Annotated in this window: 58 protein-coding genes and 4 pseudogenes (1 of these 62 running past the window's edge); 32 read left to right on the plus strand and 30 right to left on the minus strand. The window is 56.4% G+C overall.

What is annotated here, in order from left to right; genetic code table 11:
* Positions 1-794: 794 nt before the first annotated feature.
* The 5 genes and pseudogenes from J3R84_RS29845 (at position 795) to J3R84_RS29865 (ending at position 3504) form a co-directional block, all read left to right on the plus strand.
* Complete coding sequence (locus J3R84_RS29845) at positions 795-1226, plus strand: transposase (RefSeq protein ID WP_063978406.1); 432 nt, start codon at positions 795-797, stop codon at positions 1224-1226.
* Between the two features lie 310 nt (positions 1227-1536).
* A complete protein-coding gene (locus tag J3R84_RS29850; RefSeq protein WP_203530153.1) occupies positions 1537-1938 on the plus strand; it encodes a hypothetical protein in 402 nt (133 codons plus the stop codon).
* Positions 1939-2525: 587 nt separating this feature from the next.
* A pseudogene (locus tag J3R84_RS29855) lies at positions 2526-2919 on the plus strand (pyridoxamine 5'-phosphate oxidase family protein).
* A 24-nt stretch (positions 2920-2943) separates the two neighbouring features.
* Entirely contained in the window at positions 2944-3207 is a 264-nt protein-coding gene (locus J3R84_RS29860; RefSeq protein WP_057205504.1) for a hypothetical protein, read from the plus strand.
* A 114-nt stretch (positions 3208-3321) separates the two neighbouring features.
* Positions 3322-3504: an NAD(P)H-binding protein gene (locus J3R84_RS29865; RefSeq protein WP_203530154.1), complete on the plus strand. Its 183-nt coding sequence runs from the start codon at positions 3322-3324 to the stop codon at positions 3502-3504.
* Between the two features lie 121 nt (positions 3505-3625).
* Here J3R84_RS29865 and istB read toward each other — a convergent pair whose 3' ends face one another.
* Entirely contained in the window at positions 3626-4381 is a 756-nt protein-coding gene (gene istB / locus J3R84_RS29870; RefSeq protein WP_203530155.1) for an IS21-like element helper ATPase IstB, read from the minus strand.
* Positions 4382-4393: 12 nt separating this feature from the next.
* Complete coding sequence (istA, locus tag J3R84_RS29875) at positions 4394-5905, minus strand: IS21 family transposase (protein WP_373688562.1); 1512 nt, start codon at positions 5903-5905, stop codon at positions 4394-4396.
* A 195-nt stretch (positions 5906-6100) separates the two neighbouring features.
* Between istA and J3R84_RS29880 the strand changes: the two genes are divergently transcribed.
* Entirely contained in the window at positions 6101-6805 is a 705-nt protein-coding gene (locus tag J3R84_RS29880) for a Rossmann-fold NAD(P)-binding domain-containing protein (RefSeq protein ID WP_207932906.1), read from the plus strand.
* A gap of 169 nt (positions 6806-6974) precedes the next feature.
* Here the strand turns inward: J3R84_RS29880 and J3R84_RS29885 are convergent, their stop codons facing one another.
* Positions 6975-7163 (minus strand): hypothetical protein, encoded by a 189-nt coding sequence (locus tag J3R84_RS29885; RefSeq protein WP_057205499.1) that lies wholly within the window; start codon positions 7161-7163, stop codon positions 6975-6977.
* 289 nt (positions 7164-7452) lie between these two features.
* On the opposite strand from J3R84_RS29885, the gene J3R84_RS29890 reads away from it, so the two are divergent.
* The 6 genes from J3R84_RS29890 (at position 7453) to J3R84_RS29915 (ending at position 11266) form a co-directional block, all read left to right on the plus strand.
* Complete coding sequence (locus tag J3R84_RS29890) at positions 7453-7755, plus strand: helix-turn-helix domain-containing protein (protein WP_203529848.1); 303 nt, start codon at positions 7453-7455, stop codon at positions 7753-7755.
* Entirely contained in the window at positions 7748-9001 is a 1254-nt protein-coding gene (locus tag J3R84_RS29895) for a type II toxin-antitoxin system HipA family toxin (RefSeq protein ID WP_203529847.1), read from the plus strand. Before J3R84_RS29890 ends, J3R84_RS29895 begins: the two co-directional genes overlap by 8 nt.
* Before the next feature lie 257 nt (positions 9002-9258).
* On the plus strand, positions 9259-9504 hold the full coding sequence (locus J3R84_RS29900; protein ID WP_057221702.1) for a BrnT family toxin: 246 nt from the start codon (positions 9259-9261) through the stop codon (positions 9502-9504).
* Positions 9501-9827 carry a BrnA antitoxin family protein gene (locus J3R84_RS29905; protein ID WP_057221703.1) on the plus strand — a complete coding sequence of 109 codons (327 nt, stop codon included), beginning with the start codon at positions 9501-9503 and terminating at the stop codon, positions 9825-9827. The genes J3R84_RS29900 and J3R84_RS29905 overlap by 4 nt, the downstream gene beginning before the upstream one ends.
* A 585-nt stretch (positions 9828-10412) precedes the next feature.
* Positions 10413-10721, plus strand: a complete 309-nt coding sequence (locus J3R84_RS29910) for a type II toxin-antitoxin system TacA family antitoxin (protein WP_156408521.1) — start codon at positions 10413-10415, stop codon at positions 10719-10721.
* Positions 10721-11266, plus strand: coding sequence for a hypothetical protein (locus tag J3R84_RS29915; RefSeq protein WP_057221705.1), 546 nt, complete (start codon positions 10721-10723; stop codon positions 11264-11266). The genes J3R84_RS29910 and J3R84_RS29915 overlap by 1 nt, the downstream gene beginning before the upstream one ends.
* Positions 11267-11561: 295 nt before the next feature.
* On the opposite strand, the gene J3R84_RS29920 is transcribed toward J3R84_RS29915, so the two are convergent.
* Complete coding sequence (locus J3R84_RS29920) at positions 11562-13583, minus strand: methyl-accepting chemotaxis protein (protein WP_225906534.1); 2022 nt, start codon at positions 13581-13583, stop codon at positions 11562-11564.
* Between the two features lie 373 nt (positions 13584-13956).
* Complete coding sequence (locus J3R84_RS29925; RefSeq protein WP_057221706.1) at positions 13957-14358, minus strand: YjiS-like domain-containing protein; 402 nt, start codon at positions 14356-14358, stop codon at positions 13957-13959.
* 1202 nt (positions 14359-15560) lie between these two features.
* Between J3R84_RS29925 and J3R84_RS29930 the strand changes: the two genes are divergently transcribed.
* Positions 15561-16097 (plus strand): NUDIX hydrolase, encoded by a 537-nt coding sequence (locus tag J3R84_RS29930; RefSeq protein WP_082571750.1) that lies wholly within the window; start codon positions 15561-15563, stop codon positions 16095-16097.
* A gap of 720 nt (positions 16098-16817) precedes the next feature.
* Here J3R84_RS29930 and J3R84_RS38870 read toward each other — a convergent pair.
* Positions 16818-17223, minus strand: a pseudogene (locus J3R84_RS38870) (nitrilase-related carbon-nitrogen hydrolase); the annotation flags it as partial.
* Positions 17224-17751: 528 nt separating this feature from the next.
* Complete coding sequence (locus J3R84_RS29940; RefSeq protein ID WP_203529851.1) at positions 17752-18789, minus strand: aldo/keto reductase; 1038 nt, start codon at positions 18787-18789, stop codon at positions 17752-17754.
* Between the two features lie 131 nt (positions 18790-18920).
* Between J3R84_RS29940 and J3R84_RS29945 the strand changes: the two genes are divergently transcribed.
* From J3R84_RS29945 to J3R84_RS29970, 6 genes are all read left to right on the plus strand, one after another.
* A complete protein-coding gene (locus J3R84_RS29945; RefSeq protein ID WP_057205481.1) occupies positions 18921-19496 on the plus strand; it encodes a TetR/AcrR family transcriptional regulator in 576 nt (191 codons plus the stop codon).
* Between the two features lie 454 nt (positions 19497-19950).
* Positions 19951-20154: a hypothetical protein gene (locus J3R84_RS29950; RefSeq protein ID WP_057221708.1), complete on the plus strand. Its 204-nt coding sequence runs from the start codon at positions 19951-19953 to the stop codon at positions 20152-20154.
* Positions 20155-20380: 226 nt separating this feature from the next.
* On the plus strand, positions 20381-20632 hold the full coding sequence (locus tag J3R84_RS29955; RefSeq protein ID WP_057205477.1) for a WGR domain-containing protein: 252 nt from the start codon (positions 20381-20383) through the stop codon (positions 20630-20632).
* A 156-nt stretch (positions 20633-20788) separates the two neighbouring features.
* The gene (locus J3R84_RS29960; protein ID WP_203529850.1) at positions 20789-21292 is read left to right on the plus strand and encodes a (2Fe-2S)-binding protein; all 504 of its coding nucleotides are present in this window, start codon (positions 20789-20791) and stop codon (positions 21290-21292) included.
* On the plus strand, positions 21289-22311 hold the full coding sequence (locus J3R84_RS29965; RefSeq protein ID WP_203529846.1) for an FAD binding domain-containing protein: 1023 nt from the start codon (positions 21289-21291) through the stop codon (positions 22309-22311). Before J3R84_RS29960 ends, J3R84_RS29965 begins: the two co-directional genes overlap by 4 nt.
* Positions 22312-22325: 14 nt before the next feature.
* Positions 22326-24602 (plus strand): xanthine dehydrogenase family protein molybdopterin-binding subunit, encoded by a 2277-nt coding sequence (locus J3R84_RS29970; RefSeq protein WP_057223606.1) that lies wholly within the window; start codon positions 22326-22328, stop codon positions 24600-24602.
* A gap of 6 nt (positions 24603-24608) precedes the next feature.
* Here J3R84_RS29970 and J3R84_RS29975 read toward each other — a convergent pair whose 3' ends face one another.
* Both J3R84_RS29975 and J3R84_RS29980 read right to left on the minus strand, forming a co-directional pair.
* The gene (locus J3R84_RS29975; RefSeq protein WP_203529845.1) at positions 24609-25706 is read right to left on the minus strand and encodes an ROK family protein; all 1098 of its coding nucleotides are present in this window, start codon (positions 25704-25706) and stop codon (positions 24609-24611) included.
* 127 nt (positions 25707-25833) lie between these two features.
* A complete protein-coding gene (locus J3R84_RS29980) occupies positions 25834-26862 on the minus strand; it encodes a substrate-binding domain-containing protein (RefSeq protein ID WP_057223610.1) in 1029 nt (342 codons plus the stop codon).
* 252 nt (positions 26863-27114) lie between these two features.
* Here J3R84_RS29980 and J3R84_RS39130 point away from each other — a divergent pair, with 252 nt between their 5' ends.
* On the plus strand, positions 27115-27393 hold the full coding sequence (locus J3R84_RS39130) for a hypothetical protein (RefSeq protein ID WP_435526099.1): 279 nt from the start codon (positions 27115-27117) through the stop codon (positions 27391-27393).
* 44 nt (positions 27394-27437) lie between these two features.
* Here J3R84_RS39130 and J3R84_RS29985 read toward each other — a convergent pair whose 3' ends face one another.
* From J3R84_RS29985 to J3R84_RS39135, 5 genes are all read right to left on the minus strand, one after another.
* The gene (locus J3R84_RS29985; RefSeq protein ID WP_082571740.1) at positions 27438-27632 is read right to left on the minus strand and encodes a hypothetical protein; all 195 of its coding nucleotides are present in this window, start codon (positions 27630-27632) and stop codon (positions 27438-27440) included.
* Positions 27633-27743: 111 nt separating this feature from the next.
* Positions 27744-28013, minus strand: coding sequence for a DUF982 domain-containing protein (locus tag J3R84_RS29990; RefSeq protein WP_057223614.1), 270 nt, complete (start codon positions 28011-28013; stop codon positions 27744-27746).
* Positions 28010-28474, minus strand: a complete 465-nt coding sequence (locus tag J3R84_RS29995; protein WP_057223616.1) for a CBS domain-containing protein — start codon at positions 28472-28474, stop codon at positions 28010-28012. The genes J3R84_RS29990 and J3R84_RS29995 overlap by 4 nt, the downstream gene beginning before the upstream one ends.
* A 225-nt stretch (positions 28475-28699) precedes the next feature.
* Positions 28700-28984 carry a hypothetical protein gene (locus J3R84_RS30000; protein WP_203529844.1) on the minus strand — a complete coding sequence of 95 codons (285 nt, stop codon included), beginning with the start codon at positions 28982-28984 and terminating at the stop codon, positions 28700-28702.
* 307 nt (positions 28985-29291) lie between these two features.
* Entirely contained in the window at positions 29292-29537 is a 246-nt protein-coding gene (locus J3R84_RS39135; RefSeq protein ID WP_373688554.1) for a DUF2934 domain-containing protein, read from the minus strand.
* Positions 29538-29892: 355 nt separating this feature from the next.
* Here J3R84_RS39135 and J3R84_RS30010 point away from each other — a divergent pair, with 355 nt between their 5' ends.
* The 3 genes and pseudogenes from J3R84_RS30010 to J3R84_RS30020 all read left to right on the plus strand — a co-directional run bounded on the left by J3R84_RS30010 (position 29893) and on the right by J3R84_RS30020 (position 32054).
* On the plus strand, positions 29893-30186 hold the full coding sequence (locus tag J3R84_RS30010; RefSeq protein WP_225968577.1) for a BON domain-containing protein: 294 nt from the start codon (positions 29893-29895) through the stop codon (positions 30184-30186).
* Positions 30187-30281: 95 nt separating this feature from the next.
* Positions 30282-30992, plus strand: a pseudogene (locus J3R84_RS30015) (UdgX family uracil-DNA binding protein).
* Positions 30993-31454: 462 nt separating this feature from the next.
* A complete protein-coding gene (locus J3R84_RS30020; protein WP_057223702.1) occupies positions 31455-32054 on the plus strand; it encodes a hypothetical protein in 600 nt (199 codons plus the stop codon).
* Between the two features lie 321 nt (positions 32055-32375).
* Here the strand turns inward: J3R84_RS30020 and J3R84_RS38875 are convergent, their stop codons facing one another.
* On the minus strand, positions 32376-32636 hold the full coding sequence (locus tag J3R84_RS38875; RefSeq protein WP_057223627.1) for a DUF982 domain-containing protein: 261 nt from the start codon (positions 32634-32636) through the stop codon (positions 32376-32378).
* A gap of 235 nt (positions 32637-32871) precedes the next feature.
* Between J3R84_RS38875 and J3R84_RS30025 the strand changes: the two genes are divergently transcribed.
* Entirely contained in the window at positions 32872-33126 is a 255-nt protein-coding gene (locus tag J3R84_RS30025; RefSeq protein ID WP_057205594.1) for a hypothetical protein, read from the plus strand.
* Between the two features lie 135 nt (positions 33127-33261).
* Here the strand turns inward: J3R84_RS30025 and J3R84_RS30030 are convergent, their stop codons facing one another.
* The 6 genes from J3R84_RS30030 to otsA form a co-directional block, all read right to left on the minus strand.
* Positions 33262-33978: an endonuclease/exonuclease/phosphatase family protein gene (locus tag J3R84_RS30030; protein ID WP_203529841.1), complete on the minus strand. Its 717-nt coding sequence runs from the start codon at positions 33976-33978 to the stop codon at positions 33262-33264.
* Between the two features lie 112 nt (positions 33979-34090).
* Entirely contained in the window at positions 34091-35146 is a 1056-nt protein-coding gene (locus tag J3R84_RS30035) for an AI-2E family transporter (protein WP_203529840.1), read from the minus strand.
* A gap of 293 nt (positions 35147-35439) precedes the next feature.
* Positions 35440-35811 carry a response regulator gene (locus J3R84_RS30040; RefSeq protein ID WP_203529839.1) on the minus strand — a complete coding sequence of 124 codons (372 nt, stop codon included), beginning with the start codon at positions 35809-35811 and terminating at the stop codon, positions 35440-35442.
* A 414-nt stretch (positions 35812-36225) separates the two neighbouring features.
* Positions 36226-36867 (minus strand): peroxiredoxin-like family protein, encoded by a 642-nt coding sequence (locus J3R84_RS30045; RefSeq protein ID WP_203529838.1) that lies wholly within the window; start codon positions 36865-36867, stop codon positions 36226-36228.
* Between the two features lie 193 nt (positions 36868-37060).
* Positions 37061-37855, minus strand: a complete 795-nt coding sequence (otsB, locus tag J3R84_RS30050; protein ID WP_057223636.1) for a trehalose-phosphatase — start codon at positions 37853-37855, stop codon at positions 37061-37063.
* Between the two features lie 87 nt (positions 37856-37942).
* On the minus strand, positions 37943-39319 hold the full coding sequence (gene otsA, locus J3R84_RS30055; protein ID WP_203529837.1) for an alpha,alpha-trehalose-phosphate synthase (UDP-forming): 1377 nt from the start codon (positions 39317-39319) through the stop codon (positions 37943-37945).
* 152 nt (positions 39320-39471) lie between these two features.
* On the opposite strand from otsA, the gene J3R84_RS30060 reads away from it, so the two are divergent.
* From J3R84_RS30060 to J3R84_RS30070, 4 genes are all read left to right on the plus strand, one after another.
* Entirely contained in the window at positions 39472-39690 is a 219-nt protein-coding gene (locus tag J3R84_RS30060) for a hypothetical protein (protein WP_203529836.1), read from the plus strand.
* Complete coding sequence (locus J3R84_RS38880) at positions 39674-39970, plus strand: PTS sugar transporter subunit IIA (RefSeq protein WP_203529835.1); 297 nt, start codon at positions 39674-39676, stop codon at positions 39968-39970. Before J3R84_RS30060 ends, J3R84_RS38880 begins: the two co-directional genes overlap by 17 nt.
* A 481-nt stretch (positions 39971-40451) precedes the next feature.
* Positions 40452-41231 (plus strand): SDR family oxidoreductase, encoded by a 780-nt coding sequence (locus J3R84_RS30065; protein WP_203529834.1) that lies wholly within the window; start codon positions 40452-40454, stop codon positions 41229-41231.
* 280 nt (positions 41232-41511) lie between these two features.
* On the plus strand, positions 41512-42027 hold the full coding sequence (locus J3R84_RS30070) for a sigma-70 family RNA polymerase sigma factor (protein WP_057223645.1): 516 nt from the start codon (positions 41512-41514) through the stop codon (positions 42025-42027).
* Positions 42028-42246: 219 nt separating this feature from the next.
* On the opposite strand, the pseudogene J3R84_RS30075 reads toward J3R84_RS30070, so the two are convergent.
* From J3R84_RS30075 to J3R84_RS30085, 3 genes and pseudogenes are all read right to left on the minus strand, one after another.
* A pseudogene (locus J3R84_RS30075) lies at positions 42247-42352 on the minus strand (DUF2934 domain-containing protein); the annotation flags it as partial.
* A gap of 126 nt (positions 42353-42478) precedes the next feature.
* Entirely contained in the window at positions 42479-44563 is a 2085-nt protein-coding gene (gene glgX / locus J3R84_RS30080; protein ID WP_203529832.1) for a glycogen debranching protein GlgX, read from the minus strand.
* Positions 44564-45265: 702 nt separating this feature from the next.
* Complete coding sequence (locus J3R84_RS30085) at positions 45266-45451, minus strand: hypothetical protein (protein ID WP_057223649.1); 186 nt, start codon at positions 45449-45451, stop codon at positions 45266-45268.
* Between the two features lie 384 nt (positions 45452-45835).
* Here J3R84_RS30085 and glgA point away from each other — a divergent pair, with 384 nt between their 5' ends.
* Positions 45836-47293, plus strand: a complete 1458-nt coding sequence (glgA, locus tag J3R84_RS30090; protein ID WP_207932905.1) for a glycogen synthase GlgA — start codon at positions 45836-45838, stop codon at positions 47291-47293.
* Positions 47294-47584: 291 nt separating this feature from the next.
* Here glgA and J3R84_RS30095 read toward each other — a convergent pair whose 3' ends face one another.
* Both J3R84_RS30095 and J3R84_RS30100 read right to left on the minus strand, forming a co-directional pair.
* On the minus strand, positions 47585-48196 hold the full coding sequence (locus tag J3R84_RS30095) for a response regulator (RefSeq protein WP_057223652.1): 612 nt from the start codon (positions 48194-48196) through the stop codon (positions 47585-47587).
* Between the two features lie 30 nt (positions 48197-48226).
* On the minus strand, positions 48227-48430 hold the full coding sequence (locus tag J3R84_RS30100) for a hypothetical protein (protein WP_057223654.1): 204 nt from the start codon (positions 48428-48430) through the stop codon (positions 48227-48229).
* A gap of 159 nt (positions 48431-48589) precedes the next feature.
* Here J3R84_RS30100 and J3R84_RS30105 point away from each other — a divergent pair, with 159 nt between their 5' ends.
* On the plus strand, positions 48590-48835 hold the full coding sequence (locus J3R84_RS30105; RefSeq protein WP_057223655.1) for a KTSC domain-containing protein: 246 nt from the start codon (positions 48590-48592) through the stop codon (positions 48833-48835).
* A 247-nt stretch (positions 48836-49082) separates the two neighbouring features.
* A complete protein-coding gene (locus tag J3R84_RS30110; protein ID WP_057223704.1) occupies positions 49083-49373 on the plus strand; it encodes a hypothetical protein in 291 nt (96 codons plus the stop codon).
* 150 nt (positions 49374-49523) lie between these two features.
* Here the strand turns inward: J3R84_RS30110 and J3R84_RS30115 are convergent, their stop codons facing one another.
* The 3 genes from J3R84_RS30115 to J3R84_RS30125 all read right to left on the minus strand — a co-directional run bounded on the left by J3R84_RS30115 (position 49524) and on the right by J3R84_RS30125 (position 52801).
* Positions 49524-50489, minus strand: a complete 966-nt coding sequence (locus tag J3R84_RS30115; protein ID WP_203529456.1) for an SDR family oxidoreductase — start codon at positions 50487-50489, stop codon at positions 49524-49526.
* 58 nt (positions 50490-50547) lie between these two features.
* A complete protein-coding gene (locus J3R84_RS30120) occupies positions 50548-51162 on the minus strand; it encodes a flavodoxin family protein (RefSeq protein ID WP_057223659.1) in 615 nt (204 codons plus the stop codon).
* Positions 51163-51769: 607 nt separating this feature from the next.
* Complete coding sequence (locus tag J3R84_RS30125; RefSeq protein WP_057223661.1) at positions 51770-52801, minus strand: PAS domain S-box protein; 1032 nt, start codon at positions 52799-52801, stop codon at positions 51770-51772.
* A 525-nt stretch (positions 52802-53326) separates the two neighbouring features.
* Here J3R84_RS30125 and J3R84_RS30130 point away from each other — a divergent pair.
* Positions 53327-53716 (plus strand): response regulator, encoded by a 390-nt coding sequence (locus J3R84_RS30130; RefSeq protein ID WP_207207703.1) that lies wholly within the window; start codon positions 53327-53329, stop codon positions 53714-53716.
* 21 nt (positions 53717-53737) lie between these two features.
* On the opposite strand, the gene treY is transcribed toward J3R84_RS30130, so the two are convergent.
* Positions 53738-55336, minus strand: the 3' portion of a protein-coding gene (gene treY / locus J3R84_RS30135) for a malto-oligosyltrehalose synthase (protein WP_203529457.1). Its footprint extends 855 nt past the window's final position; 1599 of the gene's 2454 nt are visible here — the last part of the coding sequence; the start codon falls outside the window, past its right edge — the gene reads right to left on this strand; it ends in the stop codon at positions 53738-53740.

Genomic DNA, 55336 nt, shown 5'->3' on the forward strand with positions numbered 1-55336 from the left:
TTCGCATCCTTGGTGATGATCAATCCGCGGACCGAAAGGCAAAAACCGTTTGCCCGAGAGATTGCCTCGTGGGTGGAAAGGAGCTGTACAATTAATCAGGTGCGCCGGCGAGATTGGCGCGAAGAAGTGGCCCCTCCGCTTACAAAAAATCGGAGGAGCCGGGCTCACAAGGTGCAATGTCAGACTTTGCTGACGACAGTTCCAATAGCGATCGCTGAAGAAGGTTCCAGCATTTGGCAAGAAATTTTGCCCGTGCGTCTCAAGCTGACACCTTCAGTTTCCCCCGTCTATGCCGGGTTCTAGACTGCCGCGCCTCACACCATATAGTGTGTGCAAGCAGCGTCACCTCGTCGTTGGTTCCGTGGAATTCATCCATGATGAAGCGAGCTAAACGGTCCGCTCGCTCGCTAGGGCGCGCAACGTCACACCACATGCATACCCGATCGAAAACGCCCTGCAGGAACTTCAATTCGCCCGGGCTCCCCTGCTTGGCTTTTCCCGCAACATCCCGGATCGCAGCCTCCTTATCAGTGGACTGACGGCTGCAAAAGTATATCATAATAACAGCGGATTGGCTGTGCTTCCTCGGCCCGTACCAGTTCTCCGGCCGGTACTGATATTGCTGGATCTGGACACTGAATATCGACAGGGTGCTCCGCTTGACGTGTACCATCGGCTTGGATATTCCAAACCTCTCACTCCGTAGCTGACGATAATGCGTGGATGCACGTCTGGACATTAACGCCCTGAGGCTCTACGCGGGAAAAGCGAATAGTCCAATATGGGAGAATATCATGGTGGATGAGAGTAATATCGAGCAACCCGCAGTTCACGGCGAAACAATCAGCGATAAAATGACACGGAAGCCCGCGGCATCTAAAAGCCAGGACAAGGCATCCCCAGCCAAGGCTCCCGCAGGCAGGTCTGTCAGGCACTCGCAGGAGGAGAAAACAGCAAAGCTCAATCGGATTGAGACCTTGATGCGCGAACGCAAAACCACGCTCAAGGATGCTGTAAAGGATGTTGGTATTGGCGAACAGACCTATTACAACTGGAAAAAGGCCGCCGGTGCCCAGGTCGTAATGCAGCCGAGTATTGAGGCTCTGCCCGACGATCTGGAAGATTTGGTGAAGCTTGAAGAAGAGAACTTGCGACTTCGCAAGAACCTGGCTGAAAAGCTGCGCTCGGAAAATGCCGTGTTGCGCAAACGGCTTGGTTTGGACTAGACACTAGGCTCATGGGCGGCGGCGTCACAACGCCGCTCCGGTCGGGAAGCGTCGGTGTTCTCATGGGGCGCTGTTCCACTTGTTCGATCATAAGGATCAGTTCGTAGCGAACCGCACTCGGCGATGGGTGCTCCTTTCGGGTCGCTAATTCTCGTTGCTAGTTCGTTGCGGAGTGAAGGCTCATATGAAGCCAAGTAAGAGAAGTTTCGTCGTGGAGTTCAAATCGTCTCGGCGGCGCCCAAAGCCCCAGCCTACGTCGATTTGGGGTGGTACCGATTTTAAGTCGCTTGCTCGCGAGGTGGAAGTTCTCTTGCCTCATGCATCACATCTGGACGAGCCTTTCGTCGAGGCCAGCTCGCCAGCTGACAATACCGTAAGTTCATTGCCCGTGTTCACTGGGGATCTAACCGCAAGCGCAAAAGAGCTTGAAGGAGAGGCCATCACACCGGACGACCGCAAAATTAAACTGCCCCGGAAAATAAGAACGTCACCGCCCCAAAAACAGGCGGCTCTTGGAGAGCAGGCGGCAGAGGTATTGGATAATCTGCCGCGCCTCAATCACAACGCGTCCACTGAAGTTGGTCTCGATTCTGCCTCCCGTGTTGAGCTAGATAAACTTGAACACGAGAATGTGCGGCTGAAGAGATTGCTAGCTGAAAAGCTCCATTCCGAGAATCTCAAGATGCAGAAAATGCTCCAAAGATTCAAGTGATCACCACATAAGCCCACCTACCGCCGCAAGGCGGGCGGGTGGGATCCAAGTGTGCGATGCTATGATAGAACTAGCTGCTCTGTGCTGTCGCCCAATGCGCCCCCAGCTTCTCCGGCTGCTGTCGACATGAACGCCGCGGCTCTCGACCGCTTTTGCGTCGCCCAGTGGTAGGCAGCCGCTGACCCGGTTCTTTAGCAGTCCGTAAGAGGGCTCCGTGAGCAGGAGCCGTTAAGGATCGTCTTTTGATCTCAGCACGATATGCAGAGCGCTCGCGGTAAGCTCCTTACAGCCACTCCGGCAGAGCGAAGACGACTGATTGAAGCGCATCGGCAAGCCTTGCCGCGCCAGAACCGCTGATCATTGGGAACCTTTCGACCGACAAACGGTTTTTCCGTTTGTCGTCTCCGGCGCCGGGCCGGTCCGCTGTGTCCCATGAAACGAAGTCTGAGGCAAAGCGCAGTCAGGGTGCGCGATGGCGACAATTTTAATGGTCGCTCGCCGCTAGTTTGCGGCTGAGGACATAGGTGTCGTGATAGCCAGGACCGAGCGTCGCCTACGGAACGGCAGACCTCTAGAGGAGAGTTTCTATGACACATGATAAAGATGAGCAGGCAAAAGTCTGGAACCTTGCTGAGAAGATCGGATTCTGCATGCTTGCTACCCAGGTCGGCGATAGCATTCGCTCCCGACCAATGTCTGCACATCCACAGGCGAGCGAAAATGCTTTTTATTTCCTGACGGACGTCGCAAGTCAAAAGGATGACGAGATCGAGACAAATCGCTCCGTCTGCCTCGCTTTCGCAGAGCCAAGGCTTGGTGGGATAGCCCAGACGATCCGTCGATCCGTGTCCTCAAGGTCACCCCTGATTTCGCCAATACTGGGACAGTCCGGGCACGATCGTTAGCTACATTAAAATGGCTGCGGCCGCAGTCAGCCATGTCCGGCCGGACATGGGCGACAACGCCAAGGTCACTATGTGAACGATCCAGGGAAGGAAGTGGGTTATGAGCAGTTCAGAAAGTACTACGGACCACGACACGATCCGATCATGGGTTGAAAAACGGCGTGGAACCCCTTCCGTCATCCGCACGGAAGGAAAGGGCGGCGTGCTTCGTATCGATTTCGGAGAAAAAGAGGAAGCTTTTGAAGAAGTCGAGTGGGAGGAATTCTTCAGGATTTTCGACGAGGCAAAGCTCGCCTTCCTCTACCAAGATAAGACAAGCGATGGCAACCTCAGCCGTTTCAACAAATTCGTGGAACGAGGCTGAAGTCAACACTTCGATGAAGCGGATCGCAGCGCTGAGTGACGCAGCGAAATCGAGTCTTGCTTGAGTTGCCGACGGGCTTCCCTGAGGGCAGCATTTTTAGCGAGGAAGATAAACATGTACGTCGTCCTGGGAGCCACCGGACATGTCGGTTCGAGCGTTGTCGCGGCTCTCGGTTCGTCAGGCGGGCACGTTACCGCCATTGCTCATGATCCGGAAAAGGCGAAAACTATCCAAGGAAACAACGTCGAAGTAGTTATCGCTGACGTGGCTGCGTATTCCGATGAAGCCGGCCATTGATTCCGATTTGAAGCCGGCCAGTCATTCCGATTTCATTCCGGCCGGCGTTCCGATTTGAAGGCGGCCATTTCTCGGACTGATCCTGGGTCTGTTTGATGTTTGGATCGGGTTTTGTTTCAGGTCAAGTTTGAGGTGTTTCAGCGGCGACCAGCGGACGCTGTTTTCGCATGCTGTCGCCGGTCAGATCGATGCGGTATGCGTTGTGAACGAGGCGATCCAGAATGGCATCGGCGAGCGTTGGGTTTGCAATGATCTCGTACCAGTGATCCAGAGGCACCTGACTGGTGACGATTGTCGAGCGACGCTCGTAGCGGTCTTCGATGATCTCGAGGAGGTCACGCCGCTGATCATCGTTGAGTTTTTCCGGTCCCCAATCATCAAGAATAAGCAGGTCGGTCTTGGCGAGGGATTTGAGGATCCTGCCGTATCGCCCGTCGCCCCTTGCAAGGGCAAGAGTTGCAAACAGCCGCGGGACGCGGTGATAGGCGACGGAGAAATCCTCGCGGCATGCTTTGTGGCCGAGTGCGCAGGCCAGCCAACTTTTGCCAACACCGGCTGGCCCGGTGATGAGAAGACTGTGGTGCTTGCGGATCCAGTCGCAGCCGGCAAGCGCCATGAACAGATTGCGATCGAGGCCGCGTGCAGCACGAAAGTCGGCATTCTCGATCTGCGCGTCGTGGCGAAGCTTGGCAGCCCTGGCGCGGGCTTCGAAGCGCTTCTGTCGACGCATGGTGGCCTCGCGTTCGAGCAACATGGCAAGCCATTCTGCATGCTCGAGGCCACGTGCTTCTGATTGTGCATCGAGCTCCTGGAAAGCGGCTGCCATGCCGTAAAGGCCGAGTTCGCGCAGCATGTCGATGGTGGGGTTGATCAGCAATGGTGTGTCTCCTCAATGAAAATAATCAGGGCCACGCAGGTTGGCGTGATCGATAATGGCGGTCGGTTCGGTGGAATGGCGCGCGGCCTTGTGGTTGGCGATGAGCGAGGCAATGCTCTTGCAGTTCAGTCCACCGATCTCGACGGCGCGGGCTGAAACGGCCTCAGCCCGATTGCGTTCGATGTCGCGAAACAGCCGCAGGACACCCAGGCATGTTCGAAAGCCCTGTTCGGGATGAGGACGGCTGGAAAGAATTGCGATGACCAACCCTTCGGTCTGAGGGCCGATGGATGCGGCCCAGCGCCGAAAGCGATCCGGTGTCCACTCGGCATAGCGCCGGTGGGAACTGGGCATATGATCCGGATCAGTTCCATGGCGAGGACCACCATAGCGGCGCTGATGCACGGCAATGCGCTTGCCGCGGTGGAAGATCTCGATGGTGCGTGCCGTTGCCCTCAGATCGACCTGCTGGCGAATGAGGCTGTGCGGCACGGAATAAAAGAAAGTCTTGAACTCGACGTGGTAATCCGTCGAGACGCGGACCAAACGCCATTCGGCGAATTCGTAGTCTTCGCTCGGAAGACTTGCGAGTGCGGCACGCTCAACGCTCTCAAACAGTTGCCGGCGACTGACGCCCAACCGGCGCATGACGTGGCCGTTGATGCGATCGAGTGCCTGGCCAATGGCAACATTGGCCTCAGCAAGCGAGAAAAAGGTCTGATTGCGCAATCGCCCCAGAATGCAGGACTGGGCAAACCGGACGCCATTCTCGACTTTCGATTTGTCCTTCGGCCGTCGCGGCCGTGCCGGAAGAACACCGACGGCGTAGTGCGATGCCATCATGCCGTAGCTGCGGTTGATCTCGGGATCGTAAAAGCTGGCACGACTGACGCCTGACTTCAGATTGTCGGGAACGATCAGCCGGGGAACGCCTCCAAAGAAACGAAACATCCGGACATGCGAGCCGATCCAGTCGGGGAGCGTTTGCGTCCAGGTCGCGTCCGCATAGGTGAAGCTGGATGCGCCGAGCACCGCCACGAAGATCTCTGCCTCGCGGATCTCGCCGGTCTTGCGATCGACAATCGGGATCTTCTTGCCGGAATAGTCGACGAACACCTTGTCGCCGGCCGCATGCTCCTGGCGCATCGTCGGCGAAAGCCGCTGCTCGAAACCGCGAAAGAGTTCGCAGAAGCGACTGTAGCCATATCCTTCGGGATGCGAGCCACGATACTCCTCCCACAGGATGAGCAAGGTGACACCAGGCTTCTTGAGCTCGACAGCAAGATCGGCCCAGTTCGGCTCGACGCGTCTCCTCGCGCCCTGTTTGACGCCGTTGCGAGTGAAGAGCTTGTTCGCAAGCGCATCGTCGGTCAGTTCGCCCGGCAAGGGCCAGGTCAATCCAACCGCTGCTGCGCGCCGCAGATTATCCTGCACCGTACTGCGCGCTATTCCCAACACGACGGCAATCTCGCGGGAGCTCGTCCCGCTTCCGGCAAGCCGCAGCATTTGTCGTAACTGTCTCATGGTCAGCCTTCTCTTTGCCGGCATCAAAATCTCCACGTTTGTCGTGGTGTAATTGATGCCAAAGTTGCTGACCCAGGAGGTAATGTTCAGTGCCGAAAACCGGCCGGTCTTTGATTGGAACGGTGGCCGGCTTCAGATCGGAATGGTGGCCGGTCTTTGATCGGAATGGCGGCCGGCTTCACGTCGGAATCCGCAGTGGCAAATGAGGATCGGCTTCACGCGGTTTTCAGGCAGGCAAAACGCGCTTTCCTTCTCAATCCGCCGGCAAGCCCAGCCTCCGATACCAACAGCGAGGAACTCAAAACCGCTCGAAGCATCGCGAGAGCTGTCGGAGGATCAGACCTGGAGAAGGTCGTCGTTGCATCCTCTTATGGCGCTCAGGCTGGCGACGGCATTGGTGACTTGTCCGTCCTTTACGAATTTGAGCAGCTTGTGCAAGGAACTGGGGTACCGACTGCGATAAACCGGGCGGCCTATTACTTCACCAATCTGGATAATCTGCTGGAGACAGCTAAAGAGGGACATCTGTCGTCGCCTTTCCCCGGAGATCTTGTGTTGCCGATGGTCTCTCCTGCGGACCTCGCAGAGGTAGCGGCGATACGACTTTCAAGCACCAACAATGACGTCGGTATTGAGTATGTCGAGGGCCCCCGCAGATACACTTTTACGGAAGTGGCGCAAGCCTTCTCAAACGCGCTTGGTCTTCCTGTCGCACTACAAGGGATAGCCCGTCAACGGATCGAAAAGAGCTTCCGAGAGCAGGGGTTTTCCGAGGCCGCCGCCCGCTCCTATGCCCGCATGACCATGGCGACGATTGACGGTGCCGAACTGCCTAACGAGCCGATCCGTGGGAAAGTCACACTCGAAGAGCATGTCAATTCACTCGTCTCGCAGACTTAATCTAAGCGTCGAACGCGTCAGTACCCACGATTTCGAGTTTTGCGTGCGCCGCTTTCCGTGATGATGAATGGTTTCAGCGACAGCGACATCTCCAGCCGACCCAGAGTTTCCCGGCGCCTCACAGGTGCGCGTAGCGGCGCTTTTGGAATCTCATGTTTCGGCATCGACTTCAGGGTCTTTGTTTGTCTCCAGCGCTCTTACCGTCAGAGCTTCTGGAACGCTCCTCAAATCGGTCCTCTCCCTTTGCCAGCGGGCTTCCTTTCTGGCGTTCCACCCGTCTCTCCTCCTTTTCAGCGCTCTCTTTCAAGCCTTTGGCCGACTCTTCGCCTGCGGGCGTTGGTTTTTTGGCCTCTTTCATTTTCAATCTCCAGAGTTTTGTTCCCACAACGGTGGACGCCAGGTCTCGACCAGGAACACAAGTTTCCGATTTCAGTTGAACGTCCATACTCGGGCGATGTTCCTCACACCTCTTCTCCGCGCCGCTGGAGCCGCGCGCTCGATCTGGGAACTGCCTAATCGCTGAGAAAGACGATCCGTAAACGGATCACTTCTCTGCAAAGGTCCCCATACATATCATTCCTCTTGACTGTGGGGTTAGATATTTATACGTATCATTTCAAAGGTAATGATAGGTCCAGGTATCAATTATGAGATCAGAGGCTCTACTTCAAATCGGGCGATTGTTAAAGACGAAGCGTAAAGGCTTGAGGCTCACACAAGAGCAAGTTGCCGGCATGGCAGGCATATCGCGTCCTCGGTATCGCGAAATCGAGACGGGGAGCGCCGCGGCCCGTACGACGACGCTGATCAACATTGCTCGCGCCCTCGGTCTCGAAATTATGCTTATCCCTCAGGCGATGGTCCCAGCCGTTGATGCGTTGCTACGACCGAATGACGACGACGATTTGCCCGCCTTCATGTCCCGTCCCGACGGTGACACTGATGTCTAATACGTCTCTAAATCCCAAATCGGTCTCATCGCTTGAGGTGTTATTGAACAATCTGAAGGTCGGCACGATCGTCAGGACACCCGGCGATTTCAACGCGTTCAGCTTCGAGGATAGCTATCGCGCTACGGGTGGTTTCCCTGTGCTCAGTCTGTCTTTTCGCGCGGCAACCGGAGGATTGCGCAAGGATCCAAAACCTGTAGCTAGAGCTTTGCCCGCATTTTTTGCCAATCTTCTTCCCGAGGACAAACTGCGCGAGGCGATGGAAAAGCACCACGCAGGCAGTGTTCGCGCTGGGAACGATTTCGATCTGCTTGTGGCCCTCGGGTCGGATCTACCAGGTGCTGTCCGCGTCGTACCAAGCGAAGGAGTGGTTGCTAATGCCGACGCTCTGTCACGGCCCGAACCGAAGGCCCGGTTTTCGCTCGCGGGTGTGCAGATGAAACTTTCCGTCATCAAGAACACGGGCAAGGGTGGGGGCCTGACCATCCCGCTCGGGCATGAGCAGGGGTCTTATATCGCCAAGTTTCCTTCGACTTCGTTTCCGGGCGTCTCGGAGAACGAATATGCCAATCTGGCTCTGGCAGAAGCGATCGGCATGGATGTGCCGGAACGTGAGCTCGTCGAACAATCGGAATTCGCGGGTATTCCGGAGGAATTCAATACGCTGTCCGACGGGAACGTCTTGCTCGTCAAACGCTTCGATCGCGGCATGGATGGTGAGCGGATCCATATCGAGGATTTTGCTCAGGTGTTCGGCATCTATCCTTCGCGCAAATACGAAGGCGCGGCCTATCACGATATCGCCGCTGCACTCGGCGTTGCGGTTTCCTCTTCGGCCGCGCTGGAATTCGTCCGACGGTTGGCTTTGGCCGCCATCACTGGCAATGGTGACATGCACCTCAAAAATTGGTCGCTGATTTATCGCGGCGCAGGCGACAAGCCGGCACTTGCACCGGTCTACGACGTGCTCTCGACGGTTCCCTATATTCCGGCTGATGCTATGGCGCTGTCGCTTGCCGGCGACCGCTCCTTCAAGGCAATGAATGCACAACGGTGGAAGGCCTTCGCTAACCGTTCACGTCTGCCGGAAGCTGCTGTGCTCAAAGCGGTGACCGAGACGGTTGAATGTGTAAACCGGCTTTGGTGGTCCCTGCCTGAACGTGCCGTTATTCCTGAAAAAGTGCTGGAACGAGTCGATGCCCACATAAAGCTTATGACGCCAATACTCGGCACTTGCGCAGATTAGCATTGGGTATCTTCCTGAGGCGTTGGAAACCCGTTCGAATGCCGCATCCGGCGGGGCCTCAAATCGAAACCAGGTGGCCGTCTGGTTTCAGAACATTTAAAGCTTTCGCAAGCATCTTCGGATCGTCGCTATTCAGCACGACGTCGTAATTCAAGAGTCGAGCGGCCTTAGCGTCGGATGCGAAATTGTGGTTCATCTCCTCGTTAAACGTATCACGTTTATTGTTGCATTAATGAATAAATGTGATACATAAATGCATGAAGATCACCTACGATAACCACAAGCGCCAGTCCAACATAGCCAAGCACGGCTATGACTTTGACGATCTGCACGGCGAGTTCTTCATGTCGTCTCTCGTGATCCCGGCAAAGGAAGGCCGCTTCATGGCAATCGGCGTCCTGCGCAACGGCGTTATCGCAGTCGTGTTCGCCCACCTTGGAACCGAAGGCATTTCCATCATTTCCATGCGTGACGCCAGCCAGAAGGAAAGGAACCTACTATGACCAACCAACCCCGCAAGGTTCGCTACCTCTCCGATAAAGAAGAGGCTGAAATCCAACGTAAGATAGCCAGTGACCCCGACGCGCCAGAGGCAACAGATGATCAGTTAGCTCAAGCAAGGCCGTTTGCGGAAGCTTTCCCTGACCTGGCTGAAAGCATCAAGAGGTCTAGAGGGCGCCCGGCTATCGAAAAACCTCGGCAACAGATATCCATTCGGTTGGACCCCGACATCATCGAGCACTACAAGCGCAACTGCGGCAAGGGCTGGCAAAGTCGATTGAACGACGACCTTAGAAAGGTCGTGGGATTGAAGAAAGCCAGCTAACCTCGCCCTCGGACTATCCGGGGACGGGTGTCAATTTGGCGATATCTGTTCGGCCTGTGAGCGCGCCGCCGCAAGTCGCAGTTTATCGATTGTTGTCCCAGATGTCGGACACTCGATGTTGTACTCTGAGCTTCCTGCCTGAAAAAGTGCTGGAACGAGTCGATGCCCACATAAAGCTTATGACGCCAATACTCGGCACTTGCGCAGATTGGCATTGGGTATCTTCCTGAGGCGTTGGAAACCCGTTCGAATGCCGCATCCGGCGGGGCTTCAAATCGAAACGAGGTGGCCGTCTGGTTTCAGAACGTTTAGGATTTCGCAAGTATCTTCGGATCTCGCTATTCAGCACGACGTCGTAGTTCAAGAGAACTTTCTCAAAGTCTGGCTGGTGTAGTCATCACCACATCCGCACCGAAGCTTTTGACGAGAGCGGCGTTCTTCGCGCTCGTGGTCGTCGCGCCCTGATGCTTTACAAACTGTATTGCGATCGACCTCATTGTATGTTTAGCTGACGTACATTTGGCGGATTATATCGACGTGTACGCCCATTAAGAGTATATGCACGCTTCATAGCAGGAGGCGATGATGGGCGCGATCAAGGATATCACGACCGAAATCAATGAGCCGAACAGCGCTCGAATGAATTTCCGTACGAAGGAACGCGTTAAGAGGACGATCCAGCGGGCCGCTGCACTGTCCGGTCTCGACGATTCCGCCTTTACGATCAATGCCGCATATCAATCCGCCATTGCAACGATCGCTGCGCATGAGACAACGATCTTGCAGCCGGCCGATCATCAGGTGTTTTTCGACGCGCTCGACAATCCGCCAGCGCCGGCGGATAGTTTGAAGGAGGCGTTCAAGCGCCACGGCAACACCGTAGATTCCAAATAATGGCAGATTCCAGAGCGTCGAAACGCGTTATCGAGCTGCTCGATCCGAATAGGCATGATCGAGCGGCTTTTTCCTGCGGTATCCCTCAAGTCGACAACTTCTTCAAAAAGACGGCCAACAAACTGTCGAGAGCCGGCAATCTTCGGGTCTATGTGATGACCGAGGAGGACGGCACGACTGTCATCGGTTCTTACGCAATCAATAGTCATTCAATCAGCTATCGCGACCTGCCGGAGAAATATGCCCGTTCGCGGCCTGGGCATGGAAGCATTCCTGCAGCCTATATCTCGATGGTGGGGCGCGATGAGCGCTGTAGGAGTGGCGGTTACGGTGGCGATCTCCTTGCCGATTGTCTCAAACGGATCGCCCGAATTGCCGACCAGATCGGGATCGCCGTTGTTCTCCTTGACGTCCTCGAATGTGGCAATGAGGAAAAGACGAAGCGTCGCGTCGAACTCTACGCTTGGTATGGCTTCCAGTCGCTGCCATCGATGCCGATGCGCATGTTTTTGCCTGTCGCGACGATCAAAGGCCTATTGGATTGATCGGCCACGTTCCTTTGCGTGAAGAGAAGTTAAAGCCTTGTTTGAAAGTTTCACCCTTGATCTCGGTCATGGCTGCCTCGATGCCGGCGCGATGCGTTGATTAAAGTAGCGATCGGCTGAGACAAGGATCCGTGAGTCGAGCAGGCAGCGCGGTTGTCCCTGCGGGTTGATCTCCTCGCTTTTTACGAAATAGAGAGAGCTACGATGGTGGCGAGCCTTGTGCGTGTAAAGGCCATCGTTGGACGCGCTCCGTTGTCGCGAGCGCGTCCAAGACGAAATGCTAAATATCAACCTCTCAGAACTCTTCCCAGTGGCTGGTTGCCAGCGCCGCATTGCCGCTGAATGCGGATGCGACCTTACGGCTGAGGGAGCGGGCAGGGGAGGCAACTGCGGAATCAGCACTACGGGCAACGCGCGGTGAGCCGGGATGCGTTGCGGTCATGCCTTCGAGCCTGAACTGGCTGACCAGTTCCCGCAGCCTGACGGCTTCCGAGGCAAGTGTGTTTGACGCCGCGTTCGATTGTTCCACCATTGCCGCATTCTGCTGCGTCGTCTGGTCCATCGAATTGACAGCCGTGTTAACCTCGGCGAGCCCCACTGACTGTTCTTTCGCAGATGTGGCGATCGATTCCATGTGCGCATTGATTTCGACGATGAAGCCGCTGATGGTTTTCAATGCCGAACCGGCATCGCGAACCAGTTTCACTCCGTTTCCGACTTCTGTAGACGAGTTATGGATGAGCCCCTTGATTTCCTTGGCCGCTTGGGCGGACCGTTGGGCTAGCTCCCGCACTTCCTGGGCTACAACGGCAAAACCCTTGCCGGCGTCGCCCGCCCGTGCGGCCTCCACCCCGGCGTTCAGTGCCAAGAGATTGGTCTGAAAAGCAATCTCGTCGATGACGCCGATGATGTTGGAAATCTGTTGTGAGCTTTCCTCGATCTTGCGCATGGCCTCTTCAGCATGTGAGACAACTTGCGCAGATTCAGCAGCCGATTGATTGGCGCGGCTCGCGACATTCTTGGCTTCTTCGGTGCGCTTGCTGGAATTGGCGACGTTGACAGTGATCTCGTCAAGGGCTGCGGCCGTTTCCTCGAGCGAGGCCGCTTGCTGCTCGGTGCGCTTTGATAGGTCGTCCGTACCGTCGGCGATCTCGCGGGTGCCGGTATCAAGCCCAGAGATCGAGTTCGATATTTCGGACATCGTCGTGCCGAGCTGGGAGACAGAATGGTTGAAGTCGCGGCGCAAGGCTTCGAAATCCTGCGCGAAGGCCTCGTTGAGCTGGAAAGCGAGGTCGCCGGAGGCAAGGCGCTTCAGGCCGGCGGCAAGTCCGGAGGTCGCAACGCGGAGGCGTTCGGCTGCATCGGCTTCGGCCTTTTCCTGCGTCGCAATCCGCTCGACCTCAGCACGCCTGCGATTTTCTTCCGCCTCATTCTCCAACCGTCTGTTGGCGATCGCGCCTTGCCGGAAAACTTCCAGCGCCTTGCCCATGTCGCCGATCTCGTCATCGTTCTTTGCAAGATCGATCTGGGCGTCCAACTGCCCACCTGCGACGAGGCCCATCGACGCACCGAGTTTGTACATGCCGCCAATGATCCGCTTGAAGGTCACGAGACCGATAATGGCCAGCATCAAAACGAGAGCGGACATGGCAGCGATCGTAAGGCTCCAGTAGAATGAGGCACGCGCGTTCGCCTCATCCACCGCCGCCTGGGTGCGCGCTTCGAGTTTGACGAAGAAGGTATCGACCGGCTTCATGATCTCGGCCTTGTAGCGATGGTAGTCCGGCGAGTTGAGCATCTGCGTCGCCTTGCGCTGGGACTCCGGCCCCTTCGTCGCGGCATTGTCCACGAGATCCATCGCCTCTGTTTCCAGCTTGATCAGCCCGTCGGAGCGCTTGCCGGCCTCGTCAAGGAGCGAGAATTCCTCGTCCGTGAAGCCGGCCTGCTTCATGAGGTCGTTTAGGGAAACGGCGACACCATCGGGCCGAGGCTTGGTCTCTCCGCTTGCGACGAAGTCCCAATAGATCCGGTGATAGTCTTCCGGGCGCGGTCGTGTACCGTTTCTGATCTCTACGACGGCATTGTATTGTTCCTTGAAAGAAACGTCGCCGGTTTCGGCATATGTCCGCACCAAACGAGTGAGGTCGTCGGACGACTGGCGCAAATTATCGGCAAGCAGATAAGATCGGTACTTCTGGTCGTAGGCCTTTGTCACATCCGTGGCAGCGCCGTCGTATCCCCACAGGCTACCGACCAGGCCCGTAATAGCGATACCGGTGGCGGATGCCAGGATGATGAATTGGTTCTTGATTCTCATGATGGACATTTCTCAACGTGGACATGTCTCTTCTGGCGCGCCGAATTCATTTCTGACGTGATGAAGTCATGTCGCACACAAGTGCAATTCCCGAGATCATCGTCGGGTGGCTAAGGGAACGTGATGCAAAATGGTTAGCAAAGTGAGAATCTTTCAATGGATCGGGCATAGATTCAATATTTTGCCTGAATACAGTTTAGAGTTGCACCTATAAATATCTGCGATGCTCCGAAGCCGTTATTTCGTCCATCGGCGCAATACATCGTTGCTCGCGCGTTACATCACCGCCTGCATAGTGGCGGCGGATCGGATTCGCATCTAAGTATTCTGCACGAAGCCGCGATATGCCGCTGGAGTTCGGAGAAGAGTAGAGTCAACGAGGCATTCCCAGCAGTCGACGTTTTGTCTTCATCGAAGGCTTCCAGTTGGCGTTATTTGCCGTTCGGTGTCTTCCGAGTTCCTTCGTCCCAATGGCCCGTTTTGACCTCCCGGAAGCTTCGCAAGGCGGCCTCAAAACCTTATCAGCGGCATATCTTGTAGTTCCAAAGAGTGCGGTTTCTGCTCTGTAGCTGAGGAGCCTTTCGACGATCCGCGGGATATCGTTCCTCGTTATACCAATGTCCTCGAGCAGCCTGTCGTCGAGGTTGTGAAGCGCGGCGGTCGCCCGCCTCCGCTGCCGGCGTTGCAGGGTACGTAGAAGAAGTTTCGTCACGCTGAAATTGCGCAGCGTCGGATCCTGGCGGTCTTGGGGTGATGAGTGTTCGTATGCGGACATTGTTGCCCTCCATTCGCAGCATTGATCGGCCCGCTCGCGTGGTCGCGGAAGCGAAGCGGCGAACGGGCATGCAGACGCAACGGCGCTGAGCGCCGAGCGCGAGTAGCCGTGGCCAGATCGTTTATTTGAGAGGGATCCCCGAAACGGCGAACGGGTGCGTTCGAGCCGCTCGGGGCTACGAGCGCGTCAGCAGGGACGCTGAGAGAACCAAGTATTTCTTGTGTCGACGTGAAGTAGTCATGATTCCCATGTGGTCACTTGAGGCATTGGATTCAATTGGTCGAGATGCGGCCTTTGGACGCTGGCTAGACGACCGGTAATTCGAGCACGCCGCGCGCCAGCCGACACGGACCTCGGGGGCCGGAGTTGTGACGGGCTAGCCATTCTGTCATCGATCCAGCCGCGATAGGGAAGGTCGAACGCGTGAAAAAGCGTAAGATAACGCAGCGAAAACCATCGCAGGGCGACCCTCAGAGCGGGCTCGGATGATCCCGACAAGTCGGTCGCCACCGATGCCTTACCGTAAGTGTCAAGCAGGGCGACTTCGACGAGAGGCCGGTATACATGACGCGATCGGCGATTTGAGCGAGCAGCGCGAGATGATGGTGACGGAGAGCATCGCCATGCCCATGCGGGCTCTGATATCGGAAAGAAGCTGGATGATCCCGCCCGGGTGGTGACGTCAAGGCCGGTCACCTCATCGAGCAACAAATGATGAGAATTAACGCGCACCTGAATATTGCCCATGCGGCTCTGCGGGCGGCTTCCGCGGCGTTCCGGAAACGGAGGCGTTGAAAGGAGCTTACCCTTGAAATTGCTGCATGCGCTGTCTAAATGCAGGGCATGTGTATGGATACGTCTGTCAAGATTTTGAGTCTTACCGATCAAGCATGCTCCCCCTCCCGGAGCAGGCAGCCTTGACTCTGTAACGCCGCCACAGACCCGCCGCTCCGGGAACACATGATCAAGAACAGTGCGGTTCTATTCGTGCCGAACACACGGCGCGTTAATGGAGCGTATCCATGTCCCACTTACGATCTCGCCCGATCTGCGTCACCTGCAATCGCCATCTTCCCGTTGCCGCGGCCCGCTGCCCATGGTGCAAGACGCCAATTCTTAGCCGCCCGCCGCGCTTTTTCCGTCGGTCACAACCGGCGTCCGCTTTGTGTTGCAACCACCTTTCTTGAGGAGGGATGCCGACGATGAGCCACAACACAAAAATCGACGATCATGCATTGAGGGCCAGCGGCATCGACGAATTGCAGCAGGTTGGGGTCTTGCCCTGGCGCATTCGGCGCGACGGCGCGCCGAAGGTCTTACTCATAACGTCACGCAGGCGGGGGCGATGGATCGTGCCCAAGGGATGGCCGATGAAAGGATACCCGCTCCTTGTCGCAGCGGCGCGGGAGGCCTTCGAGGAGGCCGGGATCATTGGTGACATGTGGCCTTCACCGGTCACCACCTATCGATACATGAAGGCATTGGACGACGGCTCGGAGATCCCCTGCCGCGTCGCCGTGTTCGGCATGAATGTACGAGGCACTCTGACCCACTGGCGAGAAAAAGATCAGAGGCAGCGGCGATGGTTCTCCGTTGAGGCGGCTGCGGACAGGCTCGATGACATCGAGCTTTCCGCCTTCGTCAGGGCGCTGGCGACCGCGCCGGAGCGCCTGGAGCCCTCCGACCGGCCCGCCAGCCGTCATCTTGCACGCGCTGGGCCGAGCAAGATAAGGAGCTGAGGAAACACGGATGTCTTCAACGATCTTCCCCCGGCGCGATCGGCGGCGCACCGCATTTCCCATCCGCAGGGTCAACGCCAGACGCTGACCGCCTGGCGCCGCTACCTGCGACGGCAAGAGGGGCGCCAGGAATTTGTCCAATCCCAGATCGAACCCTGCGGAGCAACGCTGACGATTCGCGTGCCGGCCGTTGCCCATTTTGAGAAAGAACCCGCAATGAGCTTCAGATACAGCCACACTTTCCCCATCAGCGGCCCGAACAAGCTGCCCCGCTTCAGGCAATGGGCAGCCAAGAACGTTCCGGGCGTTGCCGTGTCCCTACCACCCCAGGTGCCTGTCAAGAGCACGGCCTTGACGGTACGGCTGAAGTCCGGAGAGGACCGCGATATGCTGATCGCGAAATTGGAAGGAGCCAGCTTCTAGGCGGATGCCGGCAACGTTGCGTAGGGGACTTACGCTCACCGTAGGTTAGACGCACTGCACCGGAGACGACGGCGAATGACGGGCCGCTCACCGCACCAAAACCGTGCGGTTGGGATCGGCGCGTTGTTCGTCGTCATGCTCGCGGGTAACACATGACCCGGCGGCCACGTACGCCAGTCTGCCGCGATCGAGGGGTAATCCTGCGCTCGGTTGGGACGGCTTCGATGCGAATAGGCCACGTCGAATTGGACGATAGTCCACCAAAAGAGCACACTGGCGACGTTTACTTCCTTCCACCGCGCGGCTATCGCCGAGCAGATGGTTGAAACGGTTGAGCGCCCGGGTCCCGGCGACGCTCCACAGATCGATTTTCGCAACGAGGAATTCCTGGCGATCGGCGCTTGCCGGGCAGGGCGCTGGTCAGCCATCCTTATGATCAGGCTGTGCCCGATAAAACGCTGTCCGCGTTCCGTTCCCGCCCGGTCAGCGCAGGCGATGAAGAGGCCGTTCGTATGGGCAGCCGCTTTATGGAGAATGTTCGCCACTGGCGCGGCGACGCTCTCGGCCCCGCCATCGGCACCCAGTTCGTGGGAACGCAAACGAGTTCGGCGCAAGCCAGCGCAAGCGAGCGGAACGTTTTAGGAAACCAGCCATCGTAGCAGATAGCGATGCCGACGCGGCCGAACGGTAGTTCGAACACGGGAGTTTCCTTGGCTGCAGATGGCGGGACTAAAATCGGCGGTCCCTACTTGCGCGGAAAGGGCGAAATAGTCGTGGCCCAAACCTGCCAGATCATCCTTGGGTTCGGAAAAGCCAGAAAACCTATTCGGGAGAACTGAAATGCGCGGTATGCAAAAAGGAACCCATGGAAGAACACAACCAAGTTCCATAATTACTCTTATCTGATTTTATGTAATGAAATAACATAACATGACATAGAACGGTAACAACCGCACTCCTGGCGCGAACACCTCTCGCCAAGCTTGACGCCCGTCGTTCACTGTCCCAATCTTACGCTTCCCTAGTCCCAGGGCGACAACGGCAAAGCCTTGCCGACGTCGAAAGAACACGTCCATGGAGGGCTGCTTCGACATCGTCGCGGCGACATTGGGCTTCTGTCCGGGAGCCACTCCGTCATCCCCGGGTGGTGAGCCGAGGACTCACCCCGCGAAAACGGAAGCTTCGCCCCGGGCCGAGCATGACGGATGGAAAATTCGGCCGATCAACGGCCTCACTTCACCGCAGCGGCCGGCCAGTCCATCACATCCTCCTTGCCGCCCGCCAGACGACCGCGACTGCCGGTAACGATATCGTAGGGGAAGCCGAGCGGGATGGCGCTGGCGGTATCGAGGCGGGCGATCTGCTCTTCGGTCAGGCGAACATTGAGTGCTGAAAGATTGTCGTCGAGCTGCTCCTTGGTGCGCGGACCGATGATCGGCAGCGTTGAGCCTTTGGCTAGTACCCAGGCGATGGCGATCTGACCGGCAGGAAGTCCGGTTTCCTCGGCAATCGCCAGAACCACGTCAACGGTTGCCGTCTTGCGATCGTCGCTTTCACCATGGATGACCGCGCCGAGCCCTTGCGCCCTGCCCGTCTCGCCCTTGCGATATTTTCCGGTGAGGAGACCACCGCCAAGCGGTGACCAGCTAACGGTGCCCAGTCCAAAGGCATTGGCCATGGGGATCAGCTCGCGCTCGACGGTGCGTTCCACGAGGCTGTATTCGATCTGCAGCGCCGAGATCGGCGACCAGCCGCGCAGGTCTGCCAAGGTGGCGGCGGTGGCGACGCGCCAGGCTGGGAAGTCCGACAGGCCGGAATAGAGGATCTTGCCGGAACGGGAGAGGTCATCAAGGCCGCGGACGATTTCGTCGATCGGGGTGACGGCATCCGGCATATGCACCCAGAGAAGATCGATGCGATCGGTGTTCAGGCGCTTCAGGCTGGCTTCCACGGATTGAATCATCGCCTTGCGGCTGTTGCCAGTGCGCTGCAAGCCGCTGGTCGGCGCATCGCCCAGCGAGAACTTTGTAGCGAGCACGATATCGTCGCGCTCGCTAGTGATGAATTCGCCGGTCAGCGTTTCCGAGTGGCCGAACTGATACTGGTCGGCCGTATCGATGAAATTGCCGCCGTCGGTGCGGTAACCCTCGAATATCTGCTTCGCAGTCTCTCGGTCCGCGCCGTAGCCCCAGCCGGTGCCGAAATTGCCGGTGCCCAGCGCCAACGACGAAACGCGAAGGCCGGTGCGGCCCAAAACTCTATAACGCATGCTCATGTGCTTCATCCTTCTAAAAAGAGTTTCCGCCGGGTTTGTTTATTTAAATGACGATCGTCATGCATTGCATTTAAATGACGGTCGTCATATAGTTTGTCAAGGGTATTTTCCGAAAGGAGTTGCGCATGCGTCCGACCAAGGAACAGGCAAAGGATAACCGGCAGCGGATTCTCGATACGGCAGCAAAGCTGTTTCGCGAGAATGGCATCCATGCCGTCGGTGTCGATGCCGTCATGAAAGGGGCCGGCCTCACCCATGGCGGCTTCTACGGCCACTTCAAATCCAAGAGCGATCTTGCAGAGCAAGCGCTGGCCCATGCGATGCAGAACATGCTAGGCGCCGATGCCCTCAGTGGTTCGTTGGACGATTTCGCGAAATCCTATCTTTCACCAGAGCATCGCGCCGCCGTTGGAGCGGGATGCACCGTGGCCGCTCTTGGGCCGGAGCTCGCAAGACTGCCGGAGGCGGAGCGAGGCCCGGTGACAGATCATATCCGCGGGTTGATCGCCCATATGGAGAACTGGCAGACGGAGAGTGGTTTCAAGCCTGACCGCAGCCAAGCGATCGCGGATGTCGCAAGCTTCGTCGGCGCTCTCGTCATGTCCCGGGCGGTGAACGATCCCGTCTTGTCCGACGAGATTCTGGAGAGCGTGCGCGACCGGGTGACCGGAAAGGCCCAGGACCAACCGATTTCGGCGTAACACGACGAAGACCGCATAGCTCCCTCATGCGATCTGACCTCGAGAAGGCGGATCTCCGGGATTAGCATGACGCGAATCCCCTTCCCCGGAGTCCTGGACTCTCACGGGCGGCGGCTGTTCGCCGACCCAGAAATCTTGATTTCGTAGGTGCGCCTACTAGCCCGAGGTTCGAAATCAAGTCGCATACCAGATCCAGCCCTTACCGCTGCTGTCTTGGTCAAGCGGTCCAAGACTTCCAGGCGGGGAGTTCGAGACGCAAGACCAAGCCGCCAGCTTCACGCACGCAGATGCCCTTCAAGGATTGCTGTCGCTCTCTCAAACTGCTCCCGAAGAAACCGATCAATATGCACCATCAACCTGGTATCAAGGCGCCCGATCTCCTCGATCCGACGACGGCTGCGATCGCCATACGAGGCAAGTTTCTTGCCGATGCCGATAGGACCGCTCCAGTGCGATGTCCGTCTTCGTCGCTGTGTCCAGGTTCGGATCCAGCGCCGCCCGCGACACCGTCATCGTGACCGCCAAGAACACCTGCTCGATCCAAAAGCATCCGTTTGGACAGGCTGATTTCCTCAACCTAAACAATCTTTTTGCATCCAAGATTATCTGGCGACGCTCAGGCGCGGATCACGCTTTCGTCGGGCATCGGCTCTCCTAGGTCCAAAGTTTGTGTATGAATTCTGGTCAGTAAGCGCCCGCAACACATTCATTCCGCCGGAAGAAAGGGTTTCGCTGCCGCGGTCCCGTTCTCCATCGCTGCACCGGCGCATTAGATTCTCCGTTGTTTCTGAACGGGCGTTTACATCAACAACGTGAATCAGTTCGCCCCAACCGATTCAAAAGTCTGATTGGACGCGGAATCTTGAACACGTGATGCTGTGTTCATGACCCAGCAGTGCTCCAACCTATACTTTCAACGGATAGATCCAAGCCGCAACATGGCGCGCTATTATATGTTGTCGATACAGCCGACGCTGTTTGGCGAAGTTTCCCTCATTCGAGCTTGGGGGCGTATCGGTACGCGCGGCCAGGAGATGAGCCACCACTTTGCATCCGAGACGGACGCTTTGGTGCTTCTTCGGAAAATCGTCCGCCGGAAGTCCGCGAAGGGCTATGTTTTCAAGGGAACTTGTTGAAAATCACTAGGATACTGCTGTTTTCGCGGAAAACCGATGATTGTTGACATCGGCGCGACGGGGAAACATTCGTCTGGCCTATTGGAACATTCTTAAGCGACTGCCGTTTGGCCCAGAGCAGCAGTGAAAGGGTTTCCCGTGATCACACGCTCGTCGATGCACGCACCAAAGTGCGCGGTATCATTCATGGTCAACGGCCAAACAACAAACGTCGAAATCGCCCCATGGATTACGCTGCTGGATCTGCTGCGCGGTCCGCTCGAGCTTACGGGCACTAAGAAGGGCTGCGATCATGGACAATGCGGCGCATGCACGGTCTTGATTGATGGTGAACGCATAAATTGCTGCCTTAAGCTCGCCGTATCGCTGGATGGAGCTGATATAAGGACGATCGAAGGCTTCGGCACTCCGGATGCTTTGCACCCGATGCAACAGGCTTTTCTTGATCACGATGCGTTTCAATGCGGCTACTGCACGCCGGGTCAAATTTGTTCCGCGATAAGCCTCGTCAATGAAGGCCGAGCGTATTCACGCGCCGAGATCCGTGAACTGATGAGCGGTAATCTCTGCCGGTGCGGCGCCTATACCAACATCATCGACGCCATCGAAACGTTCTTGCAGTCGAATGGTCGGCATAAAACGGACGGATCCGGACGATGAAGCCGTTTTCCTACACCCGGCCCGAATCCGTGGAGAATGCGATACGCGCGCTTTCAGCCAATCCGCGCGCTTTCGTCCTCGCGGGCGGGACCAATCTCGTTGACTTGATGAAATACGATGTTGTGCATCCAGAAGCGATCATCGACATCAACCGCCTGCCGTTGAAAGACATCGAAGAGTTGCCCGATGGCGGGCTGAGGATCGGCGCGCTGGTCAGCAATTCGGCGCTCGCCCATGATCGACGAGTGATGAATCGCTATCCCCTACTCACAAGCGCCATTCTGGCTGGTGCATCACCACAATTGCGCAACGCGGCTACGACCGGTGGTAATCTTTTGCAACGGACCCGTTGCTACTACTTCTACGATCCTGCCACGCCTTGCAATAAGCGCCGTCCCGGCTCGGGCTGCTCTGCGCGCGGCGGCTTTAATCGAAATCACGCTATCCTTGGTGCGAGCGAAAGCTGCATCGCAGTTCATCCCTCGGATATGTGCGTTGGCCTGGCCGCCCTGGGAGCGACAGTCGAGGTTATAGGACCGAAAGGCCAACGTTGTATTGCGCTGGCCGACTTCCACCGGCTTCCCGGCCAGGAGCCAGACCGGGACAACTCATTGGAACCTGGCGAAATCGTCGTCGCGATCCGACTCGAGCCTAACCACTTCGTCGCGCACAACAGCTATTTGAAGCTGCGTGACCGCCTCTCCTATGCCTTTGCGCTCGTCTCCGTTGCCGCAGCAATTGATCTATCCGACGGACGCATCGTTGATGTGAGGCTGGCCCTCGGGGGGGTGGCGCACAAACCTTGGCGAGACCCTCTGGTTGAGGCGGAGTTCGCTGGGGAAATGGCGGAAGATGCAACGTTCCGCCGTCTTGCCGACAGGCTGTTGACCGGCGCCAAAGGATACGGTGACAACGATTTCAAAATAGTGTTGGCGAAGCGTGCCATTGCGCGTGCACTGACCGAGGCGGCGACGCGTCCGTCCCAATCTCAGGGGAATGGGCCGCGACAGACACGATAGTAAAGGGCTTTTACATGCTACGCGAAAACAAAGCGGTCGGCGCGCCACATTCACGCGTGGATGGCCCGTTAAAGGTAACCGGTCAGGCGCGGTATGCCGCGGAATATTTTGACACAGGCTTGCTGTTTGGATGCGTGGTGTCCGCCAATATTGCAACGGGTAAGATTGCCTCGATCGACATAGACCATGCGGCCTGCATGCCCGGCGTCGTGAAGGTCTTCACGCACGAAAACCGCCCGGCGGTCGCTTACCGAAATAGCAAGTGGAAGGATCAGGTCGCTCTGCCCGGTCATCCCTTCCGCCCGCTAGAAAATGACCGCATACTTTTCGACGGTCAGCCCGTGGCACTTGTGGTTGCCGACAGCTACGAGGCGGCACGAGATGCAGCGAGCTGTGTGCGGGTACACTATCTGCCCAACCGTCCGCAAACTGATCTTGAGCGCAATCTCGACGAAAGCTACGTGCCGCCGGTGCCCCGCTCTGAGCAATCTATGCCGCCGCCGCCTCGCGGCGATGCGCACGCTGCCTTCGCAGCCGCGCCATACAAGATTTCCGCCGAGTACCGGATGGATGGTGAACATCACAATCCGATGGAACTGTTCGCCACGACAGTGATACGAAATGGCAACGGCGATTTGACCGTGTATGACAAAACCCAGGGCTCGCAGAACTCCCACGAGTACATTTGCAATGTATTCGGGTTAGCGTCCGAAAAATTAACGGTGAAGAACAGTTTCGTAGGAGGTGCTTTCGGGCAGGGATTGCGGCCGAAGTACCAACTCTTTTTGGCTGTGATGGCGAGCCTTGATCTGAAACGATCGATCAAGGTCGAGATGAGCCGCCGCGAGATGTTTTACCTGACTTGGCGGCCCTCTAGTTTCCAACAGGTCTCCCTTGCAGCCGATGGAAATGGAAACCTGATATCGGTCATGCACCATGCCGTCCATTCGACGTCCCGTCATGAAGATTACCAGGAAAACGTCGCTAATTGGTCCGGCCTCGCCTACCATTGCGAAAACGTCAAGATTACGTATGAAATCGTCAAGCTCGACGTTTCTACTCCAGGCGATATGCGCGCGCCCGGGGCGGCAACAGGTATAACGGCCCTTGAGGTGGCAATTGACGAACTCGCTTTCGCCACAGGAACTGACCCATTGGATTTCCGCATCCGCAATTTCGCCCATCGGGACCAGAACCAAGACAAGGAAATCACCTCCAAGGCGTTGATGGCTTGTTACCATGAAGGCGCTTCACGCTTCGGATGGTCAGGGCGTTCGGCAGAACCGCGCTCGATGCGCGAGGGAAATGACCTTGTGGGTTGGGGAATGGCAACGGGCTTATGGGAAGCTAAAATGTCGCCAGCTGAAGCCAAAGTGCGGGTTTCTTCTGATGGCAAGGTCTACGTCTCGGCTGCCGCTTCCGATATCGGGACCGGCACCTATACGATCCTCGGCCAGATTGCCGCTGATTGCTTCGATGTTCCAATTGACAACGTCACCGTTCAGATCGGGGACTCTTCTCTTCCTAAGACGGCCGTCGAAGGCGGATCCTACACAGCTGCATCATCTGGTACTGCCGTCCAGGCAGCATCAAAGCGTGTCATTGAAACTCTCCTCAAGCATGCGCATGTCATGTCTGGCACGCCGCTAAAACACGCCGCAGCCAAGGAAGTCGAAATTGCCGAGGGTCGCCTCGTTCTCAAGACCAATCACCAGCTCGGTCTGGCTTTGTCCGACATCATGAGCTTTGTCGGCGTCTCGGCCATCGAAGAACTTGGAGTAGCCGGGCCAGACAAGAAACTCGCCAAGACATTTGCTGCCTACACCCATTCAGCCGTGTTTGCCGAGGTCAAGGTGGATGCTGATCTCGGCGTTGTTCGCGTCACGCGAGTTGTCAGCGCCATTGCCGCGGGCCGCATCCTTAATCCCAAGACCGCTCGAAGCCAGATTCTGGGCGGCATTGTGATGGGAATTGGCATGGCGTTGCATGAAAAGGGGATGATCGACCACCGCATCGGCCGGATCGTCAACCATAACTTGGCCGAGTATCACGTGCCCACAAATGCCGATATCGACGGGCTTGAGGTGATTTTTGTCGAGGAGGATGACAACAAGGTGAGCCCCATCGGAGCAAAAGGACTGGGCGAGATCGGCATTATCGGTGTTGCCGCTGCCGTTTCAAATGCGATATCTCACGCAACAGGGACTCGTTTCCGCGACTTTCCCATTACTATCGACAAGTTACTAATGAGCGGCACGTCGAGCGATAACGGGCCTCGGCATCACCTCTGATGGAACCTAGGCCACTTTATTGAGTTCAGGCTTCGTGGAGAAATGCGCGTTGCCCAAGCCTGTTCCAATCGTCAATACGCCCCAGCTTTGTGCATCATCGAGAAAGGGAAGCTGCGACAACCCTTGTACGACGGCGTCATTGTGCATGACGAAAAAACTGTCTTGGTCTCCAATCTTCGGTACCGCACGTCGCAAGACCTCGGGCAGGTTGAAGCTTTCGCTCTCCCAGTTGCCCCCCGGCAGATTTTGCGCACCGCGGGTAATCGAGCCCGTTTCTTCGATGATCCCGGGACAGGCGATGCCGACTACTGGAGCGAGATCGAGCTTTTTCTTTCGCGCATATTCCACCATATGCCTGAGCATCGCGGCGACCTTTTCAACGCACGTGGTCCGGTTCGGCTCATCGTCGGTGTGCCGCCATACGTGCGATTTGCCAACCTTCGCATGAGCAAAGTTCTTAGCCTTTTGTGTGTTCAGTTCGACGACACCAACCCGAATATTGGTTCCACCGATGTCCACAGCGAGGATCGCTTGGTGCCCTTTGAGCATCCAATGAGGTAAAAGGTGCACGCTTCCGATCAGCCCCGCGTCGTCGGGATGATGACGAATTATATTGAGCTCCATTGCTGAACCTTGCTTCCTCAGGATCATCTGGGCTCGCTTTATACTCAACGCCCCGGCTTGGCTGGAAACGAAGCCGCCTCCCACCACCACCTTCTGTGTACCGCTCCAGCTTTTCTCCGCCAGATACCGCAGCAAGACTGACACGAGCTCATGGGCGAACTCCTCGATCGCACTCCACACTGTCACCGCCGCCGCCGGCTTTCCGTCAGTCAGGAAACGATCGATCGTCCTTTTCGAGAGCATTTCCGTTTGCTTGCGTCCCAGAGGGTCGGGGGCGTTGTCGGATGCGATCTTGCGCCAGCGTGCGATCATCTCCTTGAATGCTTCCTTGTTGGCTCTGTCGCCAATGAAGCCGTTCTTGTCTTTGATTTCAAAATTATACTCATCGACACGAACCCGGGGGAGATCCCCTGCCCCATGCGCAATGGGCTTGCCCTTGCTTCGTTCCATTTCCGCCCGTGCCCTGGTCGCTTTTGCCATGAATTTCGTCCCGCCATTTAACTACCATCCAAACGCGGGTTCCGCGTTGAGGTTCCTTGGGCCGCGGCAGTTCCTGAGTGACGCTCGATTTCCGCCAGTGTCCCGACGGATTGCCTCTCGCGATTGGCTAATGACTCCGCCGGCCGTGATGGCGAGCCGTTGATTGGCCCTGCACGAAGTTGGCCGGCCACAGTTCGTGGATCTCGTTTGCTGGTCGTCCGGCAAGAAGTTCGAGGATTAACTCGCCTGCACGCATGCCGGCTCGGTGCAGGGATGAACGCGTCGCACTCAACGTAGGTGACATATGTTCGGCGCGCAGATATGCGAGTCTGTCGTCATGAGCCACGACCGAAACGTCTCTACCCACTATAAGGCCGCAAGCTTTTGCGGCGCGATAGACGCCAAGTGCGCTGGTTGTAGACCCTGTAACAACGGCCGTGGGGCGCGGGTGCTGTTCAAAAAAGGACCGCCCCACGACAAATCCGTTCTCATCGGTCAGGTCGCCATTCGCTACAATTTCAGTATCGTATGGCAGCGCCCGTTCGGCGAGTGCTTCCCGATATCCTCGGTGGCGTTGCGAACTAAAAGCGAGTTCTTGTGGGCCGTTTATCAGGGCGATACGTTGATGCGCGAGATCCAGCAGATGTTCCGTGGCGAGTTTCGCCAACCCTACGCTGTCGATATCGAACCAAGCGTGATCTGAGCACTCCGGCAATTGGCCGTAGGTCAGGAAGGGAACGCGCTGCTCGAGGAGCGAAGTGATCCGCGCGTCACCCGCCAATGGACTGCTCAATATCACTGCGTCTACGCGTCCGCCTTTCGCCAACCTGTCGCACATTTCTATATCGGAATCCTGGGAACCGGATGCCACAGGGGCTATCAGCATTTCGCACTCCCGGGCGACAAGGGCCCGTCCCACTCCCGTTATGAATTCTGCGGTCTGGTAGGCCAGCGAACGGTCAAAGATGATGCCTATAGCGCCTGCTTTACCGGTTGCAAGGCGGACGGCCGTGCTGTTGGGACGATAACCAAACCGGCTAGCCTCTTTCAAAACGCGCTGGCGCGTTTTCTCGCGCACCTCTGGATAGCCGGCGAGCGCACGGCTGACAGTCGTTGGGGATAGGCCCAACTTCTCAGCAAAATCCTTCAATCTCATCTATCGTCCTAAGCTCCGCATAGATGGGAAACCATTTTCCATCCAATTAGATCCCTGGGGCTGCGGGAACTTTAAAAGTGAGTGGAGCAAGGGATGCTGATCGCCGCGAAGAGTTACGTAACGTCCTGGACGTTTGTCTGGGAATCCCTGGTGACGGGCCTTTTATATTAGGAAGATGTTGTTAGCGGTGGAGGGCGCTGGAACGAACACGATTACTCGTACGTTGTGTGTGAGCAATGATCGAGGATGGTCATGACCGAAGGCACCAAAAAGGAGTTCGACGTGATTGGATTGCTTCCGTCGCTGAGGCAGTTCGCCAGTACACTCGAGATGGATCCGCAACGGTCAAAGCTTCTGGTCGAGCGTACGTTACGTCGAGCCGTCTCCGAACTTAAATCCTATCGCATCGGCATGGACCTTCGTCGGTGGCTCTTCAGATTAATGCTTGAGACCGCCGAACTACGGGCTTCTCATGGGAAGATAGCTTTACCAGCCCGGCGCGATCGATCACGACAAAGTCTTATGTCCTGACGTACGGCGGGCAGGATCGTGCACTAAGCAGCTGAGAGTGAAGCTCAGACCTTTTTTGTTTTCATAGCGTCCGAAAGCTTGGTCCGATCGGGATCGCTGAGATTTTCACCAACAGCATCACGATCACTGTCCGGATCATCAACTGCCGGAAGGTAGCCGCGGGGGCGGGTCTGTCTTGGCCCTTCCCACCGCGGCGACTGATCGGTGGTGCCAGGTTTACCATCACGTGGCGTTTTCATTTTCTTTTCCTTTGTTTGAGTTCATAACAAGTCGACTTGCGTCTCCACATCCCGCCACTCGGCCCACCTGAGGTGAGGCCAACGACCTGGCCCAGCGAGCACTGTCTGCTACTACGACCCAGACCAACTGTTGACGGCAATGCGAGCTTCGCGCGCGGCCTCAATAAACGCACGACGGGCGTCATCGGGCGAACGCGAGCTGTGTTCTCCCATATGGCATATTGCCAAAGCCGCCTGTCGGGCCGGCCCGTCGTCGTGATGCCAGTGGTTCCGCAAGATGAGATATGCATCGCGAGTGCTCTGTACGCGAAATATCCGATCACCATCCGCCAGGAAGATCTCTTCATCCCAAAGTCGATCGACACCCAATTCTTCTCTCATGCTTCGACCTCCATGACTGCGAACTGGGCGGGCTCGGTCGATCTGCTCAGGATCATGCCCGCAACTTCCGGATGAACACGTGCGATGTCTGATAGCGAAAGAACCCCGACCGCCTCATGGCGATCATTCACAACGACAAGACGGCGGATCTTGCGTTCTGCCATCTTTTGCGCCGCATTCAATATGCTATCCTCAGGAGTGCAGGTTTCTGGCGAGACGACCATAAATTCGCGCACCGCACGAGTAGGGGGCGTGCCTTCGGCAAGCACCGACACAACGATATCTCGATCGGTAAGAACGCCAATGATGGCGCCGACACCGGGGACTTCCACCGGAAGTATTCCGACACCCGTTGCCGCCATCAAACGGGCGGCGGACTGGGCACTATCATTGGGTGAGATCGTAAAGGGCGTCGGTGTCATAAGTGAACCCACATTTGTAATCTGCTCAGAGCTTGCCATCGATCAAGCTCCTGCCATTGATCGATGCCGGCACCGCGATTTCGTCAGCGGGTGATTTTGGCAAAGGAAGATCGACGCGGTCCGGTGGCTCGACTTGCGCATCGTGGATCTTGTTCTTGCCATGTGTGGGCGGCCCGAAATATTCGGGCTTCGGTGGGCGCGGCGGAAGACGTTTGAAGCGGAGGCGCATAACGGGTCCCTTTCAGTTGATTGTCAAAACTCAACTCAATCCGCTGGTAATTGTTCCGATTTTTGCTGGTCACGGTCCTCACCAAAACGTGCCTCGACTGCGTGTAATATCGCTTGGAGCTCCTCACTGAGGGTATTTTGGGCTGCGAAAGCCTCACTCGGCACGACGCCTGGATCTTCCTCATGATCCTTCACGACCAAATCGTCCTCCACCTGTCCTAGAAGGCTTTGCCATTCCTCGGGGCGAGCTTGGCGAAGAATGCCCAGTAGTCCAATCAGCAGCTCTCTGTGCGCTGCCAGTTGAAATTCCAGCTTGTTCATCTCTGGCTCCATTCGTTGCTCCACTCTGCACTCGAACTCACCTGGCCTGCTTGGTTCCCAGGTGCGATAGAGACCGTCAGGAAACTGATCTCGCATGTGGAGCTCATGGACGCTCATGCTCGACTTCACAACGGCCCGTGTCCGAGCGTGTTCCGTCCATATCGAGTTTGAGGTTCACCCACATGGTCCGAGACAGGTTGGCGTTGTTTCGCAATACTGAGATATCTCATGGCAATATGGCGGCTCACGACCGCCATCGGGCGGAGCCGGCATTGCTGGCTATTTTCGCGATGCCTCTTCTTCGCCTTTACAAAGATGGTTTGCGATCATCACCTGTATCGCGCGCTTCATCTTGGGTGGGGTCGGATGGCAAGGTTTGATTCCGGTTCGTCTCTCTCGGCATAGGCACCTCGTCGGGGCCTATCTCTCGGGCTGCCTGTTCCCAATGACGTCTCTCCTGTCCCTCGGGGCGTCCTTCATTCTCCCATATCGCATAGGCTCGGCGCCGTATTATTTCGTCCCTGTCGTTCATGGCCTGATCTCCGTATTTCATGTCAACTACGGAGCTTGCTAACCGGCCAGTCGACCATTTGTTCCGGTTTGATGACGCCGATTGTGGGAACACATAATCGGCTCGGCGGTTTTTCCAACGGTGGTCGCAAGGAGAAATGACATGCCAAAACATCGGAGCACGGCTGATGACTACTCCGCACGCCCCCGAGGAGCGGACTACGAGAACTCGATTTATGGGACCATTCCCGAGGAAAGGGGTTCTCTAAGAGAAATCCCCGAGAGCAACAATACCTGTCCTACAATCGCGCAAGAACGTTTGACGGAACCGGATTTTCCAGCGCGAATGACGCCCCTGCGGTCGGGGATTGTCACCCTCGGTCCCGGAGCCATGGGCGGTGAGACAGGAATCACCGCTTGGCCCATTTCAGGGAAGGGGGCCCAAAGCCTACCCGCGAAGTGACTGCAGCATCGAAGAGGTTGTCAAGGATCGGCTGACCCTCGCTGGAACCCTCGATGCAACGGAAATCGAAGTCAGCGTTTACTCAGGCGAAGTCGTGCTTTCCGGTACCGTCAACAGCAAGTCGGCACGGCGTCAAGCGGAAGAAATCGCGGAGGGCGTGCGCAGCGTCAGCCATGTACGGAACAATTTGCGAGTGGACCTTAAACAGGGCCACTTAAACGAGACATGAGGCAAAGCAGGAGCCGACCAGCCGCAGGGAAATTGAGACGACAACGCCTGCCGTCGGACGCTTCGTCTCACCCAAACAGCACACGGACAGAGACATTGGATAAAGCAGATCCCAAACCGCGATTGGGCCCCGCGCTGGCAGGCGAACACGCTGAGGCGAAGACGCTAAGCAAGTTGGAAGCACAGGCGCAAGTCTGTCAACGCTGTGATCTTTACAGGCACGCGACCCAGCTCGTTTTCGGCGAAGGACCGCGGTTCGCACGCCTGATGTTTATCGGGGAGCAGCCTGGCGACCAGGAGGATCTTTCTGGACGCCCATTCATCGGACCGGCGGGAAAGTAGTTTGCTGAGTGCTTGGTTGAGGCTGGCATCGATCGGGCGGAGTGTTATGTGACCAACGCTGTTAAACACTTCAAGTTCGAGCAGCGCGGCAAACGTCGGCTTCATTCGCGTCCGAATGCCGGTGAGATCCAGCGATGCTCTTGGTGGCTCGGCGCTGAACTTGATCTCGTCTCTCCCCAGGTCGTCGTCGCGTTGGGCGCGACTGCGGCCCACGCTCTTCTCGGCCCATCTGTTAAGGTGACGCGGGACCGTGGGCATGCGTTTGCGAGCGATCGCCCGTTCAAGGCGCTTGTGACCGTGCACCCGTCCTTTCTCCTGCGCATTCCGGATCGACGGAGAGCCGAAGAGGAACGCCAACATTTCGTTGCCGACCTCGTTACTGCCAGCCTGGCTATAGAGGCGACGGGACGGGTTGAATCGTCGAGTGAGATTCGACCGGGAAGGAGCGATCATGTCTACACCTAAACCGCCAAACCCTGACGAGCAGCCTCCGATGCCCGCGCCGACCTGGATTCCCAGGCCGATCGAAGAACCGGAACCGGATGAATTGCCGGACGAGAAGCGGAATCCCAACCCAGATGAGGTGAGTGACCCCCCAAATATCTATCCGGCCATGGCAGCGGCTGTAAAGCCACGTCCTGAGGGAACCAAACGTAAATTCCCGAGTTTTGGAGGTCGCAGACGACTGTGGAGGAGCAATCAAGCGAAAGCGCATTATTCATGGTGTTGTCATTCTGGTCCTTCCAACCTGGCAAACCGCGCTCTGCAAAAAGTGAAACGTCGGCAGTAACCGTCCGAACAAACCTGAACGCACCTGGGCCCCCGCGCCAACTCAATGCGGCTCCGGCAAAGGAGCATATGAATGGAGACGGAAATAAGGACTGTCATCTGTGGTGGTGCCTTGATGACACGAAAAAGGAGCCTCACATGCGGACTGTAAGTGGACTTTTTGATAATCATGATGACGCGCGGAACGCCGTTGCGCAGTTGGAAGCGGTGGGCGTGCCTTCATCCGACATTAGTCTCATCGCCAACAACGCTGATAACCGCTACTCCGATAGCGATACGAATGCTGCCGAGGGCGCCGGTGCCGGTGCGAGTCTTGGTGCCGCAGGAGGCGGAGCGGTTGGGCTTCTAACGGGCCTAGGATTGATGGCAATACCAGGTGTTGGCCCTGTGGTGGCGGCGGGTTGGTTGGCATCAACCGCAGCAGGAGCTGCCGCGGGCGCGGTGGCCGGAGGAGCTGTCGGAGGCATGATCGGAGCGATGACCAATTCCGGGGTAAACGAAAGCGACGCTCACGTTTATGCCGAGGGTGTGCGCCGTGGTGGTAGCGTTGTCACAGCGCGCGTTGATGAAGGGCTGGTAGCGGACGCTGAGGCAATACTGCGCGCCAATTCGGTCGATCCCGTTGGAAGGCGGCAGGCATATGCAGAAGCCGGTTGGCAGCGGTTTGATGACCGAGCCGCGCCTTACAGCGCAAGTGAAATCGAAGAAGAACGCCGGCGCTACACCCGCATCCCTTGATGAATGCGCACGTTGATCTAGCCCATTCAGGCTCCTCAAGGCGCCCGTGATCGGGGGCACGGAGCGAGAGGGCGGCAAAACCCGAATCTGTGAAAATTGTCGTCGACATCCTTTCGGTGCCAATGGCCGCAGGGCGCTCTTTCTCCTTGCTGGTGCACACGAACCGCAGAGCCCGCAGAGTGTCTTCGAGGCCAGTGAGAAACCCGACAACATTTCTGAACATTTGGCTGCGGGTCGGCTGGCAGCGCTCGTGTCAGTTGATGCTCCCTACCCAGCAGATCTCGTGATTTGCCCCCGGCCACGCTGCCTCGGTGGACTCTGTTATTTGTCACCGGCCAGATCCGCCTCCCGCGCAGCCTTGAAAAATGCGATTCGCGAGAGATAAGCAGGAGCATGACCCGAAAGGACCTCTTCGCATGCGGTTAGCGCTGAGGTGTACGCAGGGCCTGTTGCCGCAGCCGGCGGCCAGCGCTGCAAAAGGATTTCCTTTGCCTGACGAGCGTTGCCGACAACCTCTACACGGTCGGCATCGGGCAACCTGATCACGATTGATTCATTCCATGCTCCTGGGTGCGGTGACATGCTGCTCCTCAAACGGTTGGTGATTGTTGGCTAGAACTGTCCGTCACCTGCCAAAACATCGCAATCGCGGTCCTGTTCCGCATCGATCAAAAAAGATTGCTTCAGGCAGTTCGAAGGATCCGGCTGCACGTTCCGCACCCGATCATCACGACGATGTGTTTAGCTTTACGGAACGTTGTTGGCGGTTCCCAGTTTGGCAAGGTGTTCAAGGCATTTTTTTAATCAGGAGTTCATCATGCTCAGGAAACTTTTAGTGGGAGCGTTTTTATGCGTTCTCGTGGCGCCTTCTGCTTTTGCTCAGTCCGATATCACCTGTAACCAGGCGGCCATGACGAAGCTTGAGACAGACGTGAAGGCCATCACCGATGAGATGAAAAAGGACTACGCCAACAAGGAGTTGGCGATGGCGAAGCAAGCCCTTGCATCGAATGACGCTGACAAATGCAAGACCCACATGTCGAACGCAATGAAGGGAAATGACCCGATGTGATCGTTCCAAATCACTGTGCGCAAGCAGTGCGGATCGCGCCACAGATCGCGATCCGACGGCAGCAGTGAGATATCTTTGACAATGCGATTATATAATTGATGGTCGTGGTCCAAACGGGTCAACCGACCACCCATCTCAAGAGTTCAAGTTGAAGCGTGCAAGGATCGGGAGATGGTCAGACGCGCGTCTTGCTGGAGGCGCAGTGATCACCTCAAGCGATAGGAGCTCAAGTGCGCCCGAGTGCATGACATGATCGAGCCGCAACAGAGGATAGAGCGACGGGAAAGTTGCCAACGAACGACGCGACCCGGTCTGGTCAACGAGGACCTTTTTGAGGCGTTGCAATTCGCGCGAACCGGGGAGCGCATTCAGATCGCCAACAAAGACCGTCGGGTTGTCGCGACAACGCTGATTACCCAGCCAGTCAGGTCCCAGCAATTCCATAGTCTGTGCGAGACGTTCCCTCCGTCTGAGGCCGAAATGGGTATTTAAAACGTTCAGTCGGAAATCGCCAAAACGGACCTCCACCCACAATGCGCCGCGAGGTTCACCAATCGACGGCAAGGGCCCTGCACGCACCAGCTCCGAGGGGTGTGCTGTCATTATGGCATCTCCATATTGCTCTTCTTCCAAATGTAGGGCCGGATGGAAGTGCGATTTCATCCGAAGATGTTCGGCTATAGCTTCTGCCTGATCGATGGTCTGCGTACGCGCGCGGCCCACATCCAGCTCCTGGAGGGCAATCACGTCAGGATCGCAAGCGGCAATCACCTCTGCGACGCGCTTGATGTCCAGTCGGCGATCCGTGCCGATGCAACTGTGAACGTTATATGTCAGAACAGAAAACTCCATGCGTGATATCCGATGTGTTGGTCATTGAGAAGAAACAGATGCAACCGGGTTGGCGCCGTCCCTGTGGTCGTCTCTGAAGAGAGCTTGCGTGAGGTCGCCCGTCACGCAAGAACTACAACTTCGGTGTCTTTGCTTGCGCCTCCTCCGTGAAGATATCCCATGCTGATATGAAAAGGGCGGCTATCAAAGGACCGATAACAAATCCATTGGCGCCAAGCACGGATAGGCCCCCCAGCGTTGAAAGCAGCACTACATAATCTGGCATTCTGGTCTCCTTGCCGACAAGCCGGGGACGCAACAGATTGTCCACCAGCCCGATTACCAGGAGGCCGACTGCGACGAGCACAACGGCTTTCAACCAGAGTCCGATCAAACCGAGGTAGATGGCCGCCGGTATCCATATAAGGGAGGTGCCCAGTATTGGGATTAACGAGACAAAGAACATTACGACAGACCAAAGCAAGGCTGGTTCGAGGCCCAGCAGCCGGAAGGCCAATCCCCCGATGATGGCTTGAACCAGCGCTATGACGAGGGTCCCACGCACCGTTGCACGCACAACTGAAGTGAACTTGACAGAAAACTGGCGCGTATTCTCCTCGCTAAGCGGAACGACTCGGCGAATGGCTCCGACCAGATCGCGACCATCACGGAAGAAGAAGAACAACAGATAGAGCATAAGGCTCGCCGAGACCAGGAACCCAAAAGTCCCCTGCCCGAAGCTCAAGGCTCTTTCGGCGAAGAAACTCCCACCTTCCATCAGGCCCGAGGATAATGACGCGTTCAGCTCGTCGAAGCTCTTAAACTCAAAGCCTTGAAACCACCTGCCGACGGATGCAGGAAGAGCATCCTCGATTTTGCGCGCAATGGGTTCGAGATCGATCGCACCGCTTTGTATCCGAGTGTAGAGTTTGCCACCTTCCCTAAACAGCGAAACGATGACAGCCAGTCCGGGAACGACGACCAGGCAGACACAGATACTAAGGCTGATTGCTGCCGCCGCGTTTGAGCGTGGACCGAGGGTGCGGGCAACGCGGCTGTGTAAGGGATGGAACATGATCGCCAACACAACTGCCCAAAGAATCGCCGAATAGAATGGAGCCACAATGGTAGCGAAAGCCACCGTCACCAGGGCGAGAAGCAGATAGAAAAAGAAGCGGTGTTTGGTCATCAACGCCTTTCCACTGTGCGGACCTCAAAAAACTGGCCAGTTTGCGACGAACTTCTCGAGCCATCAGGTGAAACGCGTGTGAGGGAAGATCGTTGCCCGACACCGTAGCAACCTTCGTCCTTCGGTTGAGATTGTATCGCACCAAGTTAGGCCGCCACTTGAACGCAGCAAACTCCCTCGCTGATGCTATCCGTGAGTTGACGGGCAAATCCGCGATCGACGCTACTCATCGAACTCGGTGTCTGCCCGGGTTGTTCCGGTTTGCCGTGGAAGACTTGCCTGACGGTTGAGGGCTACGCTGAAATCTGGAGCATCAAGTGCAATGTTGATACAAGCTCGTCTTCCGCGACAGGCTTTTGAAGCCGTAACATCGTGGAAAATTCGGATGGTATGATCTGGTGATCATAACCTGTCAGGAAAAAGAACGGGACTGCTCGCTCCTTGAGCCACCTCGCAATTTCGAAACAGGGGCCTTTGCCCATGTTGATGTCAACTACGGCCCCCGAAATCTGACTGGTGGCGATTTGTTCCAGGCAAGAATTGACGGAAGGAAAAGGGCCAACCACTATCGCGCCGGTTCGTCTGATGATGCGGGAAATTTCATCTGCCTGAAGATAGTCGTCCTCGGCTACAAGGATGCGATATCCGGTCAGTTCCGTCGTCATCTTTAGGCCCTAGTTTCACCCCCAGTTTGTTTCAAAGCACTCGATACCCCACTTTTTTAACGAAGTACGCGCCAAAAAGTTCACATACGGACTTTGCGGATCTTGATGCCTGCGGCGCTCCTCCCCTACCGGCTACTGGGTGCGAATTGCGTTGGGAACACTGATGCGAGTAATCCGCGACAATGCTCAGCGCGGCTATTTTTCAGGGATCCCCGCCCGCGGAGTGGGTGGGAATTCAGACACTCAACCGGACCATAGCTTCGGTGGTCACGAATAATTCGGACACGTAGCTCGGAAATGTTTGGCGGCAATAGCGGGGATGCTGACAAGGCCCGGAAGAAAAAGCTGCCCAGATTCATTGCCCTCTTCGAAGAAGAGCAGGCGCGCTTTCACTGCAAGTTCAGGACGCGCAGCCTAATGGGCCACCTGGGAAGCTGCCGACATCAATTCCTCGGGATTGGGCGCGCTGAATGTTTGGAGGCCACCCTTCAGAACTTCAGTGAAGCTCCAGCGTATGATGCCCTCCCGATCAATCAGGAACTGACCGACAAGTTGCCCCTGGTCGGAAGTCATCATCTGCTGATCGGCTGCGGTAATTTCATATCCTTCGCTCTTATTGATAAACTCGTCCATTGCCATCACGTCCATTGGCTCAGGCAACTCGCCCGGGAGGTCGATCCGTATCGCCATGACCGTGTCCATTCCGACTTCACGCAAGCCGAAAGCATGGTGCGAAGCCCGCACCGGGTCGGACGCTGCAAGAACTTCGGGAATCGGATGGTAACGGAAATAGAGTCGGGCGCGTTCGACCGGGGTGTTTACGACCGCTAGAGTTTGAACGCCCTTTTCACGCAGGGCCGGGTTAAGTTGTGCCATCGCTGCGACATGGCGCCGGCAGAACGGACAGTGCAAGCCTCGAAACAAACCAATCAATAATGGATTACGGCCTCGAAAATCTTCGAGCGCGATCTTGCCGTCGCCCGAGATCGCATCGAGCACAACATTCGGCGCCCGGTCACCCGGCTGCAGCGGGCCGTCGACGCTGCTCATGGGCATAGACAACCTCCTCGCGCGGCTCAGTCAAAAAAGGCAGCGGCACTCGCGCGGTCTCAAAACTTCCCGCCCAAGGCTTTGCAATCGGATCATAGCACGGAAAGTGCCTCTGCGGTTCGCCGATTTTGCTTCCGAAGCTTTCTGCCATCAAAGAAATGATCAGTTTCTGTTTGCTTTGTCATCCTGCCGGCGGCGGTCAGCTATTCTCTATGGCAAAAGCTAAATAATCGCGCAGATCTTGCGGCGACTGGATCGTACCGCGTGCGCATGAAACAGCTGATCGGCGCCCGATTCGGATCGAGTAACCACCCATCGCGTTAGCTGTCGCAAACATCGTTTCATCCGTGAGGTCGTCACCGATTGCAAGTGGCCGCCTGCCACGAAATGGAGGATTGGCCATGAAGCGCTCAAGAGCATCGGCCTTGGAAGCCCCAGCAGGGCGTAGTTCGCACACCTTTTTTCCCATTTGCAAGGTCCAGTCTGGCCCTGCTTTCTTAGCATAGCGCCTCATTAACGCTTCGACTTCCTGCTCAAAACTCGGCGCAAGCCTATAATGGAGGGCGACCGCGGCACCCTTGTCCTCGACAAGGACATCCGGCATGTTTTGCGCTTCAGCCAGTAGGTTCCCCTTCAGTATGGCGAAAGCTGTCGGCGCCTCTACAAGGAGGAGATGACCATCAGTACCGCGCATTTCACCGCCATGTAATCCGGCGATGGGGAACTCAAAAGGTTGAAAAATCTCATCCGCATACAGGAGCGCGCGTCCCGTCACAATCGCAAGCGCGCCATCCATTCGGGTAGAGAGATGGTGCAGGTTCTCGGGAAGCTCCGCGGGAACGTGAATTGCATCGGGCGTTGGTGCCAAATCGAGCAATGTCCCGTCGATGTCCAAAAAGAGCGCCCAAGCAAGCGGGTTTTCAACCAGGTCGCGCAGAGCGGCATCCAGTGCAGGTGTCTTGCGTGCGAACGGCTTGCTGTCGTCGGTGGTCATCGGCTGCGAGATTTCTCCGTCTAAGGCCCCCACGAATGCCCAGTGCGTAGCGGTCTTCATGAGCAGGCGCGCCTCTTTGGTCGGTGTTTATTGCAAGGGCGGCACCTCCAGGTCGTCCAAAAACCATTCGCACCAATGCTGGACGTCATGTTCCAGCAGATGGTCGTACATAGATCTCCATCTTTCCCGCCTCTCTTCAAGCGACATCGTCAAAGCTGTCGAGAGAGCCTGGGCTATCCCCTCCACGTCGTAGGGATTGACCTTGATCGCGCCATCGAGTTCCCTCGCCGCGCCGGCGAATGCAGAGAGTACCAAGACTCCTGGATCGTCCTCGCTTTGGGCGGCCACATATTCCTTTGCCACCAAGTTCATGCCGTCTCGCAAAGGCGTAACGAGGCCTACTTTCGACAAGCGATAAAGTCCGGACAAAAGATTATGCGGCACGGAACGATTGATGTACCTGATGGGAACCCAGTCGAGCGTACCTAGCTCACCATTCACCCGCCCAGCCTGTTCGGCAACCACGCGCTGCATCGCTTCATATTCAGGGACTTCGGAGCGTGATTTGGGCGTGATTTGTAGGTAGGTGACTTTTCCTTGCATGTGCTTTTCAGAGCGAATGAAACGTTCAAAAGCATCGATCCGCTGCGTTATACCCTTTGAATAGTCAAGACGGTCGGCGCCGACGATAAGATCTCTGCCCCTGAGGCTCTCGGCTGCTTTGCGCAGGGGCCGGCTGGTCGCGGATTGTGCAGCAAGCGTGCTGAAGCGAGCTGTGTCAATTCCGATGGGATACGCCCCTACCCTGAGTGATTTGCCTTCCGTCGTGGTGATTATCCCGCCTACGTGTCTGGCGAGGCCACTCCTATGCAAACAACCCAAAAAATTCTCCACGTCGTACTTTGTCTGAAAACCGACCACATCGTAGGAGCAGAGGCTTTTCAGGATTTCTGCGTGAACAGGCATGGCGAAAAAGACGTCGGGAGGCGGCCAGGGAATATGAAGGAAAAAACCGAGACGGTTGCGAAGCCCGGCCCTTCGCAACTCCGCTGCGAGAGGAATAAGATGGTAATCATGGACCCATACAAGATCCCCTTCCTGTACCAGGGAGGCTAGACGCTCGGCGAAAAATCGGTTGACGCGGAAATAGCCGCTCATCTCTTTGCGCTCATACTCCGCGAGGTCGAGTCGATAATGGCAGATCGGCCAAAGCACTCGATTGGCAAAGCCTTGATAATATTCTTCCAGGTCTTTCTGAGTAAGATCAGTCAATGCGTAGGTGATTTTTCCCACGGTGCTGATTGCCAACGGTGCGGGGGACTTGTCGTCCGTTTGCTGACCTGACCAACCCATCCAGAGACCTCCCCGCTGCGCCAAGGCTGCGCTCAATGCGATAGCGAGTCCGCCAGCTGATGATGGTTGAGCGAGAGTAACGCGGTTGGAAACGACGATAAGACGGTTCATTGGCAGGGGGGCTTCCGTTTGTTCATGGTGACGGTGGAACGAAGAAGCGAGTTCGAATGTTCCAACCCACTTGGGCCATGCGGTAGGAACAAGCGCCTGTTTGGCGAATTGTACTGGCGGAAACGGACAACTGCCTACGCGTGGAGATAGCCATGAAGGAGAGTTTGTTTTTCTCACTTGACGAAATCATGGTGGGCTTGGTGGCAGCCAACGTTGAGACCGTCCTCGAGGCTGGTGCTATCGCCTTGGGGGCAGCGGCCGGGATGCCGTCCAAAGGCATCTACGCACGCCTGCGTGAAAGTGAGCAGCTCGGCTCTACTGCCACTGGCAGGCTTCGCACTGCCTCATGCATTTATGACAACGCTACATGAGCCCATGAAGCTTCTGGTGGTGCTTCGCGAGCCTGTGCTTTTCGACCCATATAACCCACTCACAGCAGTCGATATCGTTGTGATGATGATCTGGCCCGCATTCCGTCAGCAGGGCTTCCTTCCCTCACTCGCACGCCATTCGAGAATCTTCGCCAATAATAAGCTTTTGGAGCGTCTCCGCTCCGCGCGGAATGAGGCGGATGTCATCGCTGCACTCGCCGGTCACAAGCGGGGCACTCCCGCCATGCGCTCCGGCGTCGCGAGAGACCTGATAAGTTAAATTAACATCGCTTCCTAACTTAGGCCAAAGAAAGACAAAATAGCGATGACCACAACAACGAGGCCTACGAGATAGATGATTTGGTTCATGTCACACTCCTTCGTTCTCATAACAAAACAGCCAGAAAGCCAAACTGTTCCCGAATGTTGCGCCATGCGCGTATCCGCGCTTGCCACGACGAGCCTGGCCCCGGTTTCGTCGATGCGGAAGCTTCTTCCTTTAAAATATACGTCGGTCTCGCCAAGCAATTTTTGACAAACTTGGAACAGGCCTGCGTGGGCGCTGTTGGAAGCCTGTAGCCAGTATAAATTGGATGACCGCTTCGAATGCACGTACATCTGGCCAAGCCATATGCTCTACACAGTGCAGGTTATCTTCGGCGACCTACGCCGTTGCGAGCCCTCTTTTGTTCGCATTGGCCATTCACGTCGTGGGGCGCTGAAACACGCCTGCTCAACGCCTTCAACAGAAAGATATCAATATGTCGCATTTTTGCGTAGCGCTTGTTACCGGCGCCGGCTCGGGTATCGGCAAAGCAGTCGCGGAGCGGCTTGCCCGCGAGAACGTCACCGTTGGTGTTCTGGGACGCAGCGAGAGTGAACTAAGGGAGACGTTCAACAAGATTGTAGCTGATGGCGGCAAGGCGATTGTGCTGATGGCCGATATATCAGATGAAAAACAGATGAGAAGAGCGGTTCAGCAACTGGTTGATGAAACCGGGCGCCTCGATATCGTTGTTGCCAATGCCGGCATAAACGGCGTTTGGGCCCCGATCGACGACCTGCAACCTTCCGAGTGGGATCAGACCATCGCCGTCAATCTGCGCGGCACCTATCTTACGCTGCATCTGACCGTGCCGCATCTCAAAGGATGCGGAGGCGGATCGATCGTTGTCGTCTCGTCGATCAACGGCACTCGTACCTTCACGACTCCGGGTGCTACGGCCTATACTGCAACCAAGGCTGCTCAGGTGGCGATGGTGCAGCAACTCGCCTTGGAATTGGGAAAGCACGGCATCAGGATAAATGCCGTATGCCCTGGTGCGATTGCAACCAAGATAGAAGACAACACCAGCCTGCGTGGTGAGAAGGAAACCGTAATTCCAGTGAACTGGCCGGAGGGCGATGTCCCGATAACCGGCGGAGACCCCGGAAGGCCTGACGATGTCGCCGAGGTGGTCTGGTTCTTAGCCTCCCGTGGTTCGCGGCACGTGACCGGAAGCCCCATCTGGGTAGATGGGGGCCAGGGTTTACTGCGCTGATTACGAAGGCTTGGAAGCCGCGGCGCATTCGCGCAGGGCCCGTGCGCAGCTTAGAGAATCCGTGCGGTATCTCACTACCTCAAACAATCCGCGCTCGCCATGATGTAAATCCCATTTGCTTAAAGACAGGGAGGGCCATCGGCCCGAGATGGTTTAACTAGAAAACAAAGATCGAAAAATCGGCCCAAGACCCGGGATTTGAAGTTTGGGTCGGAACTTTGTTTAGCCGAGAGCATTCCACAGATTGATCTCACGTCTGGCTAGATGAAAGGCGTCGTTCATGTCCACGGTACCCTCCGGCCAACATCAGGTTACAATCCAAGATCAGGTCGTCGATCTTATCCCGGCTCTACGCGCTTTTGCGCGCACATTTGTTTCTGCCAGCCACGAGGGCGATGATCTTGTACAGGAAACTCTGTTTCGTGCGTTGCGCAGCATTGATCGCTTCGAGGAGGGAACTAATCTGAAATCATGGCTCTTCACGATCATGCACAATGTTTTCCGTACGCAATATAAGGTGCGTAAACGCGAGGCCCCTGGGGTGGTCGATTGTGCGGAGATGCCCATCCCCATAGCAGCGCCGCAGGACTGGCACGTGCTGAACAAGGATCTTCGCAAAGCGCTCCAGTCCCTGTCCCCTGAACACCGAGATGTCATAATACTCGTGGCTGGCTATGGTTTAAGTTATAAGGAAGCGGCGGATATTTGTGATTGTGCCATCGGAACAATCAAGAGCCGCCTCAACAGGGCCCGCGATGAGCTAGCCCACGAGATGCAAGGCAACCCGCTGCATTGAAGCGGGTTGCCTCATCGAAAAGGGGCCAGCAGCCAGATCGTGACTTGGAGCCGCCTAAACCATCTCACTTTTGTATGGGTCCCACGCGCCCTCGACGATGTTTCGAAGGGCTCGTGCCTGCTGTCTTGGGCACGCGGGAGTCTTCGTACCCGCCGAGCGCGCCGGTGGATCCCTCGGTCTCGGTAAAACTATCCCGGGTTTCTTCTTCTGACGAAAATTGCCGACTTGCTTCTTCCCAGTGCCTGGTTTCCTGCCCGTCCGGTCGCCCTTCTTCTTCCCAGATCTGGTAGGCTCGCTGTCTGATGCGTTCGTCCCTGTCATTCATCTAACTCGATCTCCGGCTTCGAATGTTAGCGCAGCGGCAGAACAGGCAGTGCTTGGTTTTGTTCCTTCTTGAGCTGCCAAAATCTATCGCAGAACGCTGGCGGCCGAGAACCGACAGTTCGTTAAATCACGCATCCGCAGCGATTTTCTCAGACAGAAAGACGACGGCGGTCTGACCCGCTACTGTTTCGACGGCGTTTGGTGCTGGACTAACTGCGCCTTCGCCTGCACTGTCAAATATACACTTCCATGCCGAATGAGCAGGCTTGGGAAGGGCGAAGTCGCAGGGTTCGCCTGCGTTGAGGACAAGCAGGATTTGAGTGCCCGCTAAGGTTCCCGTACCCGTCAGCAAAACACCGAGAGTTTTCCGTTCACCGTCCTGCCAATCACTATCGTTCATGTTCTGACCGTCGGCGCGAAGCCACGTGACCGCAGTTCCATGCTCGTCAGTGAGGTCGCCCGTAGGAAAACGATCGTGCCGCAGGAGCGGGTACGATTTTCTCAAATTAATTGCAGCGCAGCAAAATTCGAAAAACTCGGGTTTCATGCTGCTCCAGTCTATCCATCCAATCTCATTGTCTTGGCAATAGCTATTATTGTTGCCGCCTTGAGTGTTGCTCAACTCATCGCCGCCAAGCACCATCGGCACGCCTTGGCTAAACAAGAGCGTCGCCATCATTGCTCGCCGCCGTCGATTGCGTGCAGCTAGAATATTCCCGTCTTCCGTTTCCCCCTCAACACCAAGGTTGTCTGAGTGGTTATTGGAATGTCCGTCCTGATTGCCTTCGCCATTCGCATCATTGTGCTTCTCGCGGTACGACACGACGTCACAAAGCGTAAACCCGTCATGGGCAGTGATGAAGTTGACGGAGGATGTTGCGGCTCTGCCCGAGTGATCGAATTGCCTGGGCGAACCAACAAGCCGCTCGGAGAGGGCCGGCAGCATTCCGTTGTCTTGTTTCCAGAATCGTCGGACATCATCCCTGAAGCGATCGTTCCACTCGCGGAAGGGGTGCGGGAATCCCCCGAGTTGATACCCGCCCTCACCGATATCCCACGGCTCGGCTATGAGCTTGACGCCCGCCAGAACTGGGTCTTGTCGTATTGCATCAAAGAATCCCCCCTCCTGGTCGAACTCGTATCCCTCCCTTCCAAGAGTGCTCGCTAAATCAAACCGAAATCCATCCACATGCATGGCGGTAACCCAGTATCGCAGGCTGTCGAGAACCATGCGCAGGACCATGGGATGAGCGACATTGAGAGCATTTCCAGTTCCTGTGGTGTCGTACGTATGGCGCATTTTTTCGGGCGACTGCAAGTAGTAGCTCAGGTTGTCGATGCCACGGAATGACAGGGTCGGGCCCCGCTCCGAGCCCTCCCCGGTATGATTGAAGACCACGTCCATAATCACCTCGATACCGGCGGAGTGAAAGGCTCTGACCATGGCCTTGAATTCCCGAATGGACCCGTTCGATTGATATCGTGGCTCCGGCGCGAAGTATCCAAGAGGTTGATATCCCCAGTAATTGGACAGCCTCTTTTCAAGCAGATGCCTGTCGTCGACAAAATGCTGAACGGGCAGAAGTTCGATTGCTGAAACACCCAGTTTCTCCAGATGCTCAAGTATGGCCGGATGCGCGATTGCTTCAAACGTGCCCCGGACGTCGTCAGGCACGCCGGGATGTGTCATCGTTAATCCACGTACGTGGGCTTCGTAGATGATGGTGTCATTCCAGGGGCGACGTATCGCCTCTTCTCCCGACCAGTCGAATTCCGGATCCTGGACTATCGCCTTGGCCATATAGGGAGCGCTGTCTCGCTCATCGAAAGACAAATCAAGGTCTTTGTGGCCGATTGTGTAGCCGTACAATGCATCATCCCACCGAATGTCACCGAATATCTGTTTGGCATAGGGATCGAGTAGAAGTTTGTTAGCGTTGAAGCGATGGCCCCGCCTTGGATCATAAGGACCATGAACGCGATAGCCGTAAATCGTTCCCGGCCCGATGCCTTCCACATACCCCGACCAGATGTCCCCTTCGCGGTCGGGAAGGGGCATGCGAGTGAATTCTTCTTTGCCGTCGGACGAAAATAGGCAAAGCTCCACCTTCTCGGCGTGGGCGGAAAACAGCGCAAAGTGGGTCCCGCGCCCGGTGTACTCAGCCCCAAGCTCGGGCTTTAAAAAGTCGAGCTTCGAGAATGTAAGATCCATGAGAGGTTCCCGAATTTGATGAGCAAGGCGTCGATCGGCAGGATAGCTGGCCAGGCTCGAACGCGCCGACTGAAGTTTTGTTCCCCTAGCGCTCCGACGTCGAGGAACCTTGCCCAATGTGGCAATGAGGAGAGCTATAATGTTTTTTGATTATTTTACGGGACCGTATCCCTAAGCGAGGGGGCGGCCATCGTATCGCATAGTATGGAACTTTTACTCCTGTGGGCACCGCATGAACAGCGCACGCCCGTTATTGGTTGTCCAGCTATCGCTGGGATGGACTTGGTTTCGATGCGGTTGAGCATATCGTAGATCGCCGAAAACCTTCGTTCCTTAACGAGCTCACGTCTTCGCTGGGTGCCCCAGGCAAGCTTTCGGCAACGACGCGGCGCTGTGGTGCCTACCACGGCGCCCCACAGATTCTGCTCGCGGCCTCACCGCAGCCAAACTGGTAACTGCGAGCAATCAAGAAACTGCTCATTCTTGGTCTTGTAGCCCAGGGCCTCCCAGGCGAATTTCTGAGCTGCCCGCCTTGCGGCATCTCGGTCGGGATACTGATCGGGCAACACATAGTCCCTAGATCCGCACGACAGCAAGGCGCGGCGGCTTAACACGTCAAAGTGAAGTTGTAGGTTTTCGCCTGCTTGCATAAGTCGGCTCCCTTGGCAGCGAACAGGCAGCGGGGAAGAAAGCTCCATGCGGTTAGAAAACTGTCATCCAAATACCGCGCCAAAATAGACAGTCGGGATCATCCATCCGCACATGTTCCTTGAATTTCTCTTTCGGGCGCGCGTAAGGGTTCAATCGGCCGATTTTTTTGCACTGTCCGCCTTGCCCCGACCTCCCGCGGTTGTTCGTTTGCTTTGCAACAATCAGGGTAATGGGCATTTTATTAGCCCTCCTCCTTGAAGCCCCCGCCTTTCGCGGAGCAAGGGTCGGTCCGCTTGCGTCCCGTTGGCTGCGTCAGCCACCCTCGTCGTCGCGCAGTCCGCGCATCCAAAGTGATTTGAGCATTCGAGTTCGCACGGCGGTGAGCTCCAACTCGTCAGTGGCGACAGAACCAACCCCTTACGGCCAGCGGCGCAGTCGCGCGATCTCTTTGGGCAGCGCTGCGATGAATTGATCCGCTGAGAATTCTCGCCTTTGAACAACCCGTCACCCCCCGATTGTTCCGTTTTCAGAATCTTCTCCGTCGGAGTTTTTTGCGCGGAACATTCCACCCCGGCGCAGTGTTGGAAGTCGGAGTGGTCAGACATTGAAGGGATGACTTCGATGGATATTTTGGCGGTGACGGCTGAGGTATTTCCCTTAATCAAGACCGGTGGCCTCGCGGACGTGACGGGCTCGTTACCCAAAGCACTGAAAAAGTTTGGCGTCCGTGTTAAAACCCTTACTCCGGGATACCGGGCAGTAATGCGCGCTCTGCCGAGCGCTAGATTGGTCAAGACCTACGACGATCTATTCGGTGTACAAGCCAGACTTCTGGCTGCGCAGGCGGCCGGTCTAGATCTTCTTATTCTCGACGCTCCCGAGTTCTTCGACCGGCCCGGCGGCCCCTATCTTAACGAGTACGGGGAAGAGCATCACGATAATTGGAAGCGGTTTGCTGCGTTTTCGAAGGCCGCCAGCGAGGTGGGAGGGAGCGGGGTGAAGGAATGGAAGCCTTGTCTCATCCACGCCCATGATTGGCACTCGGCGCTAACACTTGCCTATCTGAAGTATGGCGAACACTTCGAAGTGCCTCGTGTGTTGACGGTTCATAACCTTGCGTTTCAGGGGCAATTCCCGGCCCGCCATTTCCCCCGCCTCGGCCTCCCCGCTCAATCCTATTCAGAGGCGCTCGAGTATTATGGAGAACTGGGATACCTCAAGGCTGGCTTGATAGCTGCGGACAAAATAACAGTTGTAAGTCCGACCTACGCCCGTGAAATCATGTCACCGGAAGGCGGGATGGGCTTGGATGGCGTGATGAACGCCCGGCATGACGACGTGATCGGAATAGTCAATGGAATTGACCTTGAAGTATGGGATCCATCCTGTGATCCGCACCTGAACTACCCATTTTCAGCACGCACGCCGCTCAGGAGGCTTGGCAATCGCTACGACCTGCTTGATCGGTTCGGGCTGCCTCACCGGCACGGCCCGGTCTTTGCAAGCGTCAATCGTCTGACCTGGCAGAAAGGCATGGATTTGCTTGCAGACGTTGCCGACGAATTTTTTTGGAAAGACGGGATGCTGGTTGTGCATGGTCAAGGCGACCCACACATTGAGGGGAAGTTCCTGGAGGCGGCCGAACGGTATCCCCAACATGTTTCTGTCAAGATTGGGTATGACGAGAGCCTGGCACACTTAATCCATGCTGGAGCCGACGCGATGCTCGTCCCTTCTCGGTTCGAGCCCTGCGGATTGACGCAGTTGTACGCGCTTAGATATGGCTGCATACCCATCGTCGCGCGCACAGGCGGCCTGTCCGAAACCATCATCGACGCTAATGATGCAGCCGTGCATGCGCAAGCGGCAACCGGCATTCAGTTTCTTCCCATAGACCATCAAGGCCTTAGGCACGCCCTGCGAAGGGCCGTCAAGCTCTACCGGCGGCATCGCACGTGGGAACGCCTCCGACGACAGGCTATGAAGACCGACTGCTCGTGGGAACGCAGTGCCGAACAGTACTGCGAGATATATTCGCGGCTCTTGAACGAAAACGCAGAACTGCGCCAAACGGCCTAAGTAACTTAACGATTGGAACCGCGATCACGAACCACAGTCGCGAGGAACGCGAACATCGGGAACTACCCCTGATTGCGGGCGGGATCGAGGGCTATCACGGCGAACGGTGTCCGCGGGGGCAGAAGTTGTCGGATCGAGACCAAAGACCGGCGGCCAAGAGTCTCGCTCGGGTCAGTCGCACGGTCTCCTGCCTCTTAGCAACATTCCAGCATAAGGCCTTGAGATTGTTGTTTTCGAAGGGCTAAGCCCGTTGTCAACAAATCTTGTCGCGGCGGTCGCCTGTCCGTAGCGCTAGTTTGGCCCGAATGGTGCTTCTGCAAAGATAGAGAGCATAATCTGGTGCAGCCACGCATCCAGAGGCTGCCCGTCAATCCTGCATGAAACCTCTGCGATCGCCTTTTCAAGCGTCCTCTCCACAAGTCGATCCGCAGCCCACGGCGTCGGAAGCAAAAGCCGTGCCCGCAATCGAAGCCCAGGCACAAGCTCGAGAACGCGCTCTTCTGGCGCTTCGGGCCTCGTCGGCGTCAGGCCAGACATCGTTTTTAACCGTTGCTCAAACACTGCATTCAGAAGATCGCTCACACCCGCCGTCTTGCTCACCGTTAGAGCCGTCGAAAATCGCTCTGGAACGTCTATTTCATCGTAGCCGGTAAAAAAAACCACCGGAACGGCCCGCCTGGCGAGTTCGTCAGCCACCGGATATATCAATTCGCCATTCAAGCTTATGTCGAGAACCGCGACATCGATCTGGGGGGTTGCACTCAAGCTTTTCAGTGTTCGCTCAACCGAGGGCAATGGTCCAATAACAGTTGCGCCAGCCCGCTCGAGCCAGGATGCGATGTCGTCGGCAAGCAAATATTCGTCTTCCGCGACCAAAACGCGCAACGGTTGGCGGGTTGGCATGCGGTGTTTCCTCCTCAAGGCGCCCGAAGCTTAATGCTTCTTAACGCGACTTAGGTTCTTTAAGCCTGCAGAGCTACTTCGCGCGTCGAGTGCTTTCTGCAGCCGGTTCGCCAGCACCAGCAAGCTATCCGGCGAATCATCGATCAACAGGTTGGCGGTACCTTGGTCCTCGTCCTCAAGGAGGGGGGAGGAAAAATCCTCACCACCGGCGCTGCCTTTTTTTTGAGGTGCCATAAAAGTCGCCTATATCGGTCGCGCTCACATGGCGCCACTAAATCACAATACGCGCTCGCGCTTCGCATGCCAAGACTAGGCCCGGTTGAGGGAACGGACCGTCGGTGCCGGGCGTTCTCGTTAGTGCAGCGAGACTTTCAATCAGAACCTGAGAACGCGATGCCTTCCTCCCTCATCGACAAGTTCAATTATGATCCGGCCAGCAAGATATTGTCGATATGGCTCTTGCCGTCCGGGAACCGGTATGATTACCGCGATGTTCCGCCGGAAATCGCGGAACAATTTAAGCTCGCATTCGCCAAAGGCCGCTTCTTCAACTCGTCCATTCGCGGTAAATTTAAGTACACAAGGGATAGCGTCTCCACTGCCGTCACTCGCGCATCGCCGCGAGGTGGCTCTCGGTGAAGTGGTTTCATTGGGGATGAGTAGAGGCCTGTTCCGCGTAATCCGGCTCCGTCTTTGCGCTTTGCCCAACGGGATCGACGGCTTCTCGATAACCACCTTGAGCGAATGTGCGCTGTGGTGGTTTACGCAGTGCCAGGGGCGGTCGACGCAGGTAAACTGGAGTGCGAGAATGGTGCGGAGTTCGGAACTATTGGGCAGAACTAAGGTTTCTAGGAAAATTTCGATTATTGACCATAGGGAGACCACAATGTCGCTATCTCACCAGATCTCGTCGCCGCGTGAACCCGACCAGTACGAGGGTCGGGAGGCCGACTGTACGGCGGCACTTAGGCCCTTGGTGGCTGATATCGCGACCGCCGAGCCTGAAGCTCTCGTTGCTGCATTAAACGGAAACATGGACAGCCTAGAAAAGGATACTGCTTTGGCTTTCGTTATCGAAGCCGCGAAATCCGCCGGCTGGGACAGCGAGGAGGTCGGCCCTGCGGTGATGCGATTAGCGCGGGAATACGAGGGCGCAAAGGGCGCCATTTTTGACTGAGGCGCCCTCATATCTTAAAGGGTTGTTCTCGGGTTCCGGGCGCCGCCTCCCGCTGTTCGGCGTCGTCAAGGTCTGTCTTAACGATGTAAGTGTCAGCGTGCTGACGCGCGGCTTCGCGGCGAGCATCGATCTCGCCACTGTGGCGGTTGATCAGCGACGTGTCCGAGCCAAGGCGATCGCTGCAAACCCGATGACTACGAATGTGAGAATAGCGGAGGTGGGTAGCGGCCTGCTTGCTCGCAGGCCGCCTTCCACGCCGCCTGGATTTGCGGCAGAGCGAAACAAGTTGCCATGGCTTACCTCTGTGCGAGGTGCGCCCTTCAGATATCTGGCAAGGATACCGGCCATTATTCGTGCCGTACTGTTGGGAGCCAAAAAGTGGCCAAGCCGCGCCAATCTGGCGGCACTGCCGAGAGTCAAGGAAGCGCGCGGATGATTTGCAAGTCGCACGATCGAGCGAGCGGCTTTTCGTGGATCATAGACAGGTGGAGGTACGGTCAGCGCGCGTCCCGTATAGTTAGCACTGTGCGCGATTCCAGGGGTGTCGAGAAACGTCGGATAGACGTCGCAGATATGGATGTCGCGATAGGGCGTTAACTCGGCTCTCAGCGCTTCGGTAAACCCTTTGAGTCCGAATTTGCTGGCGGAGTAAGCAGCAGCATAAGGCGCTGAGGCGAACCCGCCGAGCGAGATCATATTGATGAATGTACCATGCTTCTGGCGCTTGAAAATTGGTACGACCGCATGGGCGTCGTTGAGATGCCCGATGAGGTTCGTTCGGATCACCTGCTCATGGGCTTCCTGCGGCGTCTCGTCAAATTTTCCCACCGCACCGACGCCCGCGTTGCTAAACCAGACATCGATTTCGCCAAAGCTTAGAGCCTTCTGTGCGAGCTCGCGCACCTCATCCGCCTTGGTGACATCGGTGGGTACAACTAAAACTTCGGCGCCCAGTTCCCGGCAGCGCGCGGCCACAGAATGGAGTGCTGATGCGTTGCGCGCCGCGATCACCAATCGTGCACCGCGGCGAGCAAATTCTTCAGCGGTCGCCTGTCCAATGCCGGATGATGCGCCAGTGATGACGACGACTGGGTGGTGGGGTCTCTGTTGCAGCATTTGCACATCCTCATACGATTTATGGCGTTAGAACGCCGGGGCATATCCGCAGGCGGGCTCAGTCGCCTTCGCCGGGGTAACGTGCATTGGACAGCAAACGAGCAAGATGGCTAGTGTTGCGCGCCAGCATGCCCGCCATCGTTTGCACGGTCTCTGGAACTTGCTTCAGGTCTATGAAGTTTTGGCTACCCATGGCTTCGCCGACCCAGTAGCAGACAGCATTCGCCGGAATCGTAAAACCGACATCGTTCAACGCTTGGAACAGCTCAGCCGAAACATGGTGAGCTCCGTCTTCGTTGCCGACGACTGCCACGGCTGCGACACGCCCATAGGACACCATACGTCCCTGCTCGTCAGTCTCGTCCAAAAACGCATCCATGCGCTCAAGTGCCCGCTTGGCCACGCTCGAGGGCTGTCCGAGCCATATAGGCGTTCCCACGATTAGTATTTCGGCGGATAGGATCTTTTCGCGAATCTGCGGCCATTCATCACCTTTGCCCTCGTCAGATTTTACTCCAGGCAGAATGGCATGTTCGGCGAGCCGGATGGTTTCTGTCTCGACGCCCTCTTTTTTCAGTTCGTCGGCAATCAGTGATAGCATGCGTTCGGTTGAGGAGCCGTCTGACGGCTTTGTTTTCAGGGTACAATTCAGGGCGATTGCATTCAGCGACATTTGGTGAAGCCTCGTTCGCTTGGTTCAAAGATTGTCAGCAAGATCACCGCTCCACGCTCAACCCTCAGCTCGCCAAAGGGTTCCGGGATCTGCGCGGTTGGGGGCCTTTTGTGAAGCGCCCACCGGACTGGATGCTGATGCTCGCGCTCTCGACGCACCTCATAGTTGCGGCTTCAGCTCCGGTCCGAGATTGCCGGTTGAAGACCGAGAGGCGCGTGTACCCGACCGGCGCGGTGCCCTGATGAGCGTGTCGACTTCCCCGCTCAAACAATTATGCGTGGCTTACGCCCAAGCGGCCGTCTTCCGCGCTGAATTGCGAGCAAAGAGGGGTGCCGACCAATCTCCTAAGGGAATACGACGTCGCGTGTCGTGAAATCGAGGAAGGTGTCGTGCGCCATCTGGCACTTCAAGATCCCATAAGGGACCGCTAAGCTGATTGCGACTCTGTTGATGGATGGGAACGGTACGAAGATTTATCGTCATCGGACATTCGACAGAACCTTTTCGTCTTTCTGCGGTTTGTAGCTCGGGCAAAATGCAAGGGCGTCCAAAGCACACGGATATCGCTTTCGCGCTCGAATCTAACGCGAGGGATTTGCCAGAAAGTTCAGTCGGCAAGCGGGTTACCTTTCAAAGTGAAGCCGCCCAGTTGCCCATGCAGGGACCAGAGAAATCGGGACTTTTCGTAGACAACCTCGGCGACGGAGTTGAGCGCCTGCGGTGCAACTCTCCTGAGAACGACGGAGCCGAACCCGGAACGGAGTTCCCCTGAAGACGGGAACTGTCCCAATGTTTGTTCGTCCCAACACACTCTGAAAGACGGCACGTTGTCGGGCACTTCAACCTGCCACGATATCTCGATCTTTCCAGGTTTGCCGCTCAGCACGCCGTGCCGCGCAGAGTTTAGTGCCAGTTCGTGGAGCGCCATGCCGAGATTTTCGACGGCGGTTGGTGTTAGCATGATGGCGGGCCCGACAAACATAAGCGCTTCAGCCCGGCCGAAGGGCTTGAGCTGGATGGCGACAAGATCAGCCATCGTGGCACCTTCCCAATCCGCTGATACGATTAGGTCGTGTGATGCTGAAAGTGCCATTATCCGCTGCGTGATATGACGCTCGAAAGTTGGGCTGTCGTAATTACCCTGTGCGGTCTGACGGATCATAGACAAGATGATGGAGTACTGGTTTTTGACGCGGTGATTGACCTCGCGCAGAAGAATGCGAATGCGCCGTTCACGATCTTTAATGGCGGTTATATCGCGCGCGATAGCCGATGCGCCGACGATATTGCCCGCAGCGTTCCTAATCGGCGACACGGTCAACGAGATCGCAACATAAGTCCGATTCTTGAGCTGCCTCACCGTCTCAAATGCCGAAATTCGATCACCTCGGCTGACTCGCGCCAGGATCGCGCGTTCCTCCTCCTCAAGATGGGGCGGAATAAGCTTGAAGATCGGGGCTCCTATCATTTCATTCGCGCTGTAGCCAAAAAGCTGCTCGGCTGCCCTATTCCAGGTGCGCACGGTGCCATCGAGGTCTTTGCTAATGATCGGATCGAACGAGGAATCGACAATCGCAGCTAGTCTGGCCCGATCGAGTTCCGTGGCATCGACGTGTGTTTCGCTTCTTTCCGAGTGCATATCAATCGATCGCCCGAGTGTCCCGCCGCATCAATGTGTTCCAGCATGTGCGTAAACCACCTCAATGACCGAAGGTTCCGACCTGGCGCCGGAATGACAAACTCAGATCCCGATTAACGTGGGATTGATCATCTGGTCAGGCCGCAGGTTGTTTGCCTGGAATTAGGAGGTAGGGAAACCTTCAGTTTGGGTAAGCGCAGTTGTCCTTCAGCGCCGCTTGGGGTTTGGCCGTTGCCACGGAGCGTCGCAATATACGAACTAGCGAAAAATGCAGCGAACCCGCGAAATTTGGCCGGACCGGAGTTTTGTGGGCCCTCCCATAAAAGGCGATGAACTTCCCTCCGTATGCATGTTGAAGAAATCCGATCGGCTCGTGCGAAACAAACTTCGCCTTAACTGGTTGGGGAGTACATCTATCTATTCCACTCATGCGCAGGCGCGCTGCCGGCAGCGATTGATGGGAGGATTGATCCATCCCGCCGCGGCGTACAACAATCGACGCCCTGTGCGCAAAGGAGAGCAGTGTTGAACACGTCCGTGCCTTGGAGTTCGAGTTTCGCTGGCAAGCGTGTCCTTGTCGTTGAGGACGAGTTCCTGCTTGCCGACGAAACTCGACGCCAACTCGAACAATTGGGGGCGATCGTGGTGGGTCCGACTCCGCAAGTCACCGCAGCGCTGGTGCTCATCGACAGGCAGATGATCGACGTCGCAATCCTTGATATCCTGCTCGATGGTGTCGAAGTTTTTCCGGTCGCCGAGCGTCTCAGGGAACGCGGTATTCCTTTTGTCTTTGCGAGCGCGTTCGGATCGTCCGCCATACCAGAGCGTTTCAAAGGGTATGTTCTCTGCGACAAGCCAATAGAGCTCGAGAATATCGCTCGCGGGCTCTTTGAGACAACCAATCGAGACCACTGACCCGGATTCGCTTGTTTGAGTTCAGGTCTTTTTGCTGGAAGTCAGAAGCGCGACTGGGCCGTTCGACAGAAGCGAGCCGATGCGGAGTGTATGGCCAGCAAACAATCGGTCGGTCAGGAGGTCAATGCTTTCTGGATGAAATCGTTTCGGCAGCAATACTGACGTATCGCCCCAAAAATCTTTTCCGGCCGTTAAGGTGACGGGTTCAACGTTATTTAGCATCCGCACCGAGGCGATAGCTATGACATGGTGATCTGTGTTCCAGCGCGCAAACGCTACTACATGGTCTTTTCGCTCCCCAACCGGGATCAATGGCACATAGTCGCCCTCGGCAAATAATGCCGGCCATTTGCACCTGAGGCGAAGGCCCTTGACAATCAGCTGAAACTTAGATGTGGCTGGAGCTGATGGATTTTTACCAGTGTGCGGATCGCCGGTTTGAAGAGGGTACCGGTTGTCTGGGTCAACGAGCGCGTACTGCAGATATTCGCTCCCCTGATAGAAATCTGGGATCCCTGGTACGGTCAACTTCATCAAGGTGACACTGAGCGAATTTACAAGGCCGGCGAGCATAAAAGGTTCGCAGAAGTCATGAAACTCCCGCAGGAATGTAGCATTATCAGTCGCGAGCAACGCCGATACGTAGTCGGAGAGCTGCGCCTCATAGGCTACATTCACGCTCTCCCATGACGTAGCGACCTTTGCCTCGCGCGCCGCTTTTATCAAGTAGGCTGTGAACCGTTTTTGCAGACCATTTATCGCATCGCGGGAAAGATCGACGGGCAGCACTGCGAGCAGTGCTTGAAAAATCATCCACTGGACGTTCAGTGCAATCAAAGGCGTCTGGAAGCGCGTTGTACTGGTTACCCATCTGTCGAACTGTAACGACCACGCTTCGACATCCTCCCCGATGGTAAATAGCCTTGCGCGGGCATCCTCGCTCCATTTGGTGTCATGGGTGGAGGTGGCGGTTAGGCCCGCCGGCTGAAGAGCCAGACGATCCCGCATGCGTCGGTGAAATTCTTCAACGCCGCCATGGGCACCGTGGGCGTCGCAGCCCACCTCATTGACTGCCAGGCAACGCGTATACCTGTAAAGGAGTGTATCCTCGACCGCCTTCGCCACGATGGGACCGCTCAGCTGCTGGAAACGATTCAGAAAAGCCATTGACGTTTCTGGTCCGCCGCTTGCCGACAGCAGATGACTGACCTCAGATAGTGAACTGGCATCCCTCACATGGTCGGATGCAACAGCGATTGCCTGAGCAAGCACCGCATCGTCTTCCTGAGTGCGGGTATTCTCCGTGAAGTAAGTCCTATAGCGCGGAAAAGCGATTAAAAGTTCCTCGAGCGCCTGTCTAAAAGCCGGCGCTTGGCCCGTCCCAGGTTCGGCAATTTTGACAAGACGAGTGACCTCACCGACGAAATGTTTGCGCACCATCTGCGATTGAGCAGCCCGCCGTTCGGTGTCGATGTCACTGTTCTGCGGCGCGATCTTGCGATAGACTTCGTCAAGTTCGCAAGGACCACAGGGCGGAAGAAAAACTGCGCTCGATGCGGCAATGAATTCGTAACCGGTTGTTCCCTGTACTGGCCACGCAGGCAATCGCTCTCCCTCAAC

This window comes from Ensifer canadensis, assembly GCF_017488845.2.
GTDB lineage: Bacteria > Pseudomonadota > Alphaproteobacteria > Rhizobiales > Rhizobiaceae > Ensifer > Ensifer canadensis.

Coding starts and splice junctions, on each gene's coding strand:
- J3R84_RS29845 (WP_063978406.1), top strand. CDS start 795: ATGGTGGATGAGAGTAATATCGAGCAACCCGCAGTTCACGGCGAAACA.
- J3R84_RS29860 (WP_057205504.1), top strand. CDS start 2,944: ATGAGCAGTTCAGAAAGTACTACGGACCACGACACGATCCGATCATGG.
- J3R84_RS29865 (WP_203530154.1), top strand. CDS start 3,322: ATGTACGTCGTCCTGGGAGCCACCGGACATGTCGGTTCGAGCGTTGTC.
- istA (WP_373688562.1), bottom strand. CDS start 5,905: ATGAGACAGTTACGACAAATGCTGCGGCTTGCCGGAAGCGGGACGAGC.
- J3R84_RS29885 (WP_057205499.1), bottom strand. CDS start 7,163: ATGAAAGAGGCCAAAAAACCAACGCCCGCAGGCGAAGAGTCGGCCAAA.
- J3R84_RS29890 (WP_203529848.1), top strand. CDS start 7,453: ATGAGATCAGAGGCTCTACTTCAAATCGGGCGATTGTTAAAGACGAAG.
- J3R84_RS29895 (WP_203529847.1), top strand. CDS start 7,748: ATGTCTAATACGTCTCTAAATCCCAAATCGGTCTCATCGCTTGAGGTG.
- J3R84_RS29900 (WP_057221702.1), top strand. CDS start 9,259: ATGAAGATCACCTACGATAACCACAAGCGCCAGTCCAACATAGCCAAG.
- J3R84_RS29905 (WP_057221703.1), top strand. CDS start 9,501: ATGACCAACCAACCCCGCAAGGTTCGCTACCTCTCCGATAAAGAAGAG.
- J3R84_RS29910 (WP_156408521.1), top strand. CDS start 10,413: ATGGGCGCGATCAAGGATATCACGACCGAAATCAATGAGCCGAACAGC.
- J3R84_RS29915 (WP_057221705.1), top strand. CDS start 10,721: ATGGCAGATTCCAGAGCGTCGAAACGCGTTATCGAGCTGCTCGATCCG.
- J3R84_RS29920 (WP_225906534.1), bottom strand. CDS start 13,583: ATGAGAATCAAGAACCAATTCATCATCCTGGCATCCGCCACCGGTATC.
- J3R84_RS29925 (WP_057221706.1), bottom strand. CDS start 14,358: ATGTCCGCATACGAACACTCATCACCCCAAGACCGCCAGGATCCGACG.
- J3R84_RS29930 (WP_082571750.1), top strand. CDS start 15,561: ATGAGCCACAACACAAAAATCGACGATCATGCATTGAGGGCCAGCGGC.
- J3R84_RS29940 (WP_203529851.1), bottom strand. CDS start 18,789: ATGCGTTATAGAGTTTTGGGCCGCACCGGCCTTCGCGTTTCGTCGTTG.
- J3R84_RS29945 (WP_057205481.1), top strand. CDS start 18,921: ATGCGTCCGACCAAGGAACAGGCAAAGGATAACCGGCAGCGGATTCTC.
- J3R84_RS29950 (WP_057221708.1), top strand. CDS start 19,951: ATGTCCGTCTTCGTCGCTGTGTCCAGGTTCGGATCCAGCGCCGCCCGC.
- J3R84_RS29955 (WP_057205477.1), top strand. CDS start 20,381: ATGACCCAGCAGTGCTCCAACCTATACTTTCAACGGATAGATCCAAGC.
- J3R84_RS29960 (WP_203529850.1), top strand. CDS start 20,789: ATGCACGCACCAAAGTGCGCGGTATCATTCATGGTCAACGGCCAAACA.
- J3R84_RS29965 (WP_203529846.1), top strand. CDS start 21,289: ATGAAGCCGTTTTCCTACACCCGGCCCGAATCCGTGGAGAATGCGATA.
- J3R84_RS29970 (WP_057223606.1), top strand. CDS start 22,326: ATGCTACGCGAAAACAAAGCGGTCGGCGCGCCACATTCACGCGTGGAT.
- J3R84_RS29975 (WP_203529845.1), bottom strand. CDS start 25,706: ATGGCAAAAGCGACCAGGGCACGGGCGGAAATGGAACGAAGCAAGGGC.
- J3R84_RS29980 (WP_057223610.1), bottom strand. CDS start 26,862: ATGAGATTGAAGGATTTTGCTGAGAAGTTGGGCCTATCCCCAACGACT.
- J3R84_RS39130 (WP_435526099.1), top strand. CDS start 27,115: ATGACCGAAGGCACCAAAAAGGAGTTCGACGTGATTGGATTGCTTCCG.
- J3R84_RS29985 (WP_082571740.1), bottom strand. CDS start 27,632: ATGAAAACGCCACGTGATGGTAAACCTGGCACCACCGATCAGTCGCCG.
- J3R84_RS29990 (WP_057223614.1), bottom strand. CDS start 28,013: ATGAGAGAAGAATTGGGTGTCGATCGACTTTGGGATGAAGAGATCTTC.
- J3R84_RS29995 (WP_057223616.1), bottom strand. CDS start 28,474: ATGGCAAGCTCTGAGCAGATTACAAATGTGGGTTCACTTATGACACCG.
- J3R84_RS30000 (WP_203529844.1), bottom strand. CDS start 28,984: ATGAACAAGCTGGAATTTCAACTGGCAGCGCACAGAGAGCTGCTGATT.
- J3R84_RS39135 (WP_373688554.1), bottom strand. CDS start 29,537: ATGAAATACGGAGATCAGGCCATGAACGACAGGGACGAAATAATACGG.
- J3R84_RS30020 (WP_057223702.1), top strand. CDS start 31,455: ATGCGGACTGTAAGTGGACTTTTTGATAATCATGATGACGCGCGGAAC.
- J3R84_RS38875 (WP_057223627.1), bottom strand. CDS start 32,636: ATGTCACCGCACCCAGGAGCATGGAATGAATCAATCGTGATCAGGTTG.
- J3R84_RS30025 (WP_057205594.1), top strand. CDS start 32,872: ATGCTCAGGAAACTTTTAGTGGGAGCGTTTTTATGCGTTCTCGTGGCG.
- J3R84_RS30030 (WP_203529841.1), bottom strand. CDS start 33,978: ATGGAGTTTTCTGTTCTGACATATAACGTTCACAGTTGCATCGGCACG.
- J3R84_RS30035 (WP_203529840.1), bottom strand. CDS start 35,146: ATGACCAAACACCGCTTCTTTTTCTATCTGCTTCTCGCCCTGGTGACG.
- J3R84_RS30040 (WP_203529839.1), bottom strand. CDS start 35,811: ATGACGACGGAACTGACCGGATATCGCATCCTTGTAGCCGAGGACGAC.
- J3R84_RS30045 (WP_203529838.1), bottom strand. CDS start 36,867: ATGCCCATGAGCAGCGTCGACGGCCCGCTGCAGCCGGGTGACCGGGCG.
- otsB (WP_057223636.1), bottom strand. CDS start 37,855: ATGACCACCGACGACAGCAAGCCGTTCGCACGCAAGACACCTGCACTG.
- otsA (WP_203529837.1), bottom strand. CDS start 39,319: ATGAACCGTCTTATCGTCGTTTCCAACCGCGTTACTCTCGCTCAACCA.
- J3R84_RS30060 (WP_203529836.1), top strand. CDS start 39,472: ATGAAGGAGAGTTTGTTTTTCTCACTTGACGAAATCATGGTGGGCTTG.
- J3R84_RS38880 (WP_203529835.1), top strand. CDS start 39,674: ATGACAACGCTACATGAGCCCATGAAGCTTCTGGTGGTGCTTCGCGAG.
- J3R84_RS30065 (WP_203529834.1), top strand. CDS start 40,452: ATGTCGCATTTTTGCGTAGCGCTTGTTACCGGCGCCGGCTCGGGTATC.
- J3R84_RS30070 (WP_057223645.1), top strand. CDS start 41,512: ATGTCCACGGTACCCTCCGGCCAACATCAGGTTACAATCCAAGATCAG.
- glgX (WP_203529832.1), bottom strand. CDS start 44,563: ATGGATCTTACATTCTCGAAGCTCGACTTTTTAAAGCCCGAGCTTGGG.
- J3R84_RS30085 (WP_057223649.1), bottom strand. CDS start 45,451: ATGCCCATTACCCTGATTGTTGCAAAGCAAACGAACAACCGCGGGAGG.
- glgA (WP_207932905.1), top strand. CDS start 45,836: ATGGATATTTTGGCGGTGACGGCTGAGGTATTTCCCTTAATCAAGACC.
- J3R84_RS30095 (WP_057223652.1), bottom strand. CDS start 48,196: ATGCCAACCCGCCAACCGTTGCGCGTTTTGGTCGCGGAAGACGAATAT.
- J3R84_RS30100 (WP_057223654.1), bottom strand. CDS start 48,430: ATGGCACCTCAAAAAAAAGGCAGCGCCGGTGGTGAGGATTTTTCCTCC.
- J3R84_RS30105 (WP_057223655.1), top strand. CDS start 48,590: ATGCCTTCCTCCCTCATCGACAAGTTCAATTATGATCCGGCCAGCAAG.
- J3R84_RS30110 (WP_057223704.1), top strand. CDS start 49,083: ATGTCGCTATCTCACCAGATCTCGTCGCCGCGTGAACCCGACCAGTAC.
- J3R84_RS30115 (WP_203529456.1), bottom strand. CDS start 50,489: ATGCTGCAACAGAGACCCCACCACCCAGTCGTCGTCATCACTGGCGCA.
- J3R84_RS30120 (WP_057223659.1), bottom strand. CDS start 51,162: ATGTCGCTGAATGCAATCGCCCTGAATTGTACCCTGAAAACAAAGCCG.
- J3R84_RS30125 (WP_057223661.1), bottom strand. CDS start 52,801: ATGCACTCGGAAAGAAGCGAAACACACGTCGATGCCACGGAACTCGAT.